The following is a 57,128-nucleotide window of genomic DNA, read 5'->3' as shown; positions in this document are numbered from 1 at the left end:
ATTGACAATAAATCTAAATCTGCTAGCTGTTCTAGCGCTCCAGATAAAGGACGCCCCGTACAAATAACGATATACGCACCTGTCTTTCGGGCTTTTTTTACACTCTCAACTACCGCGGGCGATAATTCGCCTCGTTCATTTAATAATGTGCCATCCATGTCAATGGCAACTAATTTTACTGACATAATTTCCTCCTACTATGTATTTAAGGTACTCATTTTTCCTTGAAAAACAGAGCATGCGTTTCGCTACAAGCACTATTTTACTAAACTGTCTTTAGACTTCGAAAAGTAGAGTCAGCTCCTATACTTCCCTTAAAACAAAAAATTCTTCCATTTACCAGTTAACCACAACCATCTCTTGACCGCAAGAATTTATTGCTGATGGAGACAGGTTTACCGTATGTCACAAAATGACCATTAAGCAAGAAAAAAACACCGCCGAAGCAGTGTTTAATCAACATATGAAGTTTCAGTTTTATTTAACCAAGCATAGCCTAGTCCCATGACCAATCCGCCACCGATAAAGTTGCCGATTAGCGTAAAGAACAAGTTGTGCAGGACACTTGCTGCATTCATTCCTTCAATGGTGCCATGAGAAGCAAAGTAAGCCAATGAAAAAGCAGGGAAATTAGCAATAACGTGCTCATAGCCTAAGAAAGCAAAGATAAAGATGATGAAAATAATCGCCATAACTTTACCAGCGTCGTCCTTCATGCGCATGCTGACTAAGACAGCCGTATTTACTACGATGTTAGCAAACATACCTTCAACTAAAATTTGAACAGTCGGTTTAGCTAATTTACTGGCAATTCCCGTAAACATATAATTGCCAGCTTCTAGATGGCTAAACGGTGCCGTCAATGACAATAAATACCCGCAAAGCACACCACCGATTAAATTGAACAAGATACAAGTAAACAATAATTTCGCTGCAAAGCTGACGGAAATCTTTTTGCGATAAACGCCAACCGTCATGTACAACATGTTAGAAGTTCCAAGCTCCGCATTCATAAATAGGATCATTACCAAGGACCAGCTGAACATAAAAGCATAGCTCATTTTTTCCAAACCAGGAATAGCTTCCTGTGTACGGATAGCAATATAAAAAGCAATCGCTGTTCCCAATGCTAAAAACAAACAAGCAAACATGGAACGAACCGCATAACGCGGAAAGCTGTTATCCAACAGTTCTTTTTTCTTTTTAATTGACTTATCTAATTGACTCATTAATGGGAAATATTTCACAACAGTTTGAGATGGCGCATTCGATTTTGAATTTTCCATCGCTTCCTCATCTATTTCCATTGTTAAATTTGACTTCATTTGTTTCCTTCCTTCTCCTAAGTTAAGGGCATAATTGCACTTATCATACATTATTTTCAGTGTGTTTTCAACTTCTTTTTCATTAATCTTTTATCATGATACTCTTTTAACATGTTAATGAACGCGGTATGATTAAGAAAAACGGCTAGGAGGAAGAAAATGACAAAGCAAATTTTAAAAGCAGAAGTAGAATCAGTAGGTGGCTTGCAGCTGAAATGCTCATCCCGTGGATTTGAATTTCTAATTGATGAACCTGAGAACGTAGGTGGTACCAATCAGGCTATGAATCCCTTAGAAGCACTGCTCTGCTCATTAGGCGCCTGCAAAATGATGGTAGCTCGGTTTTTCTATCAAACACATCATATTCAGCTGAAAACCATGAAAGTTGAACTCTTGGGTGAGATTGATTCTGACCGGTTGAAGGGCAAACCAAACGTGAAGGTGGGTTTTTCAAAAATTATTACGAACTATACTATCGAAGCCGATAATTCACAAGCGGAAATTGAGGAGTTTATCAACTTTATTGAACGGACCTGTCCGGTGAAGGATACAATAGTCAATTCGCCAGAAATGGAGACACACCTTTCCTTTCATTCAGCGAGCTGATCTCATGTACAAAAGCCACTTAAGACTATCCTTAAAGGAGGACCCAAATGTTCAACTCGCTTGGAGGAAATTTTTTCATCTTTCCACTTATTCTATTCGCAATCGCACCAGTACTAGTCTTAATTGGCGCACTCAAATCTTTCAAAGGAAAACGAATGATTCAGCTGTTTTTAATTTTGCTTTTTGCAATTTTTGAAATAGCTGTACTGTACATGGTTCTTTTTGTCTTGCTGTTTGGCCGAAACAGCTAAAATGCTCTCGATCATTTCGAGAGCATTTTCTTTATGATTTAAGAAATTCATCGCCAGGAAGCGGCGGCAAGGCACTGCCCTCTTCCAAAAACCATTCCTTCAGCTTTTCTGGAAATAGCAGACCACCAACCCGATCAGGCTTCAAAGTTGAAACGATTGTGTCAGCCTTTCCAGCAGCAATTTTTTCAACAAACTTTGGTTCCAATAGCGATTCACGGCCAATCGCGGCAATGTCCGCAATTTTTAAGGCATCCAGCGCATCATCGGCTGAAAAAATATTTGAAACAATCACAACTGCAGCACGATCACCTACGACTTCTTTAGTCAATTCAGCAAAGGTCTTCTCTTTTCCTGCCGGCTTGTCATTATATTTCGTAAAGAGTGACACGTGAATATAGTCCAGTTCATGCTCAGCAATTTTGTCGATAAGCTGTAATGAGTCCTCCACCGTATATCCCACGGTATCCTCATGGATCTCCTCAGGGGAAAACCGATAACCCACAATAAAATCAGGTTTGGCATATTCCTTCACTACTCGTTTCACTTCTTTTACTACCGCCAGAGGAAAATTCATCCGGCATTCTAAATCATTCCCCAAAAAATCATCTCGCCGATTGGAATACGCTGAAAAGAACTGCTGCAGCAAATAATGATTTGCTCCATGAATCTCTACTCCGTCAAAGCCTGCATCCATCGCTCGTTTCGCAGCTATCCCAAAATCGGAGACAATCTTCTGGATTTCTTCTTCGGTTAACTCGCGAGGAACGTAAGGTAAAAAGGGAAATTCTACCGCACTGGGAGCAACTACCTCTCCAAATCTCTCATAGCTAGATTTTGCTTCCCTGCCTCCATGATACAGTTGAATAATTGCTTTGTTGCCGTCTTTTTTTAGAGCTTCCGCAAGCTTTTTGAGTCCGTCTAGATACTGGTCATCAGAAATTGACAATTGATTATCAAAGCCCTTACCTCTCTCACAAATTGTCGCGGCACCAGTAATAATCATGCCCGCTACATTCGAGCGTTCACTATAAAAATTCAAATCATTTTCTGAAACCGTCCCGTCTGAATTCGATCCCTGTGCAACCATTGGCGCCATGGCAATTCGATAGTTCAATACAGCACCATTAGTTAAGGTAAGCGGTGTCAAAATTTTCTCATATTTTTCGGTCATTTCTATCCCTCTTTCCATTCTTGTTTATCACTAACAAAAGAATTTAATCCTACTTCCACTTGAGGCTTTCCATATAAAAAATTCCAATCAAGCTTCTTTAATTACATGAAATAGACATTTGTAATCACCTTAGTTAGAAGTATACCTTATACTTAAACGACTATTCCAAAAAAACGCTTTCTTAATTCTATTATCTTTGTTTGGATAATAAATGTAAATAGCCATTTGTCATCAAATTAGATACTCCCTTTTCCTGCAAACTTTTTCCCCCCAAAAAAACCTTAGCCTGTAATTCTAGGCTAAGGTTCACTCTCTTTATTGAATTGGTGGTAAAACAGCGATTAAGCTTTTGCTTAGTGCTACATACAATGGTGCAGTTTGAGAACTCGTTTGTTCAATTTTTTCCTTGGAACGCACTGAGCTGGCAGCTAATGCAATCAAGCTGTCGCCTCTAAATAAATTAACAAAGTTTTTAGTTGAAATTGCTTCAGGAATCTTAGTGCTAAAGCCCAAATTGGTAATAAGCTTTGTTTGCAAAGTATCGCTTAGTGAAAAGCTGGTTTTCATTGCAGTAAGCTCTGGGCGCTGATTATCCTTGCTTTTTGCATGATCATATTGGGTTAAATCATAAGCTTCAATAATCGCATTTAACTTTTCAGCATACCGTTTATCAGTTGCATAACGTCCTTGCAAATACTCAGTTGCCTCTTTGTAAGACTCAGTTTCAGATTTCCAAGCTGGTTTGTAAAAATCTGAATTGCCGGAAATACCTTCTTTAATTAGTTTGGCATAATCCTCCAACGATTCCTTATAAGAAGGATATTTGCGGAATTCCGCAGTAATTTGGAAGCTGCTGCCGGCAGCATCCTGTTCCAGCGTACGGAACGCTACACTAGTGCTTTGATATTTTCCTTTAATACCAAATAGATTGTAATTTGGTTCAGCTGCCAAGGCACTATTTCCTGATCCACTTTCCAAAATAGCTTGAGCCAACATGACAGAGGAATAAATCCCATTCTTTTGTCCAATTTCACGAGACCATTCGCCGATTTTTTCGATAAATTGATCAGTGGTTTGGTTCTTATTGAAAACAAATGGTTGATCAGTGCTGTATTGACCAAAGGCATTGGCTAGAGAGCTCGTTGCTTTTGGTAATCCTGCAATATTCACTCGAACAGCAAAGGTTGGAGCAAAGCTGCTGATACTGCCAATTTTTACAACGTCTCCTGGCTGTGGTGCATGAATATACTGACCATTGCCAATATAAATAGCCACGTGAGTCGTCACACTTGTTGGGGCACCCCAAAATAATAAATCTCCAGGCTGTGCATCACTAACAGGAATTTGAGTTCCTGAATACTGCTGATCACCTGTCCAACCACCTATATAGTGACCAGTTGCTGCAGCATAGACAGCATAAGCTAATCCAGAACAATCAAAAGCATTTGGTCCTTTAGCTCCCCATACGTAAGGCTTCCCTAGATGACGATAAGCTTCTTGAACAATGGCGTTTTGTATATCATTCCCGATAGTCGGTGTCGGTTGATCAGATGGTACCCGAATATCACTTGTGCCCGCTTCAGGCTGACGTGCTTCCTCTGCCGGTGCCGGAGCTGGTGCGGCTGAATTATTGCTTGTATTATTATTCGTATTATTTGTCGCTTGTCCGTCTTTAGAAGGCTCACTAGGTTTCTTGTCGTTATTCGTATTTTCAGCTGGCTTTTCTGGCTTAGGTTGCTCTTTGGCAGCAACAATCAGTTGAACCTCTACATCCGCCTCAGGCATTACGAAAGAATCAGCTGCCTTGGCACTGCTCTTAATCACTGCCCCAGTAGTTCGGTTGATGACTTTTACTTCTTTGATGATCGTCTTAGCCGGATCCTTTAACGTTACTGCATATTGAATCACATCTTCTTTTTTAATATCAGAAAAATGGTCAAACTGAATGATATTGCCAGCAGCATCCGTGTAGTCCTGTTCGGTTAATGCATGACCTTCAGCGAATAAGCTGAATGATTTTACTTCTGGTTCAGGTTCTGGCGTTGGCTCAGGTTCAGGTTCTGGAGCAGGCGTTGTTGATTCAACCGTAGACTCCATCGTTTGACTGCTGGATTGAACAGTTGATTCCTGCGTTTCAGCTGCCAACACTTGTTGAGTAGAAAGGACAGTTGGAGCAATCAGCACGCCCAACGTTAATAAACTAGTTAATTTTTTATAGTACAAGACTTTATCCCTCATTTCTGCTTAGAGAATTTTAGAATTCAAACAATTCTAAATGATATTAATATCATAACATGATTTCGATGGCTTGTCTAAAAAAATCCGCATTAAATTCACCTCAATTACTATCATTTTCACTAATCTTTATTACTTTATTTTTCAAAATAAATTTTCTTTTCTTCAAGGGTTTAACCGGCAAAGTTAGCTTTATAATTCTTATTATACAACTAGACTATATGCCTAATGCAAATTTAATGATCAGCTCTTTCTATTTTGTGCATTCTTTTTTTAAATCACAAACTTTTGGTAGAAGGACTACTTTTTTCAGAATCCAAAGCAATAAGTGTTAAGTTTGTTTCGGATTATTTTATTTGCGAAAGCAGCAAGTTTACTAAAGCAGGGAATTTGTTTCGAAAGGGACACTATTCAGCTGTTTTACACAACAAAAAACATGTCATTATGATTGTCCATAACAACATGCTGTGATTGTTCCTCCTATATTACAGAGAATATTGAATAAGATTAGTCATTTTTAACAGAAGTGATTTTTCGCATTAATTTGGCAATTTCCCGTTCGTAATAATGAGCAAACCGCACTTGGTTGCCATTCTCTAGTTTCCATATCTTATTTTCATAGAAATCAACTGAATTGCGTTTTCCGTCCATCAGTTCTTTAGCATAACCCAAAACTAGACGCATAGCTTCTCGCGTTGCTTCATCGCTTTTAAAATAGCCAGGGTAGCTGCGCAAATATTCGTTCAAGTCGCTGTTTTGTGAAATCTTCCAGTCTTCACTGAAATCCTTCAAGGCTGTTAAAACATCCTCATTTTCAACGTCCCATAATAAAATATCTGTTGTCTGCTCATCCATCACTAGTTCCTCCTCAGCATTTGTACACCTTTACATAGTATTATAAAGAAAGATTTGCTTAATGTCCTGTATCAAAAACAAAAATTTATTAAAACCTCAGAAAAGTATCATCCTCTTATTTTAAAGGTAAACTTTAAATATTTAAGGTTTACCTTTATTTGAAATTTTTATCATTTAGGCTCACCTTAAAGCTTTTTTCTGACTTTTATTTGCGATATACTATCATCTAATGCCAAATAAAGGATGAACACTATGCTAACAACTATCATTAACAAAGTAAAACAAACCTTTAAAACCAGTGAGCGAACCGCGGTAGGAATCGTTGCTGGGATTATGGGTCTGCTAACAAATTTGGCACTGTTTCTTGCTAAATTTTTCATTGGTACGCTTTCAGGCAGTGTCTCCATTACTGCTGACGCGATGAACAACCTGTCAGATACTGCCTCCTCCATCATCACTCTAGCAGGCTTTAAAATTGCTGGAAAGCCAGCAGACAAGGATCATCCTTATGGTCACGAGCGCTTCGAATACGTCAGTGGTTTTGTAATTTCGATCTTAGTTACTTATGTAGGAATCCGCTTTTTAGATAGCTCTTTTATGAAGATTCTTCACCCAAGCAGCGTACAGCTCTCATCGATTGTCTACATTGTCCTAATTCTGTCCATTTTGATGAAGGTATGGCAAGGGTTGATGTATCGCAAGCTAGGCGCAACTATTCAATCCAATACTTTGAAGGCCACTGCTCAGGACAGCTTTAACGATGTATATACCACAATCGCTGTACTATTCTCTGCTATTATTGAATGGCTGACCAGTTGGCGAATTGACGGGTACGTTGGATTTCTAATCGCACTCTACATTATTTTTACTGGAATCAAAATGATCAAAGAATTTATCGATGAATTGATGGGTGTCCGTGCCCCAGATGATGAAATCGGTGCTATTCGTGCGCATTTGGATAATTTTCCCGATATTATTGGTTATCATGACCTGCTGATTCACAGCTATGGGCCAAATAGTGTATTTGCTTCTGTGCATATTGAGGTAAATCAGGACTGGAGTTTGCCACATGCCCACGATGTTATCGACACCATCGAACAGGAAGTCAAAACCAATCTTGGAGTTGATCTGGTTTGTCATGTGGATCCTTATCCATTAGATGATCAGGATTTTAAACGAGTCGCTCCAAAATTAAAACAAGTGCTTCGGGAAATTCATCCGCAACTAAGATTACACGATTTACGGATTGACACTAGTGGCGAACCAGAAGTCATTTACTTTGATCTTGTCGTCCCTGAAGAGCTGCGCTTAACCAATGAAGAACTTCAGACACTTATTACTGAAAATTATCTTAAAGAAAATGCTGAAGCAGTTATGTCTATTACCTTTGATCGAACTTACTTGCTATAAAAAAACCGCCAGAAAATTTTTTTGGCGGTTTTACTTGTCTATTAAAATGAACGATACACGTACTGATTCTCTGGCGCAGCAATTGGTTGAATTTGCTCTACCGCTAAGGTTGGCAACTGTCGCTTGAAAGGCTCAAAATAGTCTAGTTCTATTGTGCCTTCTACATGCAGCCATTGATTATTGCTTACCTGAGCATTTTCCGGCAAATGCATCATCAAACCAAAAACGCCAGAATCAGCCACACAATGGATAATCCCGAATCGGAATAGGAAATTGTAGGTTTGATCCTTGGTTGTTTGATAATCAAACCCCTCATAAGAAAGCTTTTTACCGACAAAGGTATTCGGATAATTATAAATCAGCTCCATCACCTCTAAATAATTTTCATCGGTAACCTTTAAAACATCATTTTCCTGATACTTGGCTAACAGCTTGTCCATTTGTTGCTGGTAATCATCTTTATTATAGTAGATACTAGTATCTGGCTTTAGATACTGGGTATTCATTTCTGGATCACCTACAGATTCTTTACTTATTGGAAAACTGAACCCTTTAGCTTCCACAATTGTAGTATCTAAACTGATGGTAGGAAACAACGTGCCTGCAATTAGCGGCAGGCTTAGTAACACATAGGCGATCAATTTTTGTGAAGGTTTAGTTAATCCGTGATCGTGTCCATGGTGGTCATCATGCTTTTTCCCTTCACTTTTATCTACCCACAACTTTAGCTGTACGAGAGCCAAAATTAACGATAAAGCCATTGTTAAGTAAACTAAATATATATAGTGGATATTAATGTATTGGTTCAGCTTACCAGATACCTGCAGATACATCATCCACTCAAAATAGCCCGATAAAATCAAAAAGCGGAACATCGTGATTTCCTCCTATATTAAATACGCGTAACAGGCGACAACTACCGTAATCAACGCCAGCAGCTGCAAAATAAACTTGCCATGAAAAACACGCTTCATCATCATCAAATTCTTGATATCCACCATCGGACCAAATACTAGAAAGGCCACCACTGAATTAACCCCAAATAAGGATAATAAAGACGAACCGACAAAAGCATCTGCTTCCGAGCACAAGGACATGGTGAACGCCAATAGAAGCATGACAAGAATAGAAATCATTTTTGAAGACGTTAGCTGTAATAAGACCTGTGTCGGCAAATAGACCTGCATGCTGGCCGCAATCAAGCCGCCGATAATCAAATAACGGCCTGTATCAAAGAATTCATCAATCGCATGAGTCAAAACAGCAAAGATTCGACTTTCCTTTTTTTGATCATGGGTATGGTGGTGGTGAGCATGAGCTCCCTCCACCAGCTCCTCCTTCATAATCGGCAATTTGTTAAAGTAAGCAATCCACGAACCAATAACTAACGCTACCAGCAAGCTTCCTCCCACCCGCAGCAGTGCAAAACGGGCACTATTACCTAATGCAATAAAGGTCGCAAACAAAACAACTGGGTTAATGATTGGTGCTGTCACCATAAAAGCAAAGGCTGTGTACTCTGGCACACCCTTTTTCATAAATTGCGTAACAATCGGCACGATGCCGCACTCACAGGATGGAAAGAAAAAACCTAAGCCGGAGCCAACCAAAATAGCCAGAAATTTATTTTTAGGTAGTAAACGCTGCACTCGTTCAGCCGTTAAAAATACCTGTAATGCACCAGAAATGATGCAGCCCAGCATTACAAACGGAACAGCCTCCACTACAATGGATAGAAAAATTGTACTCATCTGCAATATTGAATGAGGAATAATTGTCAGCATACCTCAACCTCCTCTTTTTGTCGCTCATTACTATACCCCTACGCAAAAAAAGACACAAGACCTTTTTTAAGGTTTGTCTTGTGTCTTAAGATACTTTTATAGTACAGGATTAAATAACATCCATTATTTTAAAAGAAGTTATTCAACCGCAGCTTGAAAAAACAAAATCATTTTCTAGGGAAAAGAAAAAGCCGCCTTTATTAAGGCAGCTAATAACGCTTATTTTACTGAATCTTTTAATTGTTTGCCGGCTTTGAAAGCTGGTGATTTGCTTGCTGCAATTGTGATTTCTTCGCCTGTTTGAGGGTTGCGGCCTTTACGAGCTGCACGTTCACGTACTTCAAAGTTACCAAAGCCGATTACTTGAACCTTTTCGCCATCTTTCAGTGCTTCTTGAATGCTGTCAAATAAAGTATCTACAGCTGCAGTTGCATCCTTCTTAGTTAATCCAGTCTTCTCTGCTACTTTTTCTACTAAGCTTTGCTTATTCATCATGATATAGCCTCCATCATTCTTTTAATTATTCCAAAGATAATTCTATTCGTTCTTCGTCAGAAAGGCAACTGTTATCTCTCAGTTTAACCAACTTTTTTCGCCAAATTTCCTTTTTATTTACTTAGGAATCTAAAATAAAATAATTATTTCTAAGATTTTTTTAAGCCTTGAGCTTTTTGCTTTCCATCACATGTTTTTCCTTATAATGATTATTATCTATGTTTTTTTAATAACTACTGATTAAGATTGCTGACAAAATCTGATTTTTTTGTCACTTCTATAATTATACTAACTGAAATAAGGGATTGGGAAAATGTATTTACGGGAATTGTTGAAAAGAGAAACGCAACGAAGAATTTACATCGTAGAATTGCTTTATTATGCAGACTCCCCTTTATCTGCTGATTACTTAACAAGTGCCTTAAACTGTTCACTGCCAGCTTTACATAGTGACATCTATGCATTAAACAACGAAGCTTTTCCGTTGAACATTGTTAAGAGTCATGGAGGATATGCGATCCAATTTCATTCTTATGCCTCGATTGATTCTCTATATGCAGAAGTGATTAAAACCTCTCTGGATTTCCAAGTTTTGAAGCAAGTGTTTTTTCAGAAATTTTATAGCATTCAAAAAAACGCCAATTACTTGAAGTGTAGTTTTTCCTCCTTCTATACTAAAGTCACTCAATTCGATTATTTTTTTCTACAATGGGGAATTAGCCTGCGTACTCGTCCGTTAAAAATAGAAGGTAATGAAAAACTCTTGCGTCATTTTTACTACCTGCTTTTCAAGGAGCACCGTCTGGCCTTTCACGAATACGGATTTTCGGATACGCTCCTGCGATTGATTGATCGCTATATCCGAGAGGTGCTAATCATCAATCAAGTGGAAAACACAATGAACACTCATTTTCATCTGATGCACCATTTCCTGATTTGTCTGCATCGACGACGAAGAGGCTACCAGCTAAATTTTAAGCAGACTAATCCTATTGGTTTACAGCTACCGGAAAAGTCGGCACACTCTGAGTTGGCACTACGCATAAAACAAGAATGTCGCATAACCCTTTGTGACGCTCTAATGATTGAAGCACTTTGGCCATTTTTTTCCGGTAATCTCGTCCTAACTGCCCACCAGCAAGCTGTTCTGCAACAAAACAATAGCGCCTTGGCTCATTTTTATTCTCAACATATCAAATTACTAAGCAAACTTAATCAGGCTGTAGGAAACACCTTAACAGAAGAGGAAATTCAACTCGCACTACGACACTTAGGCAATGAGCTATTCATTTATTATCCGAAACAAAGACCGATGCAAATCTTGTCTCAGCAAAGAAAATATAGTCTGCTGCGGCTGAAAAAAATTTATGCCCGTCCTATTAATCAGTTAACTAACCTTATCGAAAGCTTTTTGAAGCATCTCCAGCTGCCCACTTATGAAGAAACGATCGAGACTTACTTATGGAGCTTAATCGTATCAATTGATAATTTGATGGATCGTTTATCTGTTCAAGCAGCTCCCTTAACTGTGCTGCTCTTGTCAGATGCTTCTCCGAATCAAGAGCGTTTTTGGCAGAATGTTTTGAAGAACTGGATTGATGGCCCTTTAGATTGTCATTTCCACAGAGATCCTTGTATCACTCAACAAGAACTGTCCCATTTAACCAAGAATTATGATCTATTGATTACAGATGTTACAATGCCTGAGTTAAAGAGCTTTTGTCCGGTAATTACGATAAACTCTTACCCAACTACAAAAGATTTTGCTATAATCCAACAGTTTATTGACAGTTATGATCCCTCCTGTCCGCAAAATAAAGGAAAAGTTGTCTGATTCTACGCTGCCTGTACAATCGTGATATTGCTAATTGGAATTAGCTACTGTTTAGACTTCGGGCAATTTGTTCACCATGAGTAATATAATCATAAAAACGCCTGTTGAAGGTTTTTTGCTTCTTCAGTTTTGAAGCTTGCGTTTCTCTTTCCTGCACTTTTTAATTGTAAAGTTGAGCTCAACTTTTTTAAAACAAAAAATAGAAAGAAGCAGCGGCATCGTATAAAAACTACGCCACTGCTTCTTGTGATTTATTCACATACAAGCCTTAATTCCGATCTTCTTATTGCTTTTTAATTTCCTTTTCGGCAGCACAGATACGCTGTAATTCTTTTTCCATCGAGCTTTTTTCCTGAGTGAGACTCTTTACCATTCGATCAAATCGTTCTGGTCCATTCTTTTTACGAATCACATTTAACTGAATCAGCGAATAGCTCAACAGTAAAACTGATAATAGACCGACTAATCCAATTTCCAAGCCTTCAGAATAATGCAGAAGTGCGTATATTAGCAGAATGAAGCCAATCACTAAACCTAGAAAGCCTAACTTTGATTGATTTCCAGCACCAAAAAGGATGCGCCGCACCATTGAACCGTCTCTTAGTTCTTCATAACGCGTAATTCTAGCTTCAATAAAACTGATTTGTTCTTTTATAATATCCGGTTGGCTTTTTTCTGACATACTAAGACTCCTTTACTCTTCTTTTATTATCACCAGTTTAAAGGAAATGCGCAATGAAAAACTTTTCATTGAAAGAGAATCTTATTCTTTTATTTTCTCACTTCCCCAAAATCATCCATGCTCTTCTTTTCACAAGCGGTTTAAAATAATAAAAGAATTTTCACTTTCTTAACACATTTTAATTGATTTCCGCTGAATCTTCGATACAATGAACTAGTAAACGCTTACAAAAAATGTTGAGGAGTGGTATTATGAAAATCGGTATTCCAAAAGAGATTAAAAACAATGAGAATCGTGTGGCCCTGCCGCCTTCTGGAGTCTTTGACTTAACCAGTCGCGGACATCAAGTCTTGGTAGAAACCAATGCTGGATTAGGGTCGGCGATTTCAGATGAAGAATATACAGAAGCTGGCGCTGTTATTGTTCAAACAGCTAAAGAAGCTTGGGCAGCGGAAATGGTAATGAAGGTGAAAGAACCCTTAAAAGAAGAGTATCAATATTTCCGTGAGGATTTACTGCTGTTCACTTACCTTCACTTAGCTGCGAACCGAGAATTAACTGAAGCTTTAGTAGAAAGTGGTGTCACCGCAATTGCATATGAAAATGTCCAGCCTGCTGACAATTCATTGCCGCTCTTAGCGCCAATGAGTGAAATTGCTGGCCGCATGGCATCACAAATTGGTGCCAACTATTTAGAACGTGTAAATGGCGGTAAAGGTATCCTGTTAGCTGGTGTTCCAGGGGTACGTCGCGGAAATGTAGTCGTAATCGGTGGCGGAACAGTGGGCGCAAATGCCGCAAAAATTGCGCTAGGTATGGGGGCCAATGTAACTATTTTAGATGTAAGCGTGCCTCGATTGAAAGAATTGGATACCATCTTTGATAACCAAGTTCAAACATTGCTGTCGAATCGCTACAACATTCAAGAAACGCTAAAAACAGCCGATTTAGTTATTGGAGCGGTGCTGATTCCAGGACATAAAGCACCTACTTTAGTTACAACAGATATGGTTGCCGGTATGCCGGATCATTCAGTAATCGTCGATGTGGCGATTGACCAAGGAGGAATTTTTGAGACAGTCGATCATGTAACTACTCATGATGACCCAACATATGTTAAAGAAGGAGTTGTTCACTACGCTGTAGCGAACATGCCTGGTGCGGTTCCACAAACTGCAACCTATGCTTTAAGCAACAGTACGTTGGCTTATGCAAACCTATTAGCCAACAATCCATTGGAAGAGCTTTTGCAAAACAATCTTGCTTTGCATCGGGGCGTAAATACTTATGGGGGAAGATTAACCTTAGAAGCAGTTGCCAATGATTTATCAATGACCTACACCCCATTATCTGAGCTATTGGGCAAAGAAATTACTGCTCATTAATTAGTCATTTATTGAGAGTCAGACCGGAAGATATTTCCGTCTGGCTCTTTTTTCCTCTGCTGTTTCTTTACCTACTGGGTTATAATAAAGAAAAGTGTTGGGAGGAATCGCTATGGAATTTGCACAATTTACTTATGATCGTCCAGATTTTGATGCTTACAAAAATACCTTTAACAACCAGTTAACTGGTTTTACTCAAGCTGCAAGCTTTGAAGCCGCTCGAGGGGCTCTTACTGAATTGAATAAGCTTCGAACCGACATAGATACGATGGCAAAACTTGCTTATATTCGTCATTCCATCAATACCAATGACCGTTTTTATGCGCAGGAGAATAATTATTGGGATGAGCATCAGCCCTTATTTGATCAGGTTCATCATGAATTTTATCAGGCTTTGCTTCACTCCCCTTTTCAAACAGAATTGAAACAAGCTTTCCCTGAGACCTTATTTCTGCTGGCGAATGATCAAGTTCGTTTATTGGATGATCGCGTAGTTCAACTCAAACAGCAGGAAAACGAGTGGATTAGTCAATATACTCAATTGATTGCTTCAGCCCAGCTGCTTTTTGATGGAAAAAAATATACGCTGTCAGAAATTTCAGCCTGCTTTACAGCAAAGGATCGCTTTACTCGCCGCAAAGCTCAAAAAATTTATCAAAGCTTTTTTACGAAAAATGAAGCACGCTTTGACGAAATTTTCGATCAGCTGGTTAAGCTGCGAACAGCCATCGCCCAACAGTTAGGCTTTGATAATTATGTCGCTTATGGGGATATTGCCATGAACCGCTGGAGCTATGACCGCAGTCAGATTCAGTCGTTTCGCCAGTTCATCTTAGAAGAGATTGTACCTAAAACCCAGGAGCTGTATCGACGACAGGCTGATCGATTGAAGCTTTCTGAATTATCTTATTATGATTTGCCGCTGGTTTTCCCGGACGGCAATGCTAAGCCGCAAGGTAAAGAATGCGAGCTGGTGGAAAAGGCCCGAACAATGTATCATCAGTTATCAACGGAGACCGGTGACTTTTTTGATTTGCTGACACAGCAGCAGTTGATGGATTTAACTAGCCGAGCAGGCAAACAAAGCGGCGGTTACTGTGAATTTATCGATGCCTATCATATGCCGTTTATTTTTGCCAACTTTAATGGAACCTCTGATGATGTAGATGTGTTAACTCATGAAACCGGCCATGCGTTTCAAAGCTATCTTTCCCGGTGGATCGAGGAACCTGAACTAGTCTTCCCTACTTCGGATACCGCTGAAATTCATTCGATGAGTATGGAATTTCTTACCTGGCCATGGATGGAGGAATTCTTCGGAACTGCCAGTGATAAGTATCGCTTTGCTCATCTTAGCAGTGCTTTGCAGTTCTTACCTTATGGAGCATTGGTGGATCATTTTCAAGAGGAGGTTTATTCGCATCCTGAATGGACTCCGGCTCAAAGGAAGGCCTGCTGGCGTAAATTGGAAAAACAATATTGTCCAGAACGAGATTACCGTCAATCCTCCGATTTGGAGCGAGGAACTTACTGGTATCGTCAGGGACATATTTTTGAAGTTCCCTTCTATTATATTGATTACACCCTAGCACAAGTCTGTGCCTTTCAGTTTTGGCAACGAGCCATAATTGAAAAAGATCCTCAGGTTTGGAATGATTACTTAGCCATTTGTAAAATTGGTGGAACAAAGACTTTCCTTGAAACAGTGGCACTTGGAAATCTCGTCTCTCCTTTTGATTCTGAGGCGATGAAGAGCGTTATTCAAAATGTTGCTGACTATTTAGCTGAAATCCCTGAAGAAAGTCTGAAAAGTTAACGCAAATAAAAAACCAAAGCTGGAGATGGCTTTGGTTTTTTTCGTTCATTGGTTTGGGAGGTGGAGTGTCCATATGTTTTTTGGGTGTTTTGGTGCTAATTTTGGTAGTTAGCACTTATTTCTTTTGCGATATTAATATCTTATATACCCATGAATAAAACTACTTGTCGAGAATTGGTGAGTTTTTAGATTAGATACGTGAAAAAACGGTATTATTAGACTTAAGATTCTAATAATACCGCTACTAATAGCTTTGGTTGGCGTTGCACTGTTTTGGGTGAGGTATTTGTGACTCTAATACCTTCTTTTATTCCACTATTTTAGATTTGAACTACATTTTGTCAGTTTTCCAAGACGATCCAAACTAATTTACATTCCACTATTTTAGATTTGAACTTAACAGGGACATTGATCCGCAATCGGCTACCATATTTACATTCCACTATTTTAGATTTGAACCATAGGGGTCATCTTGATTATTCTTATCTTTGATAATTTACATTCCACTATTTTAGATTTGAACGAAACAACATTCGTTCATTCCCATGCAAAATCAACCATTTACATTCCACTATTTTAGATTTAGATAATAGACGGTTGCTTGTTCGGGCGTGGTTGTGATAATTTACATTCCACTATTTTAGATTTGAACTAATGAGAACTAATTTAAAAAGAGAACGGGAGAAACTATTTACATTCCACTATTTTAGATTTGAACCTTGAAAGTCCTTGTCTTTAATTCGTCCACGGTGATTTACATTCCACTCTTTTAGATTTGAACCTCTACCCCAAACCCCACTCATGGGGCTCCCTTCGCCATTTACATTCCACTCTTTTAGATTTGAACGAGGTTATGAAAGAAAACAGTGATTTCATTATCTTTATTTACATTTCACTCTTTTAGATTTGAACTCGCATAGAGCCAGCCTTGTTACGGCGGGCTAAGAAGAACCCTTTCTGTCGATCGCCTATATCTCAGGCCTTTTTAAAGCAAAGATAACACGAATAAATTGTTAAGCCCTTTGGCACCAACGGTTTGACTCGTCTGTCGTAACTAGGGGTTTTTAGTGTTATTGACGGTCGACAGATTCGTGCTATTTTTTGGGCATAACCATTAGCCGGTCGGTGGTTAGTTCGTGAATATCAATTGGTCTGGTGTAGAACTGGGTTAGGGTGTCTTCGGTAATTAGTTCTTCCCTGGTTCCTTGTTTGAAAATTTTGCCGTCTTTAACCATTAGTACGTGGCTGATCAATGGTAAAATTTCTTCAGTATGATGGGTTACATATAGTAAACTTGGTGCATCTGCGCTTTGTTTAATTTGTTGAATCCGATCCAATAGATCTTCGCGGGCAAATAGATCCAAGCCGTTACATGGTTCGTCTAGGATCAGCAGCTCTGGGTGGGCCATCAATGCTCGCGCAATCAATACCACTTGGCGTTCTCCTTGTGACAGGACTTGATAGGGTTTCCCAACTAAATCCTTTCCGCTTAGGGAGCTTAATATCTCTTTGGCCTCTTGCATTTCCTCTTCAGTAAAATGCTGATAGATGCCGATGCTGGCAAATTTCCCTGAAAGTACAATTCGTTCAGCAGTTTCGCTTTGCTGGAATCGATATTGCAAAATATTGCTTACCCAACCGATCCGTTTAGTTAGATCAGGAATAGATGTCTTGCCAAACACTTCGCCTAAAACAGTTAATTTCCCTTTACTCGGCCACATGTTGCCGGAAATCATTTGCAGCAGCAACGTCTTGCCTGCTCCGTTTAGGCCTAATAGTGCCCAATCCTGCCCTTCTTCTATTTGCCAATTAATCGTATCCAGCAAGATTTTCTTCTGCCGGATTAGTGATACGTCTTCAAATGTCAAAATTGCCATACGTCATCCTCCTACCTTTTACTTATCATACCAAAATTTTCCCCGCTTGAATCATTCCGATGGTATAATTTTTTTAGAAAGAAGGTTGAGCTATGAAGGTAGAAATTACAGACAGCGTATTTGCACCCATTGCAAAAATTCAGCTGCAGCAAAATGAACAGATTCGAATTGAGCCGGGAGCGATGGTTTATGAACTGGGGCAAATTGAATTGGAAGGTCATATGAATGCCAATGGCAAACGAGGAATTGGTGGTGCGTTAAGTGCTTTAGGGCGCTCGGTTTCCAGTGGCGAAGGATTTTTCATTAGTACGGCAACGGGTTTATCCAATGGTTCAGTGATTGCGGTTGCACCTCCCTCACCGGGGATTATTTTCAAATTGGATGTGGGGCAGGAGCATTGGCGACTAAATACGGGCGCTTTTCTTGCAAGTGATCAAAGTGTCAGCTACGAAATGAAGCGGCAAAAGCTTTCAGGTGCCTTGCTGGGAGGAACTGGTGGATTGTTCGTCATGGAAACTTCTGGCACCGGTCATTTATTGGTCTCTGCTTTTGGCGATGTTGAAAAGATTCATTTGGACGGTTCGGAGCCGGTAATTGTTGATAATCAGCATGTCATTGCTTGGACCAGTTCGTTGGATTATGACATTAAAGTAGCTTCTGGTATTTTTGGCTTTAAAACGGGTGAAGGAATTGTCAATGAATTCCATGGTGTGGGGGATATTTATATTCAAACCCGCAACGTTGAAAATTTTGCTGGACAAATCAATGGTTTTGCCACCAGCAGTTAATTTTGCTTTATTCTCGGTAGACAATTTTGTCTACCGATTTTTTGGTGCAAAGTAACCGATTTCTTGCGAATTCCGTTAAGATTTCTTTTCACCATTGTATCTATGAGAAATAACAGGTAAAATATGGAAGAATCTTTTGAGAAGGCTGGTTAGTATGACTGAAAAAAATGACTATAACGATTTAGAGACGAAGATCTATCAGGGCAAGCCGCTGGTTTCCCGTATGTCTCGTTATCATAAAGAAGAGCTGGAGCAGCCTGTTCAGCCGGCTCCGCCGCCGAAAGCTGCTTCAACTTCAAAAAAACAAGCAACTACGCAAGAAAAAATGGTGCAAAGTACGGTCTGGCTGACTGTTGGTAATATTTTTTCCCGATTGTTAGGTGCCGTGTATGTTATTCCGTGGTATATGTGGATGCAGCCGCATGGGGATGCGGCGAATGTTCTGTACGGGAAGGGCTACAACGTGTACGCCCTGTTCTTGATGATTTCTACCGCAGGAATTCCGGCAGCCGTAGCCAAGCAAACCGCTCGCTACAATTCTATGAATGAGTTTAAGACCAGCAAGCGATTATTGTTCTATACCCTGCGTATCATGCTGATTGGCGGGATTATTTTTGCGGGTGTGATGTTCTTTGGGGCGCCGCTCCTGGCTCAAGGAGATCCCGATTTGATCCCTGTGATGCGCTCGTTGAGTATTGTTCTGCTTATTTTCCCAATGATGAGTGTTATTCGCGGCTTCTTCCAAGGGAACAGTGACATGAAGCCTTACGCGCTTTCGCAAATCATTGAACAAATTGCTCGTGTCTTTTATATGCTGGCCTCTGCGTACTTGATTATGCAGATTAATCAGGGCAGCTACAAAACGGCGGTAGTTCATTCGACCTTTGCGGCGTTTATTGGTGTAGTGGCTGCTATGTCAGTACTCTTGTTCTCGTTGTTTAAGCAGCGAACCGCTTATCGTGAGCTGGAGCGGGAAAGCCTAGATCAAATCAGCTTTTCTGGACGGGAATTAGTCACTCAAATGGTCATGCAGGCGATTCCGTTTATTATTGTCGGCAGCGGCATCAGTATTTTTAAGCTGATTGATCAATATTCCTTTGAAAGTATCATGCAATGGGTAACCAACAACACCGCGGAACGAAACGCTGAATTGTTTGCCTATATTTCACCAAACCCGGACAAATTGACAATGGTAGTGATTGCCCTTGGAACAGCGATGGCAACTGCCGGACTGCCGTTAATTACTGAACGGTATACTAAAAAGGATTTTACCGGTTTGGCTAGCTTAGCTTCCAACAATTTCCAACTGTTTTTCTTTGCAATGATGCCAGCAACCGTGGGGATGATGGTGTTGTCCTATCCATTGAATACTTTATTTTATCAGCCAAATGCTTTAGGGTCACAGTTATTAGCTGCTTCTTGCTTTGTAGGAATTATTATGGGACTGTTTATGGTTTGTTCTACCATGCTGCAGGGCTTGGATGGCAATAAACAAGCAGTGAGCTTCTTGCTTATTGGTATTGTGGTTAAGCTGATCGCTCAGGTGCCGCTGACCTTCTTGTTTAAACCCTATGGCCCATTATTAGCAACCTTTATGGGATTGCTGGTGGCTAATTTATTCATTTTGGATCGGATTCATTCGATTACCGGCTTTCCTATGCGAGCCACTGCTCAGTCCATCTTGAAAATTGCTGGTATGGCAGTAGTTATGGGGATAGTTGCTATGATCGTCAAATGGGGCTGTCAAATTTTCCTTAGTCCAGATTCCAAGACCCAATCATTGATCATTATTCTGATTGTTGCCGCAGCTGGTGGCTTTACCTACATGATCTTAGCTCTAAAAACTCGCGTGGCTGACAAATTGTTAGGTGCTCGAGTCGATGGTATTCGTCGTCGTTTGCGCATGCGTTAGGCTGATTGAAATGCTCTGACTGCATGATAATTAAGCCTACTAAAAAAATCTCGCAATTACCTGCTGGGAACGTTTCTTTCCTAGGTAATTGCGAGATTTTATTTTGTTTAACTCTTTTCACGACTTTAGAAAACCATTTTGAATAAGGCTCAAGGACGTTTTCATGCGTTTTACCATTGGCTCCATCTGCTCCAAGGTTGTCCACTCTGGATGTTGGCTCATTTCCCGTTGAATGGCTTCTGTTTCTCCTTGAACCACGAAGTAAAGTACCCGCAAAACATCCTCTCTTGTATAAGGAGCCGCAATTTCCATCCGATCTAAGACTGGAGTAATTAATTGCAGTGTTACCTGATATTCCTCCTGCATTTTCACAGCCAGCTGGCTTTTTATTCCTTCAGGTAATTGCTGGAGCTCACTTAGACTGCGAAATAAAAAATTGAATTCCAAGGGATTATGGATCTGCAGCCCCAGCTTGCGGCGCATGGATTGCTCAACCATTTCCGAAAAATCATTGGCTGCAGACCAAGCCTCAGGATCGATATGCTGATAAAAGAACTGGCGCGCATGCTCATAGGTTGCTAGGTACAAATTGGTTTTATTGCCAAAATAGTGAAACAGCAATCCTTTTGACACCCCCGCCTCTTTAGCAAGATCCTCCATTTTTGTGGCAGCAAAGCCCTTATTGCCAAACAATTTCAGACTAGCTGCAATCATCGCTTGCTCCTTTTCTGGAGCTTTGACAATCTCCTTCATCAAATCCCTCCTTGTACATCCCGTTTATTGTAGCCAATCAATCCGAGAATTGTCAGACCCACTGTCAGTACGATCATTAAAATCAGCCAGTGACTGGATATCGAGCCTACAGGTACTCTATCTGTCCAGCCTAGAGGAGAAATTTTCCGCCAATTCTCAGAAAAGTCCAGTAAAGGTAAAAAGTAGCAGCAAACAAAGCCAATCGCCAAGTAGCCCCATAAAAAAGCAATCAAATTGGGTAGAATGCCTACTAAAAAGGCGGTTAATCCGAGAAACGTTACCAGAACTAAGCTATTCACACCAAATGTTTGCCAGAAATAGCCGGCATCGATCGTCTGATCCAAGGTTATATTTCCCGCCAAGGCCATTCCTGAAATCGCCGCAGCTAAACAAATCAGTCCTGCCAGTACCGCAACAGAATAGTAGCTGAAAAACAGCTGATTACGTGAGACAGCCTTCGCATGAAGAATTTCCAGATAACCCTTCTCTTCATGCTTTTTCAAATTATAGACAATCGTTCCTCCGCAAATAACCGCCAGCAAGCAAAAAACTATCGCCAAAAGGTTCACGTAATTCAAAATAATCGTTTCATTAGCGGTGTGCAACGCATCCACCCCTAGAACCTGCTCATACGTAGGGTTAAGCTTTAAAATATCGCCGATGCTATTAAATACCGAGCCATAGGCAGACCCCAGCACAAACATACCGATTCCCCAGCCGATAATCAGATTTCGTTCCAGTCGAAAAATTAGGCCTAGTGGACCCTTTAAAAATTTCCCGCCAGACTTGCGACCATTTCTTTCTGGCAGCAATCCGCGATTTAAATCACGTTGACCGACTAAAATCAATGCCAAACTGCCACAAAAGAAGGTCACAGCCAGCAAAAGAATCACCGGCAGCCAACGATTCTCCACGTATATTTCTGCGTTAGTCAGCCAGCCCAGTGGAGAAACCCACGAAAAATCGGGATTGGTTACATCCGTCATCATCCGCCCCAAAAAGCAGATGCCAAAAAGTAAATAGCTCAGCAAATAGGTTTGCCTTGTATCATTGGCAATCTGAGCCAGCAGCAAGACCAGCATGCCAAACATCAACCCTACGCTAGCCAGCAAAGCCGCAAACAAAACATTCCCGCCAAGGTTAGCATCCTGCAGCTTGGCCAGCTGCAATAACCCAAAATAAAGAATCCCTAATAAACCATTCGTCACAACCAACAGCAAACCAGCAGCTAACGTTGGGGCCCGGTGCCCCACTGCTCGTGAACGTACCAGCTCCAGCAAACCGCTGTCTTCTTGTTTCCGTGTAGCATTTACTGCCAATTGGATATTCAAAATGATCATAAAAATCCCCATAAAGACGGTCAACATCCCTGCCAGTAAACCAGCCGTTGTATTGAACTGCTTTGTTGAAAAAGCGCCAAACATACTGACCATCGCAGGTGAACGCATGGTATCACCGATAGAATCGATTTCCGCCTGAGTACCAAACAGACTATTAAAGTAAAAGGCCATCGCTCCAAATAACCCTGCCAATAAAATGATCCAAACCAGCAGCAAAAAGCGATTTTGTTTTACATTCGTTCTAAAAAGAAAGCGTACTGCCTTCATCGTCAGCGGCCCCCTTTGCCATAATAATGCAAGAATAGGTCTTCCAAGGTTGGTGGCGTGCTTACGATCGAAACGATTCCTTGTTTACTCAGCCAAACCATTAATTCAGGCAGCTGTTCCTGATCCAAGGTAAAGCCTGCTTTAGTTTGGCGATCATTAGCAAACTTAAGATCATGAACAGTTGGCTGATTGGTCAGCTCAGTCAGGGGCTCCTTCGTTTCGACCGTCAGCTCCAGCCGAGTCAAATGCCGCAGCTCCTTTAAGCTGCCTTGCTCAATAATTTCTCCCTCACGAATAATCACAATTTGATCACACATTTTTTCTACTTCAGATAGAATATGGCTGGAAAGCAGGACGCTTTTCCCTTCTTCTTTTAACCGCAGTACTTCTTTTTGAAAGGTTTGTTCATTTAACGGGTCCAAGCCAGAGGTGGGCTCATCGAAAATGTACAGCTCAGCAGATTGCGACAACGCCGCAATCAAAGCGACCTTTTGCCGATTGCCCTTCGAATAATTACGAGCTTTCTTACTGGTATCCAGCTGAAATAGCTCTATCAAACGCTCAGTCTCTTGATTCCGACTCTGCTGATTCAATTCCAGCAGCAAATCAATAATTTCTCCCCCAGTCAAATTGGGCCACAAACTGACATCGCCAGGTACATAAGCTACTTGACGATGGATAGCTACTGCCTCCTGCCAAACATCCTGTCCAAAAATTTGTGCTTGTCCGCCACTTGCCTTTAGCATTCCTAATAAAATTCGGATAGTTGTTGACTTTCCTGCACCGTTTGGGCCGATAAATCCCAGCACTTCGCCTTGGTTCAAAGTAAAACTGACATCCCTCAAGGCTTCAAATTTTCCAAAACGTTTTTTTACTTGCTGAAGCTTAATTACTGGTTGATTCATTTCCATCACCTCTCGTTGACTCTCGGGTCAATTTTATTATATACCTCTGTTGACTCATGGGTCAACGGATAAACCAACCATTTAAGACGAAAAATGAACCGTTTATGAAAAAAAAGTTTTCCCTTCTGTTTTTTGATATACTGTTTAAAAGATAGGAGGTTCAAAACATTGGAAAGAAAAAATCAAATGAACATAGTTTTACGCATTATTCTGTGGCTGGTTATGATGATTGTGGCAACCTTGCCTACAACTGTCGTTATGTTGACTGGAATGATTGAAGGAATAGCGGGTGTGTTAATCGGCGCTGTGATTTTGCTGGCGATGCTGGCTCTTGCTGCTTTTGTGGCTGATAAAGGTGACATTTGGACTAAAAATGGACGATCATTTATGGGAAGAGGGATGAAATTAGGCCCTGCCATCGGTTTAGCAATTGGAGCAGGTTTGTTCCTGCGGGTTTGGGTAGTTATCTTAAACATGATTATCCCAATTAAAACCGCAAATGACCAAGCATTGCAGGGCCTTGCTGGTGGTGAAACCTCTAGCATTCTCTTGTTTTTCTCAATGGTTGTCATGGCACCAGTCCTAGAGGAACTCGTTTTCCGTGGATATATTTTTAAGTTCTTTTTCCGAGAAAATCGGCTGGCAGCCTACCTGCTGTCATCGCTGCTATTTACCTTGATCCACGTACCAACTGACTTGATCAGCTTTGTAACCTACGGCAGCTTGGCATTGGTTATGGGCTTTGTTTATTACAAAACCAACCGCATCGAAATGTCGATGCTGACCCATGCGATTAATAATTTGTTACCAGCAATCGTATTAGCATTTTTGCACTAATTACAGCAAACCCTCCAGAAGCCAAATTGCCTCTGGAGGGTATTTTTTTCAGTTATCCAACTTTGTCAACCTATCAACCCTACTCTAAATTATCTTTCCTTCCCTCTTCAAAACGACGATTATAAAACAAATAACTAGCAATGGCCGAAGTCATAGGAAGAATAACTACTGCTGCTATTCCGCTTAAAATACTAATTAATAGTTCACCAACAAAGGCTTTTGAGTTAATTATATCAAGAAAAGAATACTTTAAATCCTGCAGCCAAATAATCAGTGCCAAGCTTGACCCCATAAAAGCAAAAAGCAGTGTATTAATAGTAGAGCTGAAAATTTCCTGAACAACGGTCATGCTGGAACGCATTAATGCTTGCAGACTTCTCTTATCGCCAAAGCGGTAAATTTCATAAGTAGAACTGCTAACAGCCATACTGCTGTCGATCACTGCTCCAGAAAAGCTCATTAAAATAATCGAAGTGTTCAAGGCTGAAAAAGGCACAGCGACTGAAAAATCCATCATTTGCAGCTCCTCTAATTCCTCCAAAGCAAAACCATGAACCTTAAACACTTGAATCACCGGCAGCATTACGACGGTAAAGATGGTTAGAAAAAGAATAACACAAAGAAAAGCAGCTTTCGTTTTAGCATTGACATCATTAATATAAAACAATGTGACAGACGCGACGCCTAGAAAAATAGCAAAGGTCACCAAATACACCGGATATCCGCGACTCAGTAAAAAAAGCAGCAGGACAAACAGGAAAAAATTGATGAACGTTCCGGTAATCATATATACAGCGCTCTTTTTAAAAACCAGAATCATCAATCCCATTAATATCACAGTAAGAATCACTAACACATTCACTACGTTTTCCTCCCTCGCTTCAGATTTTCAGCAGCAATAAAAGCAGCCAAAGCAATTGGTACCGACAAAACGATCGCAAAGCCACCACAAATCGCGCGCAGGATTTCCAACGACAAGTGCAGGCCAAACGTGTCTCTAAAAGTCCAACCATTCGCTAGATTAAAAACGAAAGAAGGAATCGCCCCGCTCAAATAAGCAAACATCAGAACATTGATCATTGAGGAGGCTGTATCTTGAGCAATTTCTTGACCAGAACGCACCAGCTGCTTCACCGAAAGCTGATGATTTTTGGCTTGTATCTCATCCAAACTAGAAATAATCGTCACAATATTATCCATACTAGCACCAATCGCTCCAATTAATAACCCACCTAGAAAGACCGAACGATACGGTCGAGTGACAAATTGCATCTCTTCAAACCAGATGCCATTGTCTCCTAACTGGTTCATGGCAACCAGACAGATAATAAAAGCCAAAAAGACACTAAGCAAGGTTCCAACAATTTTTCGTAAATCTAAATTCTTAAAACCATAGGAGGTTCCCATAGCAATCAGCACTGCCAATACCGTATAGATGGACATTAAGAATAGCAGGGGCAAACTGCGATTATGCAGATTAATCCAAAGGAAAAGCACCAACAAAAGACTGTTCAAGCTTAAGCCAATCAGCGTATAAATTCCCTTTCTGCCGCTAATTAACAAGACAATCCAGATAAATATTCCCACAAGGATGAAGACATAACCATCCCGTTTCAAGGACAGAACCTGCCATTTTCCTCCTTGCTTCTGTAAAACGAGCTGATCGCCCTTCTGATAAGCAGGTGACAAGCCTTCGTTATCATAATATGTTTCATTAATCGTCACTGTACCTGATCGGTTCAATAATGAGCCCTTCACTTCTTGCCTGTTTTCAGCGGCCTGAATGCTGGACTCCTCTACTCTCATGACTGGATCTGAATAAAGAAAACTGCTTTTGGCTTGAATTAACCATCCAATCATGACAATTGCCATCAAAGTCAGTAAAGATATTCGCACTTTTTTCTTCATAAACGCCTCCTATCCACCATCTATTCTACCATTTACGTTCTCGCAGGATATTTAATCTAAAAAAGATTAGAAAAAAGTAAAATCGGTCTTACAATTAGCTATTGAGCAAAGACCACTAAATTAGTTTACGATATACAAGTGCAGCGTTGCGCAATTGATACGCCGCTGGTTTTCACTTGATCGGTCCTTTATACTGAATATGAGGAGGTTAATATGTTGAAATTACGTTTACTTGAAGATGAAGACCTTCCCTTAGTAAAGAATTGGTTGCATAAGCCCCACGTCAAACGCTGGTACGAGATACCGGCTATGGGTATCACAATCACTGATTGGTTATCGGAAATACGTCAGCGCCATTATGCCTTTCGATGGATTACTTATCAAGTAGTTACTTGGCAGGAGCAGCCGATTGGGTTATGTCAGTCTTATAGTTGCAGCGACAGTGACGAGGATTTTGGCACGCTGCCATTAGAAGGTGCTTATGGCATTGATTATTTGATTGGCGAAGACGAATTTATGGGGAAAGGCTTAGGAAAAGCTTTGATTGCATTATTGGTGGAACAGCTTTTTACTTTCCCGGACGCACTGCTAGTGACGGCGGATATTGATGCTCAAAACCAAGCGTCTAAAAAAGCTTTGTTAGCATGCGGTTTTACTTTGTGGGCAAACACTGGCAGCCGATATGTAAAACAAAAAAGCGCACCACCTATCTTTTAGGTTTTTTCTGAGATTTTATAAACTACTCAGAAAGAACCTTTTTTTGATAAGCAATGCCCTTTTCTTTTATTCCCCTAGCTGCATGGAAGCAGCCATTAGTGGATTCGCAATATTCGGTAAAGTATCTGCCGAGTAATTTTGCGGACGCTTCATTGTTAAATACAAAATATATTGCGGTTCATCCGTCGGGTAAACCAACGCAACAGAATACAGATACTCGCTAGTGCCCACACCATAACCACTGCCATCTTCGGCTGGGATTTGGGCCGTACCGGTTTTAGCAGAAACCGCCTGCCCTTCCAAGTTATACAAACCATAAGCTGTTCCGTAGTTTTGATCCTCCACCACATCTCGCATATAATTTAGCACCTGTTGACTAGCTTCTGCTGAAAACATCTGCTCATTGCTTTGCTCATTTTTAGTATCAGTCACAACATGGGGCTGAACAGGTACTCCCTTATTCGCAATTGCACTGTACAGTCGCAGCATTTGCATTTGGTTCACACTAATTGCCTGTCCGTAAGCACTCATGGCTAAATCCACCATATTATCAGTGGGCAAAGAGCCGGCTGCCTCGTCCAGACCAGAATTGGTAGCTTTGCCAAAGCCCATTTGCTTCAGGGCCTCCTGCCATTTTGCAGCCCCCATTTTATTGTAAAGATTCACCATTCCAACGTTACTGGACCAAGAAAAGGCTTGCCGCATCGTTAGTGGTCCCTTTTGACCAAAATCGTGGTCATTGATTGTTGTGTCTCCGACTTTAATTTGCCCTGCTTGAATCACTTCATTCGGATTGAAAACACCAGCATCGATTGCGGTAGCTAAGGTTCCCACCTTAATTGTTGAACCTGGTTCATACTGCTCTTCCGTAAATAAATTTCGCCAAACAAAATTCTCGTCCTCCGTGCCCTCCATCGTTTCCGGATTAAGGGTTGGCCGTTGAGCCATCGCTAGAATATCGCCTGTTTTGGCATTCATCAATACACCTGTTAAGCTTTCGGCCTGGGCAGAAGCATCTGCTGTATCTAGCAGCTGCTCCAATTGCATTTGCAGCGGCTCAGAAAGTGTAGTAGTTACATCCTTGCCATCTGCTACCTTTTGCGTTTCTTTTACGGTTCCCGGCAACGGATTGCCCTGCGCATTTTTATTGAACTCAATTTTGCCATCGGTTCCGGCTAAAACCTGTTCGTAGGTCTTTTCCAATCCTGAGCTGCCGATAATTTTGCCATCCTGATTGGTCGTATAGCCTAATAGATGGGCAGCAAAGGACCCATTCACATAACTGCGATTGTTAGCAGCAGTAAAATAAATACCGGAAATATTTTTAGCAGCTAAAGCTTGTTCAATCGCTGTTTTTTGTTCTAAATTCAAGCCTTTAGCCCCACTGCCTAATTCTACCTGAAACAGAATCTCGCCGTCATCCTTGATTCCTTTTTCCAGCAAGGCCTGAATGTCTTCAGCTTTGCTGTCAATTTGCTGACTGATAATTTCGGCAGCGGCTGAAAAATCTTTTTGCGCTAAATAAAGCGGCTGATCCCCTTCTTTATAATCTGGAGATAAAATAGCATACATATCAAATTGCTGGCTGTTCACCACCAGCGGATTGCCATTTCGATCCAAAATTTGCCCACGATTGGCAAAGGTCGTTTCAGTTCCATTATAAAGCGCCTCGGTACGTTCAGCTAAAGAAACCCCTGCTACCTGACCTCTTACAACCACATAAGCTATCCGAAAGGCACAAACCAAAAATAGTAGTAAGGAAAATACAATCAATAAGAAACCCACTCGCTTCCGATTACCAATTGTATTCGGTTGATTTTGCCGTTTAATAAATCGTTTAAATCTGCGCATACTGACCCCCTTGCCTAAAGCATTGTGACCTCATTATACTGGCTAATTACAAGGAGTGTGTGAAGTTTTTTTTAACGAAACGTTAGTAATTGCTTTAGAAAGACTTAGGATGGTATCTCAGCCAAAGAACATCATCGCTCATTACCTCAGCAGCTTTCAGCTTAAAGTCGACTGGCGTAATCGCTGCTAGATTCGTTCCACGCTCAAAAATAGTATGGGTCTCCTTTTCACCATCTGTAACCGGCGCTACTACCACGCTCACTTCGTCAACGATCCCTTCCTGCAGAAAAGACCAATTAACAACTCCCCCACCTGATACCATCAAGGTTTTAATCCGAAACAGCTTAAATAATTTCTCAGCCGCCAAACGGCAATCAATCGTTTCTTTACCCGCAAAAATATAAGAAATTCTTTTCTCACGAAGAAAAACAAGGTAAGCATCACTGACTCTTTCTGTCAAAACTTCAATAATATGTGCTCTCGGTCGTTTGACATAATCGACATAGTTCTTAGTCCAGCCTACTTTGCCAGATGGATCAGCCGAAACAATGTACATTGCTGCTTGTTTCTCTGCAATAAAGTCTTCCTTTGATACTGGGTGATCAACTGGTTTTAAAACTGGTTTCTGGTAGTTTGTAAAATTTTCTTCCATCGTGACCCGGCCACATAACCAAGCCTGGCTGTGATACCGCGTGTTAGTGGTCTCATATACATTGCTGGCAACTTCAGCACCTGCAGTATTCATAAACGGACCGCTGATTTTTCCATTCAACGACGTAAGCATGTGACACACAATATAAGGTCTCTCCATTTGAATTCCTACTTTCTTTTATACTAAATGAGCAGAAGAACACCTCTATCATGAGCAATAGAGATGTTCTTACAATTATTCTACAGCTGTTTTAACTGGAATCGGCAGGTTACGACTGCTTAAGTCCTCACCGTTGGATGCAATCACCTGCTGGTACCAATAGAAGGATTTTTTCTTGGTTCGTGCCATTGTCCCGTTACCCTCGTCATCTCGGTCAACATGGATAAAGCCGTAGCGTTTACTCATTTGTCCAGTACTGGCTGCAATTAAGTCGACACACCCCCAGGTAGTGTAGCCCAACAATTCAATTCCATCAATTTCGACAGCATCCTTAAACGCTTGAATGTGCTGTCGAATATAATCAATTCGATACTCGTCGTCAATAAAACCTTCGCTATCCGGGACATCCACCGCACCTAGTCCGTTTTCCACAATAAACAATGGTTTTTGATACCGATCGTACATTTGATTCAAGGAATTTCGTAAACCTAAAGGATCAATTTGCCAACCCCATTCCGTTGAAGGCAAATGAGGATTTTTAATTGTGCCAAAAATATTGCCGGTGGTATGCTCATAATCCTCGGGATGGGCACTGACAGTTCGCGAAGAATAGTAAGAAAACGAGACAAAGTCAACTGGTGCGGAAGCTAGAATATCCAAATCTTCCTCCGTCATCACAATATTCAAGTTTTCCCGTTCAAACCTTTTCAGCGCATAATTCGGATATTTCCCTCTGGCTTGCACATCAATGAAGAAGTACCCTTCGCGATCTCGGTTGATTGCCTCTTGATAATCCTCAGGACGGCAGGTATAAGGATAATTGTTGCCGCCAGCCAACATACAGCCCACCTGATTTTTAGGATCGATCTCGTGAGCAATTTGGGTAGCCAAGGCACTAGCTACTAATTGATGATGTGCCGCTTGGTATTTTACTTCCTCGTGATTTTCTCCTTCTTGAAATACAATCCCACCACCAACAAACGGCTGGTGCAGCAGGATATTAATTTCATTAATCGTTAGCCAATAGTTGACTAAGCCTTTGTAGCGCGTTAAAACGGTTCGTGCATAACGAGCATAAAGATCGATCAGCTGACGATTCCGCCAAGAACCGTAATTCTTAATCAGGTTTAGCGGAACATCAAAATGAGCAATAGTGACCAGCGGTTCGATCCCATGCTTACGCAGCTCCTTAAAAATAGCTTCATAAAAAGCCAAGCCTTCTTCATTCGGCTGCTCGTCGTCTCCATTAGGAAAAATACGTGACCAAGACAACGACATACGATAAACTTTAAAGCCCATTTCCGCAAAAAGCTGAATATCTTCCATGTAATGATTGTACATATCAATTGCTTCCTTAGCAGGATAATAATAATCTTCCTGCCATTCAAGCATCTCCATTGTACCAGCTGCGACCTTTTTGCGATCCGGTCCGCAAGGCATCATGTCAATGTTGGCCAAACCTCTGCCACCAGCTAAAGCACCGCCTTCTGTTTGATTGGCGGCTGTTGCACCGCCCCATAAAAAATTATCTGGTAATGCCATAGTTGTTTTCTCCTCACTTATACCTGAATTGTTAACATCGTATTTTGATTGTTTTTGATGCCGAAAGAATCGTGTTTAACTTCTTTGTAATTCGCCGTATTCGTTACGATAACCGGTGTTTGAGTCACATAACCTGCTTCTTTCAGTTTAGCTAAATCAAAGGTAAGCAGTGTTTGTCCTTGAATTACCTTGTCCCCTTGACTAACATGAGCCTCAAAATATTTCCCATTCAGCTCGACAGTATTTAAACCAACATGAATCAAAAGCTCAACGCCATTCTCACTCACTAAGCCAATCGCGTGTTTAGTTGGAAAGAGAGTGACTACTTCACCATTGAAAGGCGCAACTATTTTTCCTTCACTCGGTTCAAAGGCAACACCCTGCCCCAGCATTCCTGAAGCAAAGGCTTCATCCTGAACCTGAGACAGCTCCAGCATTTCGCCATTGATTGGACTGTTAATGGCAATTGAATCTACTGCAATTACTGATTCAGACGTTTTTTCAGCTTTGTTATCCTGCTTTTCGAAACGTAAACTCAAGAAATAGGTAGCGACAGCCGTAGTAACCATCGTAATCGCAATTGCGATAAGAATATTTATAACGTTGGAAATATCCTCACCAATATACAGCGGGATAGCTGGCAAGCCTGAAGACCCTGTAGCAAAACGTGAGGCCCCACTTAACCCAGCATATAATCCACCTAAACCACCACCGATCATCGTCGCAATTAATGGATATTTTTTAGGTAAAGCTACACCGTATAGTGCTGGCTCAGTAATTCCCATCAAAGCAGTAATCCCACCAGAAGTAGCCACCTGTTTTTCTTTTTGATCCTTGGTTCTGGTGCTGGCAACTAACGCCGCAACACCAGTAGCAATATTTGAAACCATCGCTCCCGGCCCAAAAATATTGGCATAGCCGACAGAGGTCAGCTGCAATACATCCAATGGTCCAATACTGGTATGGATCCCGAACATCACCATAATTGGCAGCAGCGTCCCCACAATAACTGCTGGTGCCCAAGGTGCTACCGCACGAATTCCATTGAAACCAGCTGCGATGAACTCACCTACATAAGAGCCTAATGGTCCTACTGCCACTAGAGCAATGACACCTGTAATTAGAATTGTCAGCATCGGAACAAATACAATTTTCACGGCATTGGGAATAATCCGATTGAAAAACTTCTCAATAAAGGATTGAACAATAACAATCAACATAATCGGAATTACACTAGCGCCATACCCCACCAAGCGAACCGGCATTGCGAACAGCTGAACCGCATTTCCTTCCGCAACAAGTGCTGTAAAGTTTGGATGCAAAAGGACTCCTGCTAAAGCCATCGCTAGATAGGGATTACATTTAAGCTTTCTAGCTGCCGTATTGGCTAAGAAAAAGGGCAAAAAATAAAAGACAGCATCAGCCATAAAATTAACAATGTAATAGGTTTGACTTTCATTCGAGACAACCTTGAATAAAACGAGTAGGGCTAATAACGCTTTAATCATTCCGGCACCGCTCATAGCAGGAATAATTGGACTAAATGAAGTCGAAATAAATTCAATCGCTAAGCTCAAAAAGTTCTTGTTTTTCCCTTCACTGTGGTCGGCGGTCTGATCGATAGCAGCTAATAATGGTACTACCTCTTCATAAACCTCAGCTACATGGGTGCCTATCACTACTTGAAATTGACCACCGCTGCTTATCACACCTGCGACACCATCCAATTGCTGTAAAGCTTTTGTATCCACCTTCGATTCATCTGCTAAGTCAAACCGCAGACGAGTCTGACAATGAATCAAGTTGCGTATATTCTCTTTTCCACCTACCAGCTGAACAATGCTGTTGGCAAGCTTAGTATATTTTTTACTCATTCACTCTTTTCCCCTTTCATTTTCTCAGCGCACTTTGATACACTTACTATATCGGCAGGTGCACACGCTTTCAATCTTTTGACGATAGTTTGGTACTTAGTTTCACTTTTTTTGGGTGAAGCGGTCACTTTTGCGAAACTAGCTGAAACTTCTAACAACCCAGGTTGAGTTTTTCAACTGCTAGTTTATACTATTGATACAACACGAAAGGAATAAGCCTTATGGAACTACTACAACGAATTGAAGAATTCACTGTCAGCCAAAATAATACCAAACGTGAAATCGCTGAATTTATTTTGGAAAATAAATTCGAGATTCACAAATACTCAATTAACCAAGTAGCCGAAAAAACTTACTCTTCTAAGTCCGCCTTGGTTCGCTTTGGCAAAGCACTAGGCTTTAATGGTTGGAAGGATTTTTTAAACAAACTGATTGAAGATATTCGCTATGAACAAACCCATTATTCTGAGATTGATCCCAACATTCCTTTTACGACGGAGCACAGCTACCAGGAAATTATCAAAAATATCGCTACCGTCCAGATGGAAAGCATTCAGGATACTGCTGATCGCATGGATGTCTCCAGCTTGGAAAAAGCGGTCGCCATGTTAAACAATTCTCGCAGAATCGTCATTTTAGGAGTGAGTCCCAACAATCTGCTGGGAGATATCTTCCGTAGAAAAATGGCTACCATCGGACGCTCCGTTGAAGTAATTCAAAGCGGTGAAATTGGTTTGACAGCAAGTGGCTTGACCAAAGCAGACACCGCAATTATTATTTCCTACTCTGGTAATGATGTTTCTCGCGAACCCATGCGCTTTATTCCCCAAATGAAGAAGCAAGGAGTACAGCTGATTGGGATAACCAGTGATGGTGGAAATTACATTCGCCGCGAAATCGAAACAATTCTCAGTATATCTTCGCGAGAAAGACTTTATAAAAAAATTAGCAACTTTTCCACCGAAGAATCGATTCTGTTTTTATTAAACGTTCTTTACGCTGGACTGTTTTCAAAGGAGTATATTAGAAACTATCAATTTAAGGTCAATAATTCCATGAACCTTGAAGAAACTCGAATCATTCGGCAAACAGAACTGAAGGAATAAAAAATGAATGCACGACGTTTAGTTGCTCACGCCGTGCATTCATTTTTTTAACTTCAACTGACCCTGCCAAAACAAAATCCCTTCCTCTATCGCTGATAACGATTGGATCAAGTGTAAATTACCCTTTATTTTTCCAATTTTGTATCGTGGAATTCCTAAGGTAAACTCTTCCTCTCTTAGGGTAATTCCCAAAAGCTGCCAGTCAGGGAAGTAGCAAATATCGCCCACCGCTGAATAGCCGCAGCAATCAGCCTCAATAACTAACTGCAAGGAATCAGAAAAATAGTAGCTTTTAGACGGATCTCGTCTGAATAAAAATGGCTGCCTTAAACAACCAGCAATCAGCTTTTCTTCAAAAAAAGCAGGCACGAGTGTTACTTCATTCACGGTATCCCCTAGTTGAAAATAGAGCTGCCCATTTTCTAGCTGCCAAGAATGATCCTTCATTCTGCTTCCTCCTCCCTTGACTCCCCCCTAGTATAACCTGTGAAGTTCACTCCAAAGCAAGAAATTTATGAACTTTTACTTGCCTTGGAGTTGACTCCATGTCTTATACTATTAGAAAGGAGGTCCATCAAATGAACATTAAAGAAGTAGCAGATATGTTTGACCTGACAGTAGATACCATTCGCTATTACGAGAAAATCGGAGTAGTTCCACCCATTACGAGAGATAAAAGAGGGTATCGCGTATTTACCACGCGTGATCTTAACTGGGTATTCCTAGCTAAGAGTCTGCGCAATGCGGGAGTGTCGATTGAATCATTGGTAGAATATGCAGCCCTGTCACAGGTTGATGGTGATGAACGTCTGGCTCAAAAGGAAATCCTGCAAAGTCAGTTATCTGAACTGGAGCAGAAGCTCAGTGAACTGCATAAAACACGAGACTTATTGGCCTATAAAATTGATACCTTTGATGCCCATATCGCTAAGTTCAACAATAACGGGATACCTGATGATCAAGTAGAAGAATTATGGAAGATGGAGCACTTCAAAAGCAATACCAACCAATAGTAGGAAATCCTTCACCTAGATGTGTTGCCGCTAAACGTATGGCAACTACTGTTGATGATTCTACGAAGAAAGCTTTTGGATTATTTGGAAAGAAGCAAACTTATTTTCATGCCTCCAGGTTCAAGCCTGGAGGACTTTTTTTATTAAGCTGCAGCGAACAAAAAACCAGAAACAGCCTAAACTTAAATGCTGCTTCTGGTTTTTGAATTTACTATTCCATCCCTCGCTCTACAAACCGACGCGTTTTGCCAGCTCAGGCGTATAACGATGGCCAACAATTTGAATTTGGTTTGCGGCAGCTGTCAATTCCTGCAATTCCTTTTCGCTAAACTGGATGCTGGCTGCCCCCATGTTTTCTTTTACTCGTTCAATCTTAGTTGTTCCGGGAATAGGAACAATCCACGGTTTCTGCGCCAAGATCCAGGCTAAAGCGATTTGTGCAGGGGTAGCTTGTTTTTTCTCAGCAACCTGCTTAACCAGATTGACTAGCTGCATGTTGGCTTCCATTGCATCTTTTTGGAATCGAGGCAAACTACGACGACTGTCTCCAGCATCAAATTCCGTCGTGACATCTAAGCTGCCGGTCAAAAAGCCTTTGCCTAACGGACTGAATGGAACAAAACCGATGCCCAGCTCTTCCAAGGTTGGCAGTAGTTCTTCTTCTGGTTCACGGGTCCACAAAGAGTATTCGCTCTCCACCGCCGTCAATGGTTCAATTGCATGTGCTTTACGAATCGTTTGCACTCCCGCTTCGGACAGCCCCCAATGTTTGATTTTCCCAGCTTTGATCAGCTTTTGCATGGTCAAGGCTACCTCTTCAATCGGCGTATTGGGATCAACACGATGCAGATAATACAAATCGATTGCCTCCCGCTTCAATCTTTTCAAGGAGCCCTCTACCGATTTTTCTATTACCTCAGGCCGGCCATCCACTACCTGTTTCCCATCAATTATTTTTATACCAACTTTTGTAGCGATAACTACATCCTTTTTATAGGGAGCCAACGCTTCTGCAATCAACTCTTCATTAGTAAACGGACCATAAACTTCTGCGGTATCAATGAAATGTTCCCCAAGTTCGACCGCTTCCTGCAGCACCTTTATCATTTTCTTCTTGTCAGGAACTGCACCGTATGCATAACTCATTCCCATTGCCCCTAAACCAATTTCTGAAACTTCTAAATTACTTGTACCTAATCTTCGTGTCTTCATTCCATTTCCTCCTAACTGATAAACAGAGTATAAGCCCTAGACCGAACTCCAAGGCAAGAGGAAAGTTGGCTAAATTGATTTTTTTTGCAGATTTAGGTGGTGTTTGATAACGGAAAATGAATTGACTGCGCAAAAAAGCTCGATTATGGCATAATTATCCTTAACCAAGCCCATAGTCCTTTTATGACTGCCTCCATGCAGTTATACGTAATAAAAATTTTCCTTAGACAACTGATGGTATCAAAGTTTGCACCATAAAAATGAATGTGCGAGAAGCCAATTTCTTCTAATGGGAAGTTTCTGAAACTTATTATTCTAGCCTGATCCTGCTTCACTAATGGTCAACTGCTTCTTAACTGCATTTTCGTAATGTATCTTAGATTTCCCACCTAAGTGGCAGTTGATTTAATCTTCAGCTTCTCACTAAAATAATTCTTTTGTTCTGATATTTTATAGGAGAGCATGAGGGCTTTTTTCGCAGCCTATACCTCCAGCTTATCCATCAATGCTTCTATTAAGGTTTTAGAGAAATTGACGCCGGCTTTTTCGGCGCGTACATTCAGCCAATGGGGGATACTGACATTTTTCTTGTCCAACTGACTTTCTTTTAAGTAATCGGCCAAATTGACCGCCACTAAGGTTACGAATTGTGTTTGCTTATCAACAGTAATCTCGTTAATCGGCGTTGGAGCTGGTAAAGGGCAGTCTTTTTCGATTAGATCCGCTAGCATTATTCCCAAAGCATCCGCCGCCATCACTAATCCTTCTGGTATTGACTCGGCTTGAGTAACTGCCCCCTCCACATCCGGAAAATAAATTCCGAAACCAACCGTATCTTGTTCAAAAATTGCTGGATAGACTTTGTTCATCATTACACCTCATTTTTTTGTATTAATAGCCTTGAGTACTGAAGCTGCTACAACTCTGGACAACTCTTTTCCATGCTTTGTTAGAATTACTGGTCTTGGATACCCTTTTCGAACAAATTTTCTGTGAGATCCCTTGCCTACTTGATAGTCAAAGGCATTCCCCTGCATCTTCTTCAATAAATTATGATGCGCACTAGGCGTATTGTCAAAAGAGGCTGCTAGTTCTCTTTTACCTCTTTTGCCCTTCCATAATATATATACGCAAAAAACAGCAAACGAAATTATTCGTCTGCTGTTTAGTGATAAAAATTTATTCCCACTTCCGTATCCTCCACTAAACTTCCTTTAGGAGACTGGAGCAATAAATAAATCCAATAAAAATCTCCTACACATGCGGCCCCGTGAAGCGTTGCTAAAAAAATATAGACTCCTGCTAATAAGGCACCGCTGAAATAAGCAATCGTCAGGCCCAAAGTAATCAATAGAAATGGTGCCAACGAGATCCAGGCGAACTGCCCACGAGAGTATTTCGACCCTGGTGAGGCAGCGTAGGCTACCCCCTTCTTGATATCAAAGCCAAACTTCACTTTACCTTTTGGCGAAAAGACTCGGAAGAACACCCCGTGAATTAATTCGTGAATGACAATTAATAGAATCAGTCCTATACCGAGCAATAAAATCCTTTCCACTGAAAAATTTGTCGGAGTCTCACTAACTGGAAAGAGGATAGTCACTCCTATAAAAAATAGGAAAAATAGAACTATCAGAAAAATAGATAGGATATTCAAATGTAAAAGACGCTTCTTATCATTCAAAAGATCAATTGATCGGATCAGCTTCATCATTCTTCCCCCTCGTATAATAGAATAGCCAATCAGAAACAGGTCATTTATCAAGGTTTCCGTTAAAGTCGCAGCAACATTGAAAACAGGAAAAAAACTGAATCGTTTAATCCAGTTTTTTGAAACATCTGTGAGGATGATCTTTCTGACCAGACTTGACGTGTCTAAGCTAAAGAAACTGATTAATAACAGCGATAATTGTCCATTTTCTTAAGCTATCTCAAGTTAACTCAAACGCTGACTCAAGCATAAACAAATGCATAATAAATCACATACCACCAACCAAGCATACCATGAAAAAGTGCCAATAAAAAACTATGCCATTTACGATAAGACAGTATGAAAGCTAGAATGTTGCCAATGCCGATTCCTGTTTTAGTAGTTTGATCCATTGCTTGCCTCTCGCCTTTTACTTTTCAAATCCTACGGCTACACAATTCAAGCCTGTGGTGGCGCTAATCATTGTATTGATAACCACACCATCATGTGGCAAATGTCCATCTTTCTCTTTGTTCTTGTTGAAGTCCTTAATTGAGTAAATAACAATATACTTGAATTTCATACTTGTTCCTCCTCTATTTTTTTCTCATTTTATATAGAACCAGTTCTTGAAGCAAACTAAGCAGTAAGAAAAATACCCCAATAACCGCCAAAACAAAACTGACCATTCCTGCATTGTTGAAAATGATTGAAACCGTTGCGGATGCAATAGCACAGAACGACCAAATTGCAGCAATGAGTTGTCTTCTTTTTTCTACAGTCATACTCTTTTCCTCCTCTTTTCTGTTAAACCTAGTATAATCATTTATCAGCGGAATCGGGCATTTATTTCCTAAATGGTTCATTTCGCGCCTCAATTGGTCATTTCTTTTTTGATGCACTTAAGTAAGTGATCTATTAATCAATTTTCAAAGAAATTTCAAAGGACAATTTATTTACTGAGGAATAATTTCGCTTGAAACACTTGTTACATGACAAAAAAATATCGGATGAACTATTTTCTTACAAGTTTTGTGATATAGTGAACTTAATGGATACTGCACGTTAAAAGGAGGATATTATGAGAAAAATCGTGTGGATTTATTCCATCAATGTGTATGATACTAGTGCGCCCTTTGGTTTTGGCACTCCTGGGGTTAGAGGAGGTCATGGTAAAAAATTCCAGGCCGAAATGAAGGCAGCTTTGCAGCCGGAGATTGAGTTGGAGTTTATAAGTTACAACCCTGCCAGTAATGAAATTCCTGAAGCTGATTTGATTCTCTTCAACAGTCTAGATGCCAAACGTTTGAATGATGAAATCACTGACAAAGGAATTGCCATCCCCTTCCAAGATCTTTACATGGGAAAGGTCCAAGATATTAAGGAATACCTGATGCCCTTCTTGGAAACAGCTTCAACTTAGCGTTTGAATTAAAAAAATAAAGATAGATATCGTTGGTATTTTTTTCAACGATATCTATCTTTTTTTGCAAACACACTTAAAAGAAGATCAATAAGTCTATTTTTTCTTTTTTATAGCATTCTTCTCATTTTCAGACTCTTCGGGCTTGTTCCTGCGAGAATTAGTGATAGAATAAGGAATTATATCATATGAAGGAGTTACTATATAAATGACTTATGCACTAGAAATTAATCAACTGAAAAAAGTCTATGGCTCCGGCGTCACGGCGCTGCGGGGAATTGACTTGGCAGTTGAGGAAGGCGACTTTTATGCCTTATTAGGACCAAACGGCGCGGGGAAATCCACAACGATTGGTATCATCACCTCTTTAGTCAATAAAACCTCTGGTCAGGTGAAGGTTTTCGGCTACGATATCGACAAAGACCTAGTTATCGCCAAGCAGCAAATCGGATTGGTGCCGCAGGAATTTAACTTTAATCCCTTCGAAACCGTCCAGCAAATCGTGGTGAATCAAGCAGGCTATTATGGTGTTTCTCGAAAAGAGGCGTTAAAACGCAGCGAGAAATATTTGAAGCAATCGAACCTATGGGAAAAGCGCAATGTTCGTGCCCGCATGCTTTCTGGCGGGATGAAACGCCGTTTGATGATTGCCCGGGCCTTGATGCATGAACCAAAATTATTAATTCTGGATGAACCAACTGCCGGAGTGGACATTGAGCTGCGACGGGAAATGTGGGAGTTTCTACGGAATTTGAACAATAGCGGGACGACTATTATCCTAACGACTCACTATTTGGAAGAAGCCGAAATGCTGTGCCGCAACATTGGGATTATTCAATCCGGCGAGCTGATTGAAAACACCAGCATGAAATCACTGCTGGCAAAATTACAGTTTGAGACCTTCATCTTTGATTTAGAGCCAGTGGCGCAAGCACCGGTGATTAACGGCTACAACTACCAAATGGACGATGAACAAACGTTGGAAGTCGAAGTGGAACGCAACCAAGGGATCAATGATGTGTTCCAGCAGCTAAGCGCTCAAGGTGTCAAGGTGCTTTCCATGCGGAACAAATCCAATCGTTTGGAAGAACTGTTCTTGAAGCTCACTGAAGAAAAACGTCACACGGAGGAAGTCAATGCTTAGTCTATACCTTACAGCTTTAAAAAGTCTGGCGGTTAAAGAAACCAACCGTTATCTGCGAATCTGGGTCCAAACCTTGGTACCGCCAGTCATTACTACATCCTTGTATTTTATTATTTTTGGGAATTTGATTGGTGGAAGAATCGGCGATATGGCCGGCTTTTCTTATATGGAATTTATTGTACCTGGTCTGATTATGATGTCGGCGATTACCAGCTCTTATTCCAATGTTTCCTCTTCCTTTTTCTCACAGAAATTCCAGAAAAACATTGAGGAATTATTAGTGGCTCCAGTCCCTACTCACATCATTATTTGGGGCTTCGTTATTGGCGGCTTGGGACGCAGTATCATGGTTAGCGCGCTGGTCACAATCATTTCACTATTTTTTGTCCCATTACATGTACACTCTTGGCTGATTATTATCATGACCTTGCTGATGACGGCTATTTTGTTCTCATTAGCTGGCTTGCTAAATGGTATCTTCGCCCAATCTTTTGATGATGTTTCGATTGTGCCAACCTTTGTACTGCAGCCTTTGACCTATTTAGGTGGTGTTTTCTACGCTATCTCGATGTTGCCGCCATTTTGGCAGGCCGTTTCCAAGGTCAATCCGATTGTTTACATGATTTCCGGGTTCCGCTATGGGTTCCTAGGTGTAATGGATGTGCCTATCGTGATCTCAGTCTCCATTTTAATTCTGTTTATTGTTGTACTTTATGCTATCTGCTGGCGCTTAATCGAACGCGGACGCGGATTGAGAAGTTAACCGACGAACTCCTTGAAATTCATTTCAAGGAGTCTTTTTTTGCTGCAGACAAAAACAAGAATTTGACGACTAAAACAGAAAATATAAATAACCAAAAAAGCACATGTTCTTCTCACAACCTCTCACCCGATTTGCCCTTGATTCAACGATCCATTCACTCCTAAAAAATCTGAAATTTCTAATTAAAGAACGCAAAAATCGACCTCTCAAAAAGAAATAAACTCGCTCATTTACTATTATTTTTCAAATTCCGACCAAAAAAAGGTCGCTTTTTGAAAAAATTTTTTTAATGAATCCGCTTGAATATTCAATAAAGCTAGTTATATTATAAAAAAGAGAAAAATACCAGTTTATCAAATAGTTTGAAAAAGTATCCAAGAAAAACGAAATGAGGGGTTTAGAACATGGTAGTCAAAACAGCAGCTCAGGAAAAAACAATCCAGCTTGGTCAACGTCAACTTTTCTCCATGAAGCGCAGCTCACTTGAGAAACGAATGAACGATTTTTTTAAGATTAGTCGCGATAGTAAATATATTATTGAATGCGCTATTTCGCTTCTTGTACGAAATAGTTTATCGGCAGCTGATTTTTCATTTGTTGCCAAGGAGTTAATCCGATCAATCTTTCTAACCGATGATGCCATCCGTTCGATGCCCTTTTCTTGCCTTTATTTTCGTGACTATTTTTCAAATGACGAGTGGCAAACCGTCATTACCCGTCTTTTTGGCCACCAACAAACTTTCCAGCAAGTGACTAAGGATATGCAAGCGAGTCTCGAAATGCTGCGGCCTCATTTTATTTCCGGTGAACGACCAACGAAAAAGAAAACCAATATGATCTCCTATTTTAAAGACGAAGCCGACAAGCGTCATAGCTGGAATTTAAGCAATGTCAATCCCGACATAACCAAAGAGGAACACTTCCACCTGATGTCTATTCTTAGCACCTTGACGATTTTTCATAAGGAGGGTGTCCGCAAATTTGCTACGCCGATTTATGCTGATTTTCTCGTTTACCACCCTAGCTACGATACTCGAAATGAAGAAGAAGCAAGTGCCCTGCAAGCCAAAAACATTCAGTTAGTGCCCATTCAGACATTAATAAACACAATAACTGAAAATCAAGTGAATCCGCTAAGTGAAGATACTCCGACTACAGAGGCAGAAGAAATAACCCATGAGAATGTAGCAGCAGTCCTTAACAAAGCGGCCGCAGAGAATGATCAGGAAACCCTCCAGGCCGTCAAAGATTTTTTGATGGCGGGCTTTGATCCTGGCACACTGTCACCAGATGAGCTGAATGAGCTGGCGAAGTTAGCACTGATACATGGCAAGTCCATGCTGGAAGTCTATCAGGAGATAAACAGCCAGCCTAACGAAGAACCAGACATCCCAGTTGATAAGCCTCTGACGAACAAGGAACGTATGCAGCAGCTGCTTCAACGAAAGAATCAGCAGCGAAATAGAAGCGGTTTGCTCAATCAAATTAACCGTCGTGGGAAAAAACGAAAGTAAGGGTGGATTTTGGGGGATTCGCTTGATCGAGCCCGGTCGTTCGATGAAGCTTCAACGAAATCGTAGGCGATTCACTAACAGAAAAATAGCGGAAACCGCTTGGCTCCCGCTACTTTAACTAGCTAGTTATTGTATTTAAGGCCTGTTTTAAGTCTTCCAACAGATCTTCGGTATCTTCAATGCCGACAGAAAGACGCAGCAGACCTTCTGTTACCCCTTGCTTTTCTCGTTCTTCCTTCGGTACACAGGCATGGCTCATGGTTACTGGATAAGACAGAATGGACTCGACTCCGCCAAGACTAACTGCCGCAATAGGAAGGTTTAAGGCCTCCGCAAAGGCATATACAGCGGCCTGATTTTCCAGTTCGAAGGACAAAACCGCGCCTCCGCTGCTGGCTTGTTTGCGATGCACTTCATAGCCAGGATGACTAGGCAGCCCAGGATAGTAAACCTTTTTGACAGCAGCATGTTCGTTCAAAAGCCAACTGATTTTCTCAGCGCTTTTGGCACTTTGTTCCATTCTTAGGCCCATGGTTTTCATACCACGCATAATCAGCCAGCAATCTTCCACACTCAAAATACTGCCGAGCACTTTTTGCTGCAGTACGAGTTGTTTGGCCCAATTTTCGTCGTTGGTAATGACTAAACCAGCCACTACATCACTATGCCCATTGATAAATTTCGTTGCACTGTGAATGACCACATCCACACCCATTTCCAAAGGCTGCTGGAATAAGGGCGTCATGAAGGTATTGTCAATAATCGTTTGCAGCTGATGTTTTTTTGCAAGTGCCACCACACCAGCAATATCAGTGACACTTAACAAAGGATTCGAAGGCGTTTCTAAATAAAGCGCCCGCGTATTGGGACGAATTGCTTGCTCCCAATCAAGCAAATTCGTTTCGTCTACAAAAGTAACTTCAATCCCAAAACGATTCATCACTTCATTAACCAGCTGGAAGGTGCCCCCGTAAATACTCTTGCACATTACCAGATGATCGCCTTGGTTGAAGCTTAATAATACTGCAGAAATCGCCCCCATTCCTGAAGAAAAAGCTGTCGCAAATTGACCGTCCTCAATGGCTGCGATGCCCTCCTCTAACGCATGACGAGTGGGATTGCCGAAACGAGAATAGGTATACGGCTGACTGTCTTTAATGGATGCTTGTTTAAAAGTGGAGCATTGATACAACGGGATTGATGATGCCCCAGTTTCATCATCAAATACCGGATAGCCATGGATTAATTTCGTATTGTCTTTCATTCTCTTTGCCTCCTGTGTTCATACTCGAAAACCTTGAAAATCTACGCTTTTATTCTACCACTACAGGAAGCGCTTTCTAAGATTGTGTAGAAGAATTTAGCAGAATCTCATGGCTTGCTTAACCTATTCTCAGAGCTAAAAAATGTGCAAAATAAAAAAATAAAGAAGGCTTTTTTGCGTACTTTTAAATACAAGGAGGGATAACTGATGTATTTCAAAAACTCGGCTGGAAAAGTCTATATTACAAAAGAAGCGGTGGTGGTAGAAACAACCCATGCCATTCAGCAGATTACACCGAAACCGCATATTGTAGAAAAAGAAGCTTTTCTGGAATTTGAATACCACAATCAAGTCGACATCATTACTCAATTAGAACACCTTTACAAAGTCTTTGGTAAATGAGCAGCTAATTCCAGGTTTCTTTTTCCAACTGCCACTAAAAGCTGCCATCCGAAAAAAAGAAGCGATCACGGAAGGCCAACTAGTACACGTTGCTGTTTGGATTAAAAAAAGTGACAGTCTGCAGGTTTATCCGCAAACTGTCACTTTTATTTTGCCGCTAAATTCATGGTTAGAAAAACCTTATCCTTTAACTGAATTCCTTCTTCAAAAATCGGATGATCGTAATGCTCGATAAAAAAATTTTCGATACGATAGGCTGGTGCAAAGCCGCAGCTCTCGTAAAATGTCAAAATCCCGGGAACATCTCCAGTACCCACCAGCATAGTCGACCCTTTGTCCTTATAATAGTCCACTATATAACTCACCAGCTGCTTGCCATATCCATTCCCTTGAAACTGTTCGTAAGTGGCTAGGCTTTGCAGCTCGTAAGTGCCTTCTCCTTCGTCAGTTACCACACAAATACTTTTTAAGTCATCGTCATACAAGGCAAACATGTCGCCCCGTTCTAAATAGTTGTCAATCATACTTTCTTGTTCATCGGCTAACAGCAATAAGTCCATAAACTCTTTTTTGTTCGCTGTGATTTGTTTGATCTTCATTAGTTTCTCCTCTATTTAAGCTATTCTTGATAGGTGCGTCCTAGCGTGTAAACATTATCAACTTCAATTAGTTGACCATTTTCATCCTCTTCAAAATTGGCAATCCAAGAATCATGAGAATCGTCTTCTGACGCCTGACGCACCTCCACTACAATTTTTCCATTTTCATCATAAGAAGTAATCGGTCCATAGGGTGCTTTATTTAGAAACGCCCATTCAGGATCATTTTGGGCCCGCTCCTGGAAAAGCTGTATGACCTGCTCTTCTGCACTGCTAAGAGTCAATGGCTCTTCAGTAGAAACCTCATTACTTGAGGGGACAGTGCTGGAACTAATAGACTGGCTTTCTTTTATGATTGATGAACTAGAAACATTGGGTAAAAGGGTATCATTGACTGCTTGCTTATTACCATAAATCTCCACCACAAAATAAATACCAATAGCACTCAAAGCTAACACCAGTACACTAACAACAGTCGTGATCACCGCATCCTTGCGCCGTTGTTTTTTAGCAGCCAGGTAGGCTCCGCGCCACTTGGGATCATTTTGTCTAAGCTGCAGGAACTGCCAGGTATGCCATGAACCGTTGCGTTGAACAAAATATTTCTTCGCCATAGTGATCCCTCCTCATTCTAAGTGTACCCTATTCCAATATTCTTAGAAAGCCGATTTTTCAAACTCGCCCGAGCACAAAAAATAAGAGCCCGTATTTCAGGCTCTTATTTTAGCTATGAAATTTTGGTATTGATGCTGGTAAGGTTTTAAGCTGGAGTGCACTCTTCATCGAGGTCTTCTTTGAAGTTTTCGTAATGTTCTTTGAGATCATTGTGTAAAACGTTGATGGTGAATTCACCGAAGTAGTTGCGTTTCATTTCTAGTTCGATCTTGATTTTCTCTAGTTCTTGAATTGATTTGCCGGGGTTTTGGTTCATTAACATTCCTCCTGATTTTTGGTTTTGATTAAGCAGTGTTGCTTAAATTCTTAAGTTTCTTGCCAAAGAGAATAGACTTCGATTTACTGCGATTTGTGAGGTATTTTTCAGCAAAATGGATTAATTTGCTTTCGACGTCTTTTTCGGCGAATTCGGGTAGAACTGCGATTTCTTTGATTCTGCCCACCGAGGGGGTAAAGAGTTGAATCGATGCGGTTCCAATCATCGTATTGTCATGGATAGCAACGAGTGTGACATAGCGGCGTTCTTTGCGATAGTTGATTTTTCGGTCCAGCAGTTGTTTTCTCAGATTAATCGCCTCGAAGAATTCCTTGCTGTAGGGTGTACTAATGTGAATGGCAACCATAGCGTTCCTCCCATCTTGTGATTATTAAATGCTTATTCGTTTATTATAGACGAAAAGACAAATTTTGTCTTCTATATTAAACGTACATTCATTTATCAGACTAGCCGCAAGAAGTGCTCTTGCTTGCTAGTATTTCACTGCATCCCAGCTCATTTGGATAATTTCGTTCATCATCGCCTCGTTTAAAGGCAAAGTTTCTGCGTAATAATCCTTTACGAATTGCATCGCCGGATTGATGGTAAAGCCAGCAATAACTGCAGTATCTACATTCTTGAAGACCTTCTCCTGTCGGCCCTCATCATAAATTGAATGGAATTGCTGAAACAGCTCTGAGATACTCTCACTCACTTCTTCATTTAACAACGGAGAATTCTGGAACTGTTCGATAAACAGGAATTCCTGAGGATTGTTCATTAAGAATTGAATGAATTTCTTCAGATATTGTTTGTAGCGGTCTTCAATTGGTGCAGCTTCATCATAATCAGACAACACATAATCACGCATTTTTTTCTTAGCGTAGTAATACAGCTTGTTAATTAGATCTTCTTTATTGTCGAAATAGACATAAATAGTCGCCGCTGAAACGTTGGCTTTCTTCGCAATTTGCGACATCGGGGTATCCGAAAACCCGCGTTCATTAATTAAATCCATCGCTGCATGAATGATGTTATCGCGTTTAGTAAAATCTTTCTTTCTCATGATTCTATATTAAATGATCATTCGTTTAATGTCAATTACTTGTTATTTATCCATGCTTATAGTTGGAAATGCCCTTTTTCCCTTTTGAAAATCGGCATAGAAATTATCAATAAAAGCACCTAAAAATAGAGTGGATTTCTCCACTCCGAAAAAGTCTAACTTATGGGGTCACTACATTCATCATTATGAGATTTACTACTTCATTATCTGTTGTTTATAGACAGTACTAGTACCAAGAGAAGATAAAACTTCCTCACCAGTGGTTAAGCTCTTAGATTCATTATTCAACCTCCATTTTTATTTACGACAGTTGATCTATAGTAATTAAAGACATTCCTTTTGCTAAAGCTTTCAAAGTACTGCACACCTTGAAACTCAAGCAATCTTCTTATAAATAGCAATCAATTCTTCCGCCAGATCGGTAAAGGCAATCGAGGTCATTAGATGATCTTGGCTGTGAACCATTAGTAACGAGATTTCTGTATTTTCACCAGAGGCTTCTGCTGTCAGCAAGTCCGTCTGAGTATGGTGGGCCTCTATCAAAGATTCTTTGGCCAAGACAATCCTTTTATCGGCCTCGGCGAATTGCTGTTCTTTGGCTGCTTGGATAGCCTCCATCGCATAGCTTTTGGCATTGCCGCCATGTACAATCAAGCCCATGATCACTTCTAAATTTTGATTTTCCATTCAATTAGACTCCTTTTTCTATCAATTGATTTGCTGCGGCAAAGACTTGTTCTCCATTCATCATACCGTAATCCTTCATATCGATGACGGCTACTGGAATATTGATCCGGGCGGCTTTTTCTTCAAACTGCTTTAACATGAAACGAACTTGAGGTCCCAGCAGGATCACGTCGATCTCCCCCTTCTCAATTTCAGGATCAGCTTCTGAAGCAGATAGTGCAAAAATTTTCACTTCCACACCTTGCGCTTCCGCAGCTTTCTCCATTTTTGTAACTAAAAGACTTGTACTCATTCCAGCAGCACAAACTAACATGATTGTTTTCATTATTCTAATTCCTTTCTTTTGCATGAATGAACCGATACTTTTTTCACGTGCTTAAGTATAATTGAAGGTATCCTTACGCTTGCGAGCAACTAAGCAGGTGAATATAACATCTAACAAATAATCAACAGAGACACCATACTGCAACGAGGTCAGCTCGTAGGTGCCCGTATAGATATAGAGACTTTCGTTACATAATAGGTCCAAATTTCGATTTACATTACCGGTTATAGCGATCGTATAAATATTTTTACGGCGTAATTCGGTGGCTGCGCTGATCATCACTGGGTTTTTACCTGTATGACTAATAATGATCGCTACACTGTCATTATCTTCCAAGGTACCAATGTAAAAGTCGTTATAGGTATTAAATACTTGGGTGTTGATTCCCAAACTGCTTAACTTTAAACAAAGCCCTTGTGCTCTTGAATAGTTCATATCACTCGCATAAAAATCGATTCTTTTTGAATGGACTAAGCGGTTGATGATGCGATTCAAGGAATCTTTTTTGATCATTTCCTGCGTATAACGAACAGTCTCTTGGTACAACCCCTCGACCGTCGTGGATAATTCGATATTTGAAGCTGTCACATCCAGTTTAGTCCAATCATTTTTCTTGCTTTGAGCATATTCACTGACGTATTGAAGCTGAAACTCATGATAGCTGGCGAAGCCCAGCTTCTTACACAAACGATTGATGGTTGCCGGGCTGGTTAGTGTTAATGCTGCTAAATCCTTCGCAGTCTTATCTAGCACACTCGCTGGATTTGCTAAAATGAATTGAACGACCGCTTTTTCCTGATGGGTAAATGTGTTGCCCTTTTGCAGCTGCTGAATAATCATTTCCTCACTCCTCAGTTTAGGATGTTTTGCCACACTCCCTGATTTAAGTATGATCATTATCCGAAAAGCATCTTTTTGTAATCGGATTCACTTTTATTTATTATAGCATCCTAAGCTGAGAAGATTACTGGCTCCTTCAATATAACTCGCTTATGCTTCATTTCCTTGAATCATTTCAACAGAAGGCGCTTCTTCGACTTCTTGTTGTTCTATAGCATCAAGACTCTGATTATATACTTTCCAGAATGGCACATAAATCACTAAACCGATCGCAAAAGAGAGAAATGGAATAAGCGCCGTCTTCATATCCCCTGTTCCTAACGGTCCCAAGAGAAATGGCGGGGTTGCCCACGGAACAACCGCATAGAATTTTCCAAAGAAGCTGGTGGACATCAAAAGATAACCAACACCTGTCGAGATCGTCCCGCTTAAAATGAAGGGAACCATTAAATAGGGATTCAACGCAATCGGCAACCCGTAAATCACTGGTTCAACGATCGTAAAGATCCCCGGTGCCAAAGCCGTCAAGCCAATCGTTTTAAATTGTTTTCTTTTTGAAGTAATCATCAAAAATAAAAGCGGCCATACTGCTGCGGTCCAAATGGTCAAACGTATAAGCCCTGTATTACCTAGTCCCGCAAGAATATTCGGCAGATCATAATTGGATACGCCATCTGCCAACGCGCTTGCATTTTGATTCACCCAGGTTAACCCAAATGGTGTAAACAGCGCGATAAACATATTGTCCCCGTGAAGTCCGACACTCCAAAGCAGCAGACAGATAAAGGTAACCAGCATTGCCATCCAAAGACTATCAGAAGAGGTGATGATCGGCTCCAGCAAGGTATTCAGCCAAGCCACCATATCGAAATTCATGATTGTGCGAATCAGCCAAGCGATACCAAAGATTGTAGCAAATGGCAATAATGCTCCAAAAGCATTTCCAATATTAGGGGGCACTGAATCTGGCATCTTAATCGTAATATTTTTGTCTAAGAAGAATTTCAGAATTTGCACCCCTACAATACTCGTGATAATACAGACGAATAACCCGCTTGCGCTAAAGGAAGTCACTGAAATCCCGCCTGCTTCGTCATAACCGTTAATGGTAAAGATCAAAAAGGTCGCTAAGCCTAACAAACTACAGGTCAACGTATTCATTTTTTTCTTTTGTGCATAGTTGTAGGGAATTGCAATAGAACAATACAAGGACATCATATTCATCGTCAAGCTGTTCATCCAAGCAAATTTCCCTGCCAAGGGAGCTAAAAAGCCGATTAACGGTTTGCCGCTGGTCCCCACATCCGGCGACCCCAAAACATATAAAATCAAAAAGATCGAACCGATCATAATAATCGGCGTTACCGCGACCAAGCCAGCTACAACGGAAGAAATAATATCAGTATTCGCAAATCTGGCCAGCGGTCCGGAAATCTTATTCGTAAACTCTGTTACTCGATCCATCATCGTTTTCTTTTGATTATCCATTCAGAACTCCTCCTATTTAATTGGTAGTTTGCCTCAGGGATCACGTCTGTTTCCGCGCAACCCCCAATTCACTACCTGTTTATTTACTAATCGCATTGACATCAGCTGGAAACACAATATCGCTAGTTCTTCTGGCTTGCGTTTGGACTTTCATTGTTTCTAGTGTGACTTCCATTAATTCTTTGGCTGTCCCTGCTTTCTGATTATCGATGATGTCGCAAAAGGCCACAAATTCGTGGTACATCCGATGCTTGCCCTGATTTAACTCATAAACTTCTTCATTTGCAGAGTCATTCATGATTAATTTAAATTTTGCGACCACATTGGCGGAATCTTCAATAATGATGCAGCCTTTATCTCCTTGAATCGAGGTTACAATCGGCGCTTTGCAATCCTTAGCTGCGATACAAACAGCTTTGAAATCACCATAATCCATGTTCAAAATGCCTGAAGTATCAATCCCCTTTTGGATATTTGCTTGATAATTAACTTTATTTGCTGAGCCGAATAGTGTAACGAGCAAATTGATATTGTAGATATTTAGATCCATCAACGCGCCGCCCGCTTTTTCAGGATCAAAAGCCGGTTGAACAATGCCTTGTTTAAACGCATCATAGCGAGAAGAATACTGTGGATAATTAGCTGAAACAATTTTGATTTCTCCTAAAGTCGGTAGAAGCTCTTTGATTTTCAGTACATTCGGTAAAAAGCGGGTGGAGACGGCTTCCAAAAGGATCAAGCTCCGTTCACTCGCCAAATCAGCTAATTCAACGGCTTCTTGGTAATTCGAAGTAAATGGCTTCTCACAAATCACATGCTTATCTGCCAATAAAGCTTTTTTAGCGAAAGTGTAATGCAGATGATTCGGAACACCAATATAAATCGTATCAATCGCCGGATTTTGAAGCATCTGATCGTAATCAGTATACTGTTCTTTAATCCCATATTTTTCAGCTAAATCCTGAAGCGCTGCTTCCTCTGCAGGTGTCGCACAAATCGCTTCCAGCTTCATTTCACTGATTTCTCCAGCAAAACTCAGTAAATCGTGCACAATCATCCCTGCTCCTAATAAACCAACTTGCATTCGCCTGCCTCCTTCGCTGCTTTCGTCGCTGCCTCGATGATTTCTAAAACGGCCACCACTTCTTCGTCCTTAACGATCTTTTCAGCACTTCCGTCCAATACCGCTACGATATTGTCATAGATAATGCCATAATCCCCTTTTTCAACAGGAACCTTCATATTCACTTCTTGACCTTCTTGATCAATGTAAGACAAGGTGCCCCAAAACTTTTCAGAGTATTCTTCTGTTGGCAATGGATACGGACCATTGGGCTTTTCTTTAGAAGAGTTATGACCAAATGACGGCATTAAAAAGCTTCCTTTCTTGCCATGAATGATAAAGCTTGGATAATCAAGCTTCACATAATAACTGGTTTTCACAATCGCTTTTAACCCTTTTGGATAGAAAAGATCAATATCGTAATAATCATCCGAAATCCCTGGGTTATCGATACTGCGGACATCGTAAACCAATTTCTCTGGAACCCCGAACTCGCCGACAATTTGATCAATTGGATGAACAGCCAAGCCATAAAGGACGCCCATCCCCTTGTGGTCAGCTATTTCTGGACGGTAGTAATCATAATGTGATTCAACTTCAATCAACTGACCTAATACACCTGATTCAATTACTTTGCGAACCGTTCGCATATCCGCATCGAAACGACGGTTTTGATTTGCCATCGCCAGAAGTCCTTTTTCTTTGGCTAAAGCAAAAACGTCTTTCGCCTCTGCAGCAGTCATCGCAAAAGGCTTTTCGGTCAGCACATTCTTCCCGCATTCAAGAGCCATTTTGGTATAGGCAACGTGAAACTGATCAGGTGTATTGACCACGATCAAATTTACTTCTGGATCTTGCATCACCTCTTCAATCGAAGAGGTGAAGGCAATTTCCGGATACCAGCTTTCCCGGTCCAAATCCCCCACACGATCCTCTTCTCTACGATAAATATATTTAACCTTCATTTTTTCCTGACGTACTGCTACATATGGCAGGTGATATTGACAAACACTATTGCCAAAACCAATATAAGCAATGACTAACATAGACTCTCCTCCAGTTTCGAATTGATAAATTGAGTACGACCATCAGCTGATTGGTACAGTTCAACCTTATCATCCAAACTTGTACGTTTCGATATAGTACAACTAAAAAGGATAGCGTTTTCAAAAATGCGTGAAATTTTTGGAAGCTGCTTTCACTATCATTGCGAGCTACTGACCACCTAGCTAAGCCTTCACTTCGTATATTGAGCTTTGCATTGCCGTCACCGACACCGCTAACAGGTTCTTTATTGGATACCAAGTGCTTTCTTGCCCTCCAACTCTGAATAGAGCTGCCTAGCTAGATAGTATTGACTTGATAATTTCACTTCTATACCAATTTGCAATGTTTGTGATTGTTAATCAAGAATCTTCGGAGTACTATTTAGTAATGATCAAGCTAGTTCAAATAGGCCTTCGCACTGGTATCACTAGGCTATGGCTCAAAAATAAGCTTCTCTAAGCGACCGACTCAGCAAAGCTGTTTTTTTGTTGTTTGCATTCATCTACGAATGTGTTTATTCTTAATTTAAGAAGATTTTTTAGGAGGGATTTCGATGGCCAACGAGGAGAAAAAAGACTTTAATGCGATGCTGCACAAAGAAACTGATATGCCGAAAATACAAATTGTAACCGATCAGAAAACCATTGACCGTTACGGCGGGGAGAAAATTTTTTTTGCACCAGCTCCCACCTATGACGCGATTATGAAGAAAATTCCTGAAGGCCGGTTGACTACCGTTGCCGATATTCGCGAATATTTGGCAAAAGAAAATCATGCTGACTTTACCGAGCCAATGACCGCCGGAATTTTTGTCTCTATCTGTGCCTGGGCCAGCCATCAGCGGGAGAATGACAAGACCCCTTACTGGCGCACCCTGAAAACTAACGGCGAATTGAATCCAAAATATCCGGGTGAACTGGAAGCCCAGAAGGAAAAATTGGAAGGCGAAGGACATCAAATTATCCAAAAGGGTCGGAAGAATCTGCGTTACTTTGTCGAAAACTATCAGGAAGCGTTAGTTGATTTATCTGCCTTAGATTAGATTGTCGCCGACGTAATAATAAAGGAATTCATTTGAAAAAGCTGCAGTCCTGATAACAGCTGCTTTGCATCCTTATTCACACGAACCGTATAAACCATTTACCCAGGAGGAACTACCATTGGAAAAACCGAAATCACGACACAACAAGTATCTTTACATCGCCCTACTTAGCTTTGCCTGCGCACTGCTTTTGGCCGCCTTCACATCCGGGATTTTTTTCAAAGCACTCAGCTTTGTCTTTTTCCTGATTTTTATAGTGACTATGAGGTTAGCCTCGCAAAAAGCTGAGGACGAAAAAACTTCCGCTGAATGACAGCCTTTTTACCTCACTACTCACTATAAAGCTCCCGTTCCCCTCTCTCTAAACAAAAAATCGGCAGAAGGTTGATTCAAGGAGCTGACAAGGGGTTTTTCTATCGAGTTATTTGCCTAGCCTTTATTTGTTATTGGCTTCACCAATCGACTAGTTTACAATGTAAAGTAAGTCTATTATAAGCGCTCAATGTATCCGATTGCAGTGTGCAGCCTAATTATCTCAATCACTAAAGAGAAATCAATTGTTGTCCATCACCTGACAGGGTTATTCATAAAACAGCTCCACTATAAATTATTCAAATGAAAAGGATGTTTGCCGCAATGGGAAAAGATAAAATTACTAAAGAATACCTAATCAATAAATTACATAGCTTCGTTGAAGAACATGGTAGAGTACCAAGTTCTAGCGAATTTCCTCATCGGTTTTCCGTAAAGAAACAATTCGGATCATTTAATGACTTTCTTATTAGCCAAGGATTTACCCCCACCCGCCCTATATCAAAAGAAGTGTTAGCCCAAAAACTCGAAGCCTTCATTGAAGAAAATAATCGAGTACCCACATTAAGAGAATTTAAAAATCAAGATGCTGTCACCCGACTATTTGGAACATTTAAAGCTTTTCTGCATGCTTATGGGTACAAGCCGGTTGAACATAGAGAACTAAAATTGCTGGGCAAACGATTTGGTCGCTTAGTTGTGGTTTCAAAAGGACCGTATTCAGAAAAAAACTCCCAAACTCAATGGAACTGTCAATGTGATTGTGGGAATATTAAAGAAAATGTCTTGGGGACTAATTTAGTTAAAGGATATGTAAAAAGCTGTGGTTGTCTTAATAGAGAGAATCAACAATTACGAAAATATTGGGTGGATGACACCAATCTTAAAGTACTCAATGACAAACCAACGAAATTAAATACAACCGGTGCACGGGGCGTTAGCTATCAAAAAAAGGGCAAACTTTATATTGCTACTATCGGTTTCCGAGGAAAAAGCATTTATCTTGGCTCATATAAGACGTTTGAAGAGGCTGCAGCTGCTCGTAAAGCAGCTGAGAAAGAATACTATGCACCTATTTTAGAAAAATATAAGGACCGACTTCCTGAATAGTCACTGATGAGCACCACTTTCCAAGCTATACATCTTCTACGTTGTACGTAGGAAAAAAAATAGGAGCTTATTAATGAATCGAAGAATTGGGTTAATTTCATCCGCAGCTACATTGGTTACAGTTGTTTTCTTTGCCATATTTATGTTAATCAATTGGTCTTCTGCTGCCTACTTCACCTGTATTATTTTAGCAATCGGATACCTTTCAATGACGGCTGCTTATACGAGTTATGCTCAACCTGGCTATGAGGCTGCGAAATATTTGGGCCTTATCTTTGCAATCCTCTACGCTGTCTTCGTGATGCTGGTTTATTATGCTCAAATTACTACATTGATTCAAACAGAGCTGACACAGCAAGCTGCCGATTTGTTAGACTACAAAAAATTTGGTTTGTTCTTTTCCTACGATTTATACGGCTATGGCATGCTGGCACTTTCAACTTTCTTTGTTGGACTGACCATAAATACCCCAGATAAATCGAGTAAACGCTTGAAAAAGCTGCTGCTGATTCATGGGATTTTTGCAGTGGTTTGCTTTATTCCGATTTTAGGTGTGTTTGATACCGCGATGGTCGGCGGAGAATGGATTGGTATCGCCGTATTGGAAGTCTGGTGCCTCTATTTCGCTCCCATTTGTTTTCTCAGTTTTCACCATTTTAAACAGTTGAAATGAGACCAATCAAGTTCTGAAGTTGGAGCTATTCCTCTCTTGCTAGGGTGAACTACCCGCCACTTAGCTAAACCAATCGGTTCTTCACGCTTGAAGTGGGAGCTTCTTGGGAACAGAGCTTACTTGCCAGCGAATGTCTTTGCCTGCAGCGGTTGCTCTTTTTTACCAAGCTATCTCCGTAGTTCCTACGGTTCTTGATTTGGTTATGCAAAGGCTCGCATGCGCAGCCCTTCGTTTAGAATGTTGATACTGGCATTGATGTCTCGATCATGGTGAGTATGACAAACCGGGCAGGTCCACGCTCGAATCTGAAGTGGTTTCTTACCATCCTTGTGTCCACAATCGGAACAAAGTTGACTAGAGGGATACCACCTGGCTACCTGGATCATTTCTCGTCCATACCAGTCGGCTTTGTACTGGAGTTTCGCCACAAAGCTAGACCAAGAGACATCCGAGATACTTTTGGCTAATTTATGATTCCGCAATAGACCCTTCGTGTGTAAGTCTTCGATACAGATCACATCGTGGTTTTTGATGAGTTCGGTACTTAACTTATTTAGAAAGTCGTTGCGTTGGTTTTTGACTTTTTCGTGCAATCTTGCCACTTTGCGTTTTTGTTTTTGGTAGTTCTTGGCTTCACTTAGCTTTTTGCCCGCTTTCTTAGCTTGTAAACCTCGACGAGAAAGCTTCCGCTGTTCACGTATTACCTTCCGTTCCATTTCTGCGGTAAAGCGATGGTTATCAATCTTTTGTCCATCCGAAAGAATCGCAAAGTCTGTAATCCCCAGATCGATGCCAATGGCTGTGTTCGTTTTAGGTAGTTTGGGTATTTCTTCTTTGCATAACAAAGAAAGGTAATATTTACCGCTTGAATGATAAGAGATTGTTGCAGATCGGATCTCTCCTTTTGGGTGGCGGTGACGTTTGATACAGACAAGGGATTTTAGCTTTGGTAGTTTGATGTAGTTGTTTTCCACCAGCGAAATGGTGCCGTGTTGATTATTGGTGGTATAGCTTTGAACCGTACTGCTTTTGCTTTTGAATTTAGGGAAACCGACACGTTTATCGCGAAAGAAGTTGTTATAGGCCTTGTCTAAATTCAGCTGGGCATTCGCTAAGGCCAGACTATCAACTTCTTTTAGGTAGGGATAGTCATTCTTATATTTGGCTGGGGTAGGCTTTTTCA

Annotated in this window: 61 protein-coding genes (2 of these 61 cut by a window edge); 22 read left to right on the top strand and 39 right to left on the bottom strand. The window is 40.8% G+C overall.

Features of this window, described 5'->3' with window-relative positions; genetic code table 11:
- On the bottom strand, positions 1–185 hold the 5' portion of the coding sequence (gene yidA / locus I588_RS00870; protein WP_010757037.1) for a sugar-phosphatase. It extends 628 nt beyond the left edge of the window; only the first 185 of its 813 coding nucleotides appear in the window; its start codon is at positions 183–185; its stop codon lies off the left edge, out of view.
- A gap of 267 nt (positions 186–452) precedes the next feature.
- Complete coding sequence (locus I588_RS00865) at positions 453–1,325, bottom strand: formate/nitrite transporter family protein (RefSeq protein WP_010757036.1); 873 nt, start codon at positions 1,323–1,325, stop codon at positions 453–455.
- 159 nt (positions 1,326–1,484) lie between these two features.
- Between I588_RS00865 and I588_RS00860 the strand changes: the two genes are divergently transcribed.
- Both I588_RS00860 and I588_RS00855 read left to right on the top strand, forming a co-directional pair.
- Positions 1,485–1,931 (top strand): OsmC family protein, encoded by a 447-nt coding sequence (locus I588_RS00860; protein ID WP_010757035.1) that lies wholly within the window; start codon positions 1,485–1,487, stop codon positions 1,929–1,931.
- Positions 1,932–1,978: 47 nt separating this feature from the next.
- Entirely contained in the window at positions 1,979–2,182 is a 204-nt protein-coding gene (locus tag I588_RS00855; protein ID WP_010757034.1) for a hypothetical protein, read from the top strand.
- 31 nt (positions 2,183–2,213) lie between these two features.
- On the opposite strand, the gene I588_RS00850 is transcribed toward I588_RS00855, so the two are convergent.
- The 3 genes from I588_RS00850 to I588_RS00840 form a co-directional block, all read right to left on the bottom strand.
- Complete coding sequence (locus I588_RS00850) at positions 2,214–3,353, bottom strand: NADH-dependent flavin oxidoreductase (protein WP_010757033.1); 1,140 nt, start codon at positions 3,351–3,353, stop codon at positions 2,214–2,216.
- A 315-nt stretch (positions 3,354–3,668) separates the two neighbouring features.
- Positions 3,669–5,576: a glucosaminidase domain-containing protein gene (locus I588_RS00845; RefSeq protein WP_010757032.1), complete on the bottom strand. Its 1,908-nt coding sequence runs from the start codon at positions 5,574–5,576 to the stop codon at positions 3,669–3,671.
- A 519-nt stretch (positions 5,577–6,095) separates the two neighbouring features.
- Complete coding sequence (locus I588_RS00840) at positions 6,096–6,443, bottom strand: hypothetical protein (protein ID WP_010757031.1); 348 nt, start codon at positions 6,441–6,443, stop codon at positions 6,096–6,098.
- 252 nt (positions 6,444–6,695) lie between these two features.
- Between I588_RS00840 and I588_RS00835 the strand changes: the two genes are divergently transcribed.
- Positions 6,696–7,853: a cation diffusion facilitator family transporter gene (locus tag I588_RS00835; protein WP_010757030.1), complete on the top strand. Its 1,158-nt coding sequence runs from the start codon at positions 6,696–6,698 to the stop codon at positions 7,851–7,853.
- Positions 7,854–7,894: 41 nt separating this feature from the next.
- Here the strand turns inward: I588_RS00835 and I588_RS00830 are convergent, their stop codons facing one another.
- The 3 genes from I588_RS00830 to I588_RS00820 all read right to left on the bottom strand — a co-directional run bounded on the left by I588_RS00830 (position 7,895) and on the right by I588_RS00820 (position 10,132).
- A complete protein-coding gene (locus I588_RS00830; protein ID WP_010757029.1) occupies positions 7,895–8,728 on the bottom strand; it encodes a TIGR03943 family putative permease subunit in 834 nt (277 codons plus the stop codon).
- 12 nt (positions 8,729–8,740) lie between these two features.
- A complete protein-coding gene (locus I588_RS00825; protein WP_010757028.1) occupies positions 8,741–9,637 on the bottom strand; it encodes a permease in 897 nt (298 codons plus the stop codon).
- 219 nt (positions 9,638–9,856) lie between these two features.
- Positions 9,857–10,132 carry an HU family DNA-binding protein gene (locus tag I588_RS00820; protein ID WP_010757027.1) on the bottom strand — a complete coding sequence of 92 codons (276 nt, stop codon included), beginning with the start codon at positions 10,130–10,132 and terminating at the stop codon, positions 9,857–9,859.
- A 313-nt stretch (positions 10,133–10,445) separates the two neighbouring features.
- Here I588_RS00820 and I588_RS00815 point away from each other — a divergent pair, with 313 nt between their 5' ends.
- Positions 10,446–11,966 carry an AcpB/EbpR/MafR family transcriptional regulator gene (locus tag I588_RS00815; RefSeq protein ID WP_010757026.1) on the top strand — a complete coding sequence of 507 codons (1,521 nt, stop codon included), beginning with the start codon at positions 10,446–10,448 and terminating at the stop codon, positions 11,964–11,966.
- Positions 11,967–12,249: 283 nt separating this feature from the next.
- Here the strand turns inward: I588_RS00815 and I588_RS00810 are convergent, their stop codons facing one another.
- A complete protein-coding gene (locus I588_RS00810; protein ID WP_010757025.1) occupies positions 12,250–12,648 on the bottom strand; it encodes a hypothetical protein in 399 nt (132 codons plus the stop codon).
- Positions 12,649–12,899: 251 nt separating this feature from the next.
- On the opposite strand from I588_RS00810, the gene ald reads away from it, so the two are divergent.
- A complete protein-coding gene (ald, locus tag I588_RS00805) occupies positions 12,900–14,033 on the top strand; it encodes an alanine dehydrogenase (protein WP_010757024.1) in 1,134 nt (377 codons plus the stop codon).
- Positions 14,034–14,145: 112 nt separating this feature from the next.
- Positions 14,146–15,849 carry a M3 family oligoendopeptidase gene (locus tag I588_RS00800; protein ID WP_010757023.1) on the top strand — a complete coding sequence of 568 codons (1,704 nt, stop codon included), beginning with the start codon at positions 14,146–14,148 and terminating at the stop codon, positions 15,847–15,849.
- 1,094 nt (positions 15,850–16,943) lie between these two features.
- Here the strand turns inward: I588_RS00800 and I588_RS00795 are convergent.
- Positions 16,944–17,726, bottom strand: coding sequence for an ABC transporter ATP-binding protein (locus I588_RS00795; protein WP_010757022.1), 783 nt, complete (start codon positions 17,724–17,726; stop codon positions 16,944–16,946).
- Positions 17,727–17,818: 92 nt separating this feature from the next.
- On the opposite strand from I588_RS00795, the gene I588_RS00790 reads away from it, so the two are divergent.
- Together I588_RS00790 and I588_RS00785 are read left to right on the top strand one after the other, a co-directional pair.
- A complete protein-coding gene (locus tag I588_RS00790) occupies positions 17,819–18,514 on the top strand; it encodes a TIGR00266 family protein (protein WP_010757021.1) in 696 nt (231 codons plus the stop codon).
- Positions 18,515–18,839: 325 nt separating this feature from the next.
- Positions 18,840–20,426 carry a putative polysaccharide biosynthesis protein gene (locus I588_RS00785; RefSeq protein WP_051130092.1) on the top strand — a complete coding sequence of 529 codons (1,587 nt, stop codon included), beginning with the start codon at positions 18,840–18,842 and terminating at the stop codon, positions 20,424–20,426.
- A 117-nt stretch (positions 20,427–20,543) separates the two neighbouring features.
- Here I588_RS00785 and I588_RS00780 read toward each other — a convergent pair whose 3' ends face one another.
- The 3 genes from I588_RS00780 to I588_RS00770 are packed head-to-tail and all read right to left on the bottom strand — an operon-like array spanning position 20,544 to position 23,691.
- Positions 20,544–21,179, bottom strand: a complete 636-nt coding sequence (locus I588_RS00780) for a TetR/AcrR family transcriptional regulator (protein ID WP_010757019.1) — start codon at positions 21,177–21,179, stop codon at positions 20,544–20,546.
- Positions 21,179–22,786: an ABC transporter permease gene (locus I588_RS00775; protein ID WP_010757018.1), complete on the bottom strand. Its 1,608-nt coding sequence runs from the start codon at positions 22,784–22,786 to the stop codon at positions 21,179–21,181. Before I588_RS00775 ends, I588_RS00780 begins: the two co-directional genes overlap by 1 nt.
- Before the next feature lie 2 nt (positions 22,787–22,788).
- Positions 22,789–23,691 carry an ABC transporter ATP-binding protein gene (locus tag I588_RS00770; protein WP_010757017.1) on the bottom strand — a complete coding sequence of 301 codons (903 nt, stop codon included), beginning with the start codon at positions 23,689–23,691 and terminating at the stop codon, positions 22,789–22,791.
- A gap of 168 nt (positions 23,692–23,859) precedes the next feature.
- Here I588_RS00770 and I588_RS26300 point away from each other — a divergent pair, with 168 nt between their 5' ends.
- Positions 23,860–24,528 (top strand): CPBP family intramembrane glutamic endopeptidase, encoded by a 669-nt coding sequence (locus tag I588_RS26300; protein ID WP_010757016.1) that lies wholly within the window; start codon positions 23,860–23,862, stop codon positions 24,526–24,528.
- 79 nt (positions 24,529–24,607) lie between these two features.
- On the opposite strand, the gene I588_RS00760 is transcribed toward I588_RS26300, so the two are convergent.
- Positions 24,608–25,390, bottom strand: a complete 783-nt coding sequence (locus tag I588_RS00760; protein ID WP_010757015.1) for a YibE/F family protein — start codon at positions 25,388–25,390, stop codon at positions 24,608–24,610.
- On the bottom strand, positions 25,390–26,436 hold the full coding sequence (locus I588_RS00755; RefSeq protein ID WP_010757014.1) for a YibE/F family protein: 1,047 nt from the start codon (positions 26,434–26,436) through the stop codon (positions 25,390–25,392). Before I588_RS00755 ends, I588_RS00760 begins: the two co-directional genes overlap by 1 nt.
- A 213-nt stretch (positions 26,437–26,649) precedes the next feature.
- Between I588_RS00755 and I588_RS00750 the strand changes: the two genes are divergently transcribed.
- Positions 26,650–27,153, top strand: coding sequence for a GNAT family N-acetyltransferase (locus I588_RS00750; protein WP_010757013.1), 504 nt, complete (start codon positions 26,650–26,652; stop codon positions 27,151–27,153).
- A 66-nt stretch (positions 27,154–27,219) separates the two neighbouring features.
- Here the strand turns inward: I588_RS00750 and I588_RS00745 are convergent, their stop codons facing one another.
- From I588_RS00745 to I588_RS00730, 4 genes are all read right to left on the bottom strand, one after another.
- A complete protein-coding gene (locus I588_RS00745; protein WP_010757012.1) occupies positions 27,220–29,004 on the bottom strand; it encodes a penicillin-binding transpeptidase domain-containing protein in 1,785 nt (594 codons plus the stop codon).
- Positions 29,005–29,098: 94 nt separating this feature from the next.
- Positions 29,099–29,815, bottom strand: coding sequence for a dihydrofolate reductase family protein (locus I588_RS00740; protein ID WP_010757011.1), 717 nt, complete (start codon positions 29,813–29,815; stop codon positions 29,099–29,101).
- Between the two features lie 75 nt (positions 29,816–29,890).
- Positions 29,891–31,357 carry a 6-phospho-beta-glucosidase gene (locus I588_RS00735; protein WP_010757010.1) on the bottom strand — a complete coding sequence of 489 codons (1,467 nt, stop codon included), beginning with the start codon at positions 31,355–31,357 and terminating at the stop codon, positions 29,891–29,893.
- A 17-nt stretch (positions 31,358–31,374) separates the two neighbouring features.
- Positions 31,375–33,231, bottom strand: a complete 1,857-nt coding sequence (locus I588_RS00730; protein WP_010757009.1) for a beta-glucoside-specific PTS transporter subunit IIABC — start codon at positions 33,229–33,231, stop codon at positions 31,375–31,377.
- Positions 33,232–33,452: 221 nt separating this feature from the next.
- On the opposite strand from I588_RS00730, the gene I588_RS00725 reads away from it, so the two are divergent.
- On the top strand, positions 33,453–34,337 hold the full coding sequence (locus I588_RS00725) for a MurR/RpiR family transcriptional regulator (protein ID WP_010757008.1): 885 nt from the start codon (positions 33,453–33,455) through the stop codon (positions 34,335–34,337).
- 39 nt (positions 34,338–34,376) lie between these two features.
- Here the strand turns inward: I588_RS00725 and I588_RS00720 are convergent, their stop codons facing one another.
- Positions 34,377–34,784 carry a hypothetical protein gene (locus I588_RS00720; protein ID WP_010757007.1) on the bottom strand — a complete coding sequence of 136 codons (408 nt, stop codon included), beginning with the start codon at positions 34,782–34,784 and terminating at the stop codon, positions 34,377–34,379.
- A 131-nt stretch (positions 34,785–34,915) separates the two neighbouring features.
- Here I588_RS00720 and I588_RS00715 point away from each other — a divergent pair, with 131 nt between their 5' ends.
- Together I588_RS00715 and I588_RS27160 are read left to right on the top strand one after the other, a co-directional pair.
- Positions 34,916–35,350, top strand: a complete 435-nt coding sequence (locus I588_RS00715) for a MerR family transcriptional regulator (RefSeq protein WP_010757006.1) — start codon at positions 34,916–34,918, stop codon at positions 35,348–35,350.
- Positions 35,311–35,556, top strand: a complete 246-nt coding sequence (locus I588_RS27160; protein ID WP_139243967.1) for a hypothetical protein — start codon at positions 35,311–35,313, stop codon at positions 35,554–35,556. Before I588_RS00715 ends, I588_RS27160 begins: the two co-directional genes overlap by 40 nt.
- Before the next feature lie 22 nt (positions 35,557–35,578).
- On the opposite strand, the gene I588_RS00710 is transcribed toward I588_RS27160, so the two are convergent.
- The 6 genes from I588_RS00710 to I588_RS00695 form a co-directional block, all read right to left on the bottom strand.
- Positions 35,579–36,562: an aldo/keto reductase gene (locus I588_RS00710; RefSeq protein ID WP_010757005.1), complete on the bottom strand. Its 984-nt coding sequence runs from the start codon at positions 36,560–36,562 to the stop codon at positions 35,579–35,581.
- Positions 36,563–37,044: 482 nt separating this feature from the next.
- Positions 37,045–37,431 carry a type II toxin-antitoxin system HicB family antitoxin gene (locus tag I588_RS00705; protein ID WP_010757004.1) on the bottom strand — a complete coding sequence of 129 codons (387 nt, stop codon included), beginning with the start codon at positions 37,429–37,431 and terminating at the stop codon, positions 37,045–37,047.
- A 296-nt stretch (positions 37,432–37,727) separates the two neighbouring features.
- Complete coding sequence (locus I588_RS00700; RefSeq protein WP_010757003.1) at positions 37,728–38,273, bottom strand: DUF3267 domain-containing protein; 546 nt, start codon at positions 38,271–38,273, stop codon at positions 37,728–37,730.
- A gap of 242 nt (positions 38,274–38,515) precedes the next feature.
- Positions 38,516–38,665: a hypothetical protein gene (locus I588_RS27530; RefSeq protein ID WP_010757002.1), complete on the bottom strand. Its 150-nt coding sequence runs from the start codon at positions 38,663–38,665 to the stop codon at positions 38,516–38,518.
- Positions 38,666–38,682: 17 nt separating this feature from the next.
- The gene (locus I588_RS27525) at positions 38,683–38,835 is read right to left on the bottom strand and encodes a hypothetical protein (RefSeq protein ID WP_010757001.1); all 153 of its coding nucleotides are present in this window, start codon (positions 38,833–38,835) and stop codon (positions 38,683–38,685) included.
- A gap of 13 nt (positions 38,836–38,848) precedes the next feature.
- Entirely contained in the window at positions 38,849–39,037 is a 189-nt protein-coding gene (locus tag I588_RS00695) for a hypothetical protein (protein WP_016250026.1), read from the bottom strand.
- Between the two features lie 296 nt (positions 39,038–39,333).
- Between I588_RS00695 and I588_RS00690 the strand changes: the two genes are divergently transcribed.
- From I588_RS00690 to I588_RS00675, 4 genes are all read left to right on the top strand, one after another.
- Positions 39,334–39,675 (top strand): hypothetical protein, encoded by a 342-nt coding sequence (locus tag I588_RS00690; RefSeq protein WP_010756999.1) that lies wholly within the window; start codon positions 39,334–39,336, stop codon positions 39,673–39,675.
- 208 nt (positions 39,676–39,883) lie between these two features.
- Positions 39,884–40,819: an ABC transporter ATP-binding protein gene (locus I588_RS00685; RefSeq protein WP_010756998.1), complete on the top strand. Its 936-nt coding sequence runs from the start codon at positions 39,884–39,886 to the stop codon at positions 40,817–40,819.
- Positions 40,812–41,582, top strand: a complete 771-nt coding sequence (locus I588_RS00680; protein ID WP_010756997.1) for an ABC transporter permease — start codon at positions 40,812–40,814, stop codon at positions 41,580–41,582. Before I588_RS00685 ends, I588_RS00680 begins: the two co-directional genes overlap by 8 nt.
- Positions 41,583–41,986: 404 nt before the next feature.
- Positions 41,987–43,096 (top strand): hypothetical protein, encoded by a 1,110-nt coding sequence (locus tag I588_RS00675; RefSeq protein WP_010756996.1) that lies wholly within the window; start codon positions 41,987–41,989, stop codon positions 43,094–43,096.
- Between the two features lie 118 nt (positions 43,097–43,214).
- On the opposite strand, the gene I588_RS00670 is transcribed toward I588_RS00675, so the two are convergent.
- Complete coding sequence (locus I588_RS00670; protein WP_010756995.1) at positions 43,215–44,360, bottom strand: trans-sulfuration enzyme family protein; 1,146 nt, start codon at positions 44,358–44,360, stop codon at positions 43,215–43,217.
- A gap of 207 nt (positions 44,361–44,567) precedes the next feature.
- On the opposite strand from I588_RS00670, the gene I588_RS00665 reads away from it, so the two are divergent.
- Positions 44,568–44,762, top strand: coding sequence for a hypothetical protein (locus I588_RS00665; RefSeq protein WP_010756994.1), 195 nt, complete (start codon positions 44,568–44,570; stop codon positions 44,760–44,762).
- A gap of 146 nt (positions 44,763–44,908) precedes the next feature.
- On the opposite strand, the gene I588_RS00660 is transcribed toward I588_RS00665, so the two are convergent.
- The 11 genes from I588_RS00660 to I588_RS00615 form a co-directional block, all read right to left on the bottom strand.
- Positions 44,909–45,361, bottom strand: a complete 453-nt coding sequence (locus I588_RS00660; protein ID WP_010756993.1) for a GNAT family N-acetyltransferase — start codon at positions 45,359–45,361, stop codon at positions 44,909–44,911.
- A gap of 20 nt (positions 45,362–45,381) precedes the next feature.
- Positions 45,382–45,975 (bottom strand): hypothetical protein, encoded by a 594-nt coding sequence (locus I588_RS00655; protein WP_010756992.1) that lies wholly within the window; start codon positions 45,973–45,975, stop codon positions 45,382–45,384.
- A 146-nt stretch (positions 45,976–46,121) separates the two neighbouring features.
- The gene (locus tag I588_RS27155) at positions 46,122–46,292 is read right to left on the bottom strand and encodes a hypothetical protein (RefSeq protein ID WP_010756991.1); all 171 of its coding nucleotides are present in this window, start codon (positions 46,290–46,292) and stop codon (positions 46,122–46,124) included.
- A 28-nt stretch (positions 46,293–46,320) separates the two neighbouring features.
- A complete protein-coding gene (locus I588_RS26295; protein WP_010756990.1) occupies positions 46,321–46,659 on the bottom strand; it encodes a GNAT family N-acetyltransferase in 339 nt (112 codons plus the stop codon).
- A gap of 126 nt (positions 46,660–46,785) precedes the next feature.
- Positions 46,786–47,358: a TetR/AcrR family transcriptional regulator gene (locus I588_RS00645; protein ID WP_010756989.1), complete on the bottom strand. Its 573-nt coding sequence runs from the start codon at positions 47,356–47,358 to the stop codon at positions 46,786–46,788.
- Positions 47,359–47,733: 375 nt separating this feature from the next.
- Entirely contained in the window at positions 47,734–48,045 is a 312-nt protein-coding gene (locus I588_RS00640) for a PTS lactose/cellobiose transporter subunit IIA (RefSeq protein WP_010756988.1), read from the bottom strand.
- Positions 48,046–48,049: 4 nt separating this feature from the next.
- On the bottom strand, positions 48,050–48,370 hold the full coding sequence (locus I588_RS00635; RefSeq protein ID WP_010756987.1) for a PTS sugar transporter subunit IIB: 321 nt from the start codon (positions 48,368–48,370) through the stop codon (positions 48,050–48,052).
- A gap of 51 nt (positions 48,371–48,421) precedes the next feature.
- The gene (locus tag I588_RS00630) at positions 48,422–49,210 is read right to left on the bottom strand and encodes a MurR/RpiR family transcriptional regulator (RefSeq protein WP_010756986.1); all 789 of its coding nucleotides are present in this window, start codon (positions 49,208–49,210) and stop codon (positions 48,422–48,424) included.
- A gap of 150 nt (positions 49,211–49,360) precedes the next feature.
- Entirely contained in the window at positions 49,361–50,698 is a 1,338-nt protein-coding gene (locus I588_RS00625) for a PTS sugar transporter subunit IIC (protein WP_010756985.1), read from the bottom strand.
- 79 nt (positions 50,699–50,777) lie between these two features.
- Complete coding sequence (locus I588_RS00620) at positions 50,778–51,782, bottom strand: Gfo/Idh/MocA family protein (protein ID WP_010756984.1); 1,005 nt, start codon at positions 51,780–51,782, stop codon at positions 50,778–50,780.
- Positions 51,764–52,807 (bottom strand): Gfo/Idh/MocA family oxidoreductase, encoded by a 1,044-nt coding sequence (locus I588_RS00615; protein ID WP_010756983.1) that lies wholly within the window; start codon positions 52,805–52,807, stop codon positions 51,764–51,766. Before I588_RS00615 ends, I588_RS00620 begins: the two co-directional genes overlap by 19 nt.
- A gap of 554 nt (positions 52,808–53,361) precedes the next feature.
- Here I588_RS00615 and I588_RS00610 point away from each other — a divergent pair.
- From I588_RS00610 to I588_RS00590, 4 genes are all read left to right on the top strand, one after another.
- Positions 53,362–53,850 carry an MGMT family protein gene (locus I588_RS00610; RefSeq protein WP_010756982.1) on the top strand — a complete coding sequence of 163 codons (489 nt, stop codon included), beginning with the start codon at positions 53,362–53,364 and terminating at the stop codon, positions 53,848–53,850.
- Positions 53,851–53,968: 118 nt separating this feature from the next.
- Positions 53,969–54,163: a hypothetical protein gene (locus I588_RS00605; protein WP_034693247.1), complete on the top strand. Its 195-nt coding sequence runs from the start codon at positions 53,969–53,971 to the stop codon at positions 54,161–54,163.
- 323 nt (positions 54,164–54,486) lie between these two features.
- Positions 54,487–55,272 (top strand): homing endonuclease associated repeat-containing protein, encoded by a 786-nt coding sequence (locus I588_RS26290; RefSeq protein ID WP_010756981.1) that lies wholly within the window; start codon positions 54,487–54,489, stop codon positions 55,270–55,272.
- Positions 55,273–55,345: 73 nt separating this feature from the next.
- Complete coding sequence (locus I588_RS00590) at positions 55,346–55,945, top strand: hypothetical protein (RefSeq protein WP_010756980.1); 600 nt, start codon at positions 55,346–55,348, stop codon at positions 55,943–55,945.
- A gap of 200 nt (positions 55,946–56,145) precedes the next feature.
- Here I588_RS00590 and tnpB read toward each other — a convergent pair whose 3' ends face one another.
- Positions 56,146–57,128 carry the 3' portion of an IS200/IS605 family element RNA-guided endonuclease TnpB gene (gene tnpB / locus I588_RS00585; RefSeq protein ID WP_034693480.1) on the bottom strand. The gene runs 160 nt beyond the window's last position, so the window shows 983 of its 1,143 coding nt (coding positions 161–1,143); its start codon lies beyond the right edge, outside the window; it ends in the stop codon at positions 56,146–56,148.

The organism is Enterococcus pallens ATCC BAA-351, assembly GCF_000407485.1.
GTDB classification, from domain to species: domain Bacteria; phylum Bacillota; class Bacilli; order Lactobacillales; family Enterococcaceae; genus Enterococcus_A; species Enterococcus_A pallens.
This window is presented reverse-complemented; position numbering and strand designations above follow the sequence as displayed.

Bases quoted from the DNA above. Each gene is read 5' to 3' on its own strand.
- I588_RS27525 (WP_010757001.1), bottom strand. From the start codon at position 38,835: ATGAAATTCAAGTATATTGTTATTTACTCAATTAAGGACTTCAACAAG.
- I588_RS00625 (WP_010756985.1), bottom strand. From the start codon at position 50,698: ATGGATAATCAAAAGAAAACGATGATGGATCGAGTAACAGAGTTTACG.
- I588_RS00740 (WP_010757011.1), bottom strand. From the start codon at position 29,815: ATGGAGAGACCTTATATTGTGTGTCACATGCTTACGTCGTTGAATGGA.
- I588_RS00755 (WP_010757014.1), bottom strand. From the start codon at position 26,436: ATGAAGAAAAAAGTGCGAATATCTTTACTGACTTTGATGGCAATTGTC.
- I588_RS00590 (WP_010756980.1), top strand. From the start codon at position 55,346: ATGAATCGAAGAATTGGGTTAATTTCATCCGCAGCTACATTGGTTACA.
- I588_RS00670 (WP_010756995.1), bottom strand. From the start codon at position 44,360: ATGAAAGACAATACGAAATTAATCCATGGCTATCCGGTATTTGATGAT.
- I588_RS00810 (WP_010757025.1), bottom strand. From the start codon at position 12,648: ATGTCAGAAAAAAGCCAACCGGATATTATAAAAGAACAAATCAGTTTT.
- I588_RS00630 (WP_010756986.1), bottom strand. From the start codon at position 49,210: ATGATTATTCAGCAGCTGCAAAAGGGCAACACATTTACCCATCAGGAA.
- I588_RS00660 (WP_010756993.1), bottom strand. From the start codon at position 45,361: ATGAAGATCAAACAAATCACAGCGAACAAAAAAGAGTTTATGGACTTA.
- I588_RS27160 (WP_139243967.1), top strand. From the start codon at position 35,311: ATGGAAGATGGAGCACTTCAAAAGCAATACCAACCAATAGTAGGAAAT.
- I588_RS00705 (WP_010757004.1), bottom strand. From the start codon at position 37,431: ATGAACAAAGTCTATCCAGCAATTTTTGAACAAGATACGGTTGGTTTC.
- I588_RS00655 (WP_010756992.1), bottom strand. From the start codon at position 45,975: ATGGCGAAGAAATATTTTGTTCAACGCAACGGTTCATGGCATACCTGG.
- I588_RS00800 (WP_010757023.1), top strand. From the start codon at position 14,146: ATGGAATTTGCACAATTTACTTATGATCGTCCAGATTTTGATGCTTAC.
- I588_RS00720 (WP_010757007.1), bottom strand. From the start codon at position 34,784: ATGAAGGATCATTCTTGGCAGCTAGAAAATGGGCAGCTCTATTTTCAA.
- I588_RS00690 (WP_010756999.1), top strand. From the start codon at position 39,334: ATGAGAAAAATCGTGTGGATTTATTCCATCAATGTGTATGATACTAGT.
- I588_RS00685 (WP_010756998.1), top strand. From the start codon at position 39,884: ATGACTTATGCACTAGAAATTAATCAACTGAAAAAAGTCTATGGCTCC.
- I588_RS00675 (WP_010756996.1), top strand. From the start codon at position 41,987: ATGGTAGTCAAAACAGCAGCTCAGGAAAAAACAATCCAGCTTGGTCAA.
- I588_RS00850 (WP_010757033.1), bottom strand. From the start codon at position 3,353: ATGACCGAAAAATATGAGAAAATTTTGACACCGCTTACCTTAACTAAT.
- I588_RS00615 (WP_010756983.1), bottom strand. From the start codon at position 52,807: ATGTTAGTCATTGCTTATATTGGTTTTGGCAATAGTGTTTGTCAATAT.
- I588_RS00750 (WP_010757013.1), top strand. From the start codon at position 26,650: ATGTTGAAATTACGTTTACTTGAAGATGAAGACCTTCCCTTAGTAAAG.
- I588_RS00820 (WP_010757027.1), bottom strand. From the start codon at position 10,132: ATGATGAATAAGCAAAGCTTAGTAGAAAAAGTAGCAGAGAAGACTGGA.
- I588_RS00645 (WP_010756989.1), bottom strand. From the start codon at position 47,358: ATGAGAAAGAAAGATTTTACTAAACGCGATAACATCATTCATGCAGCG.
- I588_RS00865 (WP_010757036.1), bottom strand. From the start codon at position 1,325: ATGAAGTCAAATTTAACAATGGAAATAGATGAGGAAGCGATGGAAAAT.
- I588_RS00830 (WP_010757029.1), bottom strand. From the start codon at position 8,728: ATGTTCCGCTTTTTGATTTTATCGGGCTATTTTGAGTGGATGATGTAT.
- I588_RS00855 (WP_010757034.1), top strand. From the start codon at position 1,979: ATGTTCAACTCGCTTGGAGGAAATTTTTTCATCTTTCCACTTATTCTA.
- I588_RS00840 (WP_010757031.1), bottom strand. From the start codon at position 6,443: ATGGATGAGCAGACAACAGATATTTTATTATGGGACGTTGAAAATGAG.
- I588_RS00610 (WP_010756982.1), top strand. From the start codon at position 53,362: ATGGCCAACGAGGAGAAAAAAGACTTTAATGCGATGCTGCACAAAGAA.
- I588_RS00620 (WP_010756984.1), bottom strand. From the start codon at position 51,782: ATGCAAGTTGGTTTATTAGGAGCAGGGATGATTGTGCACGATTTACTG.
- I588_RS00700 (WP_010757003.1), bottom strand. From the start codon at position 38,273: ATGAAGCTGATCCGATCAATTGATCTTTTGAATGATAAGAAGCGTCTT.
- I588_RS00715 (WP_010757006.1), top strand. From the start codon at position 34,916: ATGAACATTAAAGAAGTAGCAGATATGTTTGACCTGACAGTAGATACC.
- I588_RS00835 (WP_010757030.1), top strand. From the start codon at position 6,696: ATGCTAACAACTATCATTAACAAAGTAAAACAAACCTTTAAAACCAGT.
- I588_RS00680 (WP_010756997.1), top strand. From the start codon at position 40,812: ATGCTTAGTCTATACCTTACAGCTTTAAAAAGTCTGGCGGTTAAAGAA.
- I588_RS00860 (WP_010757035.1), top strand. From the start codon at position 1,485: ATGACAAAGCAAATTTTAAAAGCAGAAGTAGAATCAGTAGGTGGCTTG.
- I588_RS00825 (WP_010757028.1), bottom strand. From the start codon at position 9,637: ATGCTGACAATTATTCCTCATTCAATATTGCAGATGAGTACAATTTTT.
- I588_RS00725 (WP_010757008.1), top strand. From the start codon at position 33,453: ATGGAACTACTACAACGAATTGAAGAATTCACTGTCAGCCAAAATAAT.
- I588_RS00795 (WP_010757022.1), bottom strand. From the start codon at position 17,726: ATGGCAATTTTGACATTTGAAGACGTATCACTAATCCGGCAGAAGAAA.
- I588_RS00640 (WP_010756988.1), bottom strand. From the start codon at position 48,045: ATGGAAAATCAAAATTTAGAAGTGATCATGGGCTTGATTGTACATGGC.
- I588_RS00695 (WP_016250026.1), bottom strand. From the start codon at position 39,037: ATGACTGTAGAAAAAAGAAGACAACTCATTGCTGCAATTTGGTCGTTC.
- I588_RS00815 (WP_010757026.1), top strand. From the start codon at position 10,446: ATGTATTTACGGGAATTGTTGAAAAGAGAAACGCAACGAAGAATTTAC.
- I588_RS00635 (WP_010756987.1), bottom strand. From the start codon at position 48,370: ATGAAAACAATCATGTTAGTTTGTGCTGCTGGAATGAGTACAAGTCTT.
- I588_RS00710 (WP_010757005.1), bottom strand. From the start codon at position 36,562: ATGAAGACACGAAGATTAGGTACAAGTAATTTAGAAGTTTCAGAAATT.
- I588_RS27155 (WP_010756991.1), bottom strand. From the start codon at position 46,292: ATGAACCAAAACCCCGGCAAATCAATTCAAGAACTAGAGAAAATCAAG.
- I588_RS00665 (WP_010756994.1), top strand. From the start codon at position 44,568: ATGTATTTCAAAAACTCGGCTGGAAAAGTCTATATTACAAAAGAAGCG.
- I588_RS00790 (WP_010757021.1), top strand. From the start codon at position 17,819: ATGAAGGTAGAAATTACAGACAGCGTATTTGCACCCATTGCAAAAATT.
- I588_RS00735 (WP_010757010.1), bottom strand. From the start codon at position 31,357: ATGGCATTACCAGATAATTTTTTATGGGGCGGTGCAACAGCCGCCAAT.
- I588_RS00775 (WP_010757018.1), bottom strand. From the start codon at position 22,786: ATGAAGGCAGTACGCTTTCTTTTTAGAACGAATGTAAAACAAAATCGC.
- I588_RS00780 (WP_010757019.1), bottom strand. From the start codon at position 21,179: ATGAAGGAGATTGTCAAAGCTCCAGAAAAGGAGCAAGCGATGATTGCA.
- I588_RS26290 (WP_010756981.1), top strand. From the start codon at position 54,487: ATGGGAAAAGATAAAATTACTAAAGAATACCTAATCAATAAATTACAT.
- I588_RS00770 (WP_010757017.1), bottom strand. From the start codon at position 23,691: ATGAATCAACCAGTAATTAAGCTTCAGCAAGTAAAAAAACGTTTTGGA.
- I588_RS00785 (WP_051130092.1), top strand. From the start codon at position 18,840: ATGGTGCAAAGTACGGTCTGGCTGACTGTTGGTAATATTTTTTCCCGA.
- ald (WP_010757024.1), top strand. From the start codon at position 12,900: ATGAAAATCGGTATTCCAAAAGAGATTAAAAACAATGAGAATCGTGTG.
- I588_RS26295 (WP_010756990.1), bottom strand. From the start codon at position 46,659: ATGGTTGCCATTCACATTAGTACACCCTACAGCAAGGAATTCTTCGAG.
- I588_RS00730 (WP_010757009.1), bottom strand. From the start codon at position 33,231: ATGAGTAAAAAATATACTAAGCTTGCCAACAGCATTGTTCAGCTGGTA.
- I588_RS27530 (WP_010757002.1), bottom strand. From the start codon at position 38,665: ATGGATCAAACTACTAAAACAGGAATCGGCATTGGCAACATTCTAGCT.
- I588_RS00745 (WP_010757012.1), bottom strand. From the start codon at position 29,004: ATGCGCAGATTTAAACGATTTATTAAACGGCAAAATCAACCGAATACA.